This window comes from Stenotrophomonas sp. S41 (assembly GCF_016624625.1).
GTDB lineage: Bacteria > Pseudomonadota > Gammaproteobacteria > Xanthomonadales > Xanthomonadaceae > Stenotrophomonas.
Genome location: NZ_JACVTV010000026.1, coordinates 1 through 43,466, shown reverse-complemented (window position 1 = coordinate 43,466; position 43,466 = coordinate 1). Strand labels below are relative to the sequence as shown.

The window sequence follows — 43,466 nt, the reverse complement described above, 5'->3', positions numbered from 1 at the left end:
GGATGAGAATTGTCGTGGTAGCGCCGGGCCGTGCCCGGCGAGCGCAGCGGCCGCATTTGACGTTCCGCCGGGCATGGCCCGGCGCTACCTCACCTATTCCGCCGGGCATGGCCTGGCGCTACCTCACCTATTCCGCCGGGCATGGCCTGGCGCTACCGCACCGGCACCGGAATATTGCACAGGTCGATGTGTCCGGCCGGGCGCTTGTAGAAATCATCCACGCGGTTGCGCCGCGCTTCCACCGTATCAGCGAAGGTCTTCGAATCGGTGCGCAGCACCTGGATCGGCGTGCGCTCGGCGGCCGGCACATCACTGGCGCGGCGGATCGAGACGATCGGCGTGCGCAGCTTCGGGTCTTCGTAGAAGCCCATCGGCGCCGGCCCGCGCGGAATCGCGCTGAGCAGTTCCATGCCCTTCAACACGCGGCCGACCACGGTGATGTTGCGGTCCAGCTGGCGCGGCGATTGCCCGGTCACCACGTACAGTTCGGCACCGATGCTGCTGTCTTCCTCGTTGCTGCGGCCGGCACCGAGCATGCCGTAGCAGTGCGCCAGCCAGGCCTTGCCGGCCTGCGGGTCCTGGCCTACCGGGAAGCCATCGACGAACCCGGTCTGCGCGGCCCAGCCATCACGGTCGGGCAGCACGCTCACCTTCAGGCCGGCGCTGGCGCGTTCGAATTCGGCCGGCAGCTTGCGCGCGGCACTGCCGAACGGTTTGGCCTTGGCCGCGTCATCAGCGTCGGCATCGCCGAACTGCACCACGAAGTTGTCCTGCGACCGGTAGATGCTGGTGCCGTCCCAGAACTGCTCGTGGGCGAAGGTCTGGATGTTGGCCACATGGCGCGGCGCGAACTGCGGTGCCAGCTCGATGATCACCCGCCCGGCCGGCAGGTCCATGTACAGCAGGTTGGCCGGGTCCGGGGTGCGCCAGTCGCTGGCCGCCGACGCATCGAGGATCTGCTGCGGGCTGCGGTACGGCGTGGCGGCACTGGCCAGCGCGGGCAGCAGGCAGACGAGGGCGAAAGTGAGCAGCGTGGTACGAGGGGTCGGCATTGTGGTCACGTGCAGAATGGTGTCTGCCCATCATGCGCGAGCGGCGGGCGGGATGTCATGCGCCCGCACCCGCAATGCTATTTCGCTCGTCTGCGAAAGTAGCTGTCCACCGCCTGTGCACTGCATTGAGCCTGGGCCTGCTGCCCACGCTTGGATTCGCAGGCCTGCAGCGCCGGATGAATGGCAGCGTAGTTCACCACGACGTTCTCGTTCGGTCGCAGCAGGGCGTAGTAGCAGATCATCCCGCGGTACACCGAATAGACCGGCGCCTTGATGGGGCGCAGGCCGCCGTACACCTCGGCCACTGTTTCGCGCGCCATGTCCGCATACCAGGCCGGGCGGCCCGGTTCTGCCAGTGCGCGCGCCAGCACGCTCTGCCGGTCCTCGCCACGGCTGTGCGCGTCGAGGATCTTCGCGGAGAAGTCGAGCGCGTCATAAGCGCCCTTGCTGAGGTCGCACCCGGTCATCGCCTGGGCAGGGGCAGCCGCCAGCAGGGCCAGCGGGAGCAGCAGGGTGAGCGTCTTCATGACCGGATTCAGCGTCCATCGGGGAGCGCCCAATTCTGCCAGAACCGCCCGGCAGGGTGACTAACGACACATTCGCTATACCGAACTTCGCACTACTGTTGACTTCAACGTAGTGGAGGACCGGGCATGTCCGAAGACGACACCCACCTGAGGAAGTTCCAGAAGGAGCTCAGTGCCGGAACGGTATCGCTGGCCCTGCTGGCGGTGCTGGCCCGGGCCGGGGAGCCGCTGTATGGCTACCTGATCGCCAAGGAGCTGGAGCGCGTGGGCGAGGGCGTGCTGAGCGGCAAGCAGAGCGCGCTGTACCCGGTGCTGCGCAACCTGGAAGGCGCCGGCCTGCTGGAAAGCCATGTCGAGCCGTCCAGCAGCGGCCCGCCACGCCGCTACTACCGCATCAATGAACGTGGCCACCAGGTGCTGGCGCAGTGGCGCCAGGCCTGGCAGGCCACCCGCGATTCCGTCGATTCCGTGTTGGAGGGGGTACCGCAATGAACGAGCAGAACCTGGCAGGCAGTGGCCTGCCCACCACGATCGCGCAGTACCTGGCGCAGCTGCGCGCGGCCCTGCAGGGCGCAGACCCGGCGATGGTGCAGGACGCCCTGTACGACGCCGAGGAGTACCTGCGCTCCGAACTGGCCGCGCAGCCGGGCCGCAGCGAGGCCGACGTCATCGCCGATGTGGCCGGCAGCTACGGCGCGCCGGAGGAAGTGGCCGAGATCTATCGCGAGACCGAGGTGACCGTGAACCGCGCGCTGCGTACGCCGCGTGCCGACACCAGCCCGGTGCTGCGCGCCGCCGCCGAGGCCAGCGGCGTGGCACCGGCTGCGCCGACCCCTGCGCCGGCGCAGCGTTCGCTGATGGCGCGCTTCTTCGGCGTCGTGCTGGACCCGCACACCTATGGCGCGCTGTTCTACATGCTGCTGTCGCTGGCTACGGGCACCTTCTTCTTCAGCTGGGTGGTGACCGGGCTGTCGCTGTCGCTGGGCCTGATGATCCTGATCATCGGCATACCGCTGACGGTGCTGTTCTTCGGCTCGGTGCGCGGGCTGGCGCTGCTGGAAGGGCGGCTGGTGGAAGCGCTGCTGGGCGAGCGCATGCCGCGCCGGCCGCAGTACACCGACCGCAGCCGCACCTGGCTGCAGCGCATCGGCGACATGTTCACCGACGGTCGCACCTGGCTGACGCTGCTGTACTTCCTGCTGATGCTGCCGCTGGGCATCGTCTACTTCACCATCGCGGTGACCCTGCTGGCGGTGTCGCTGGCCTTCATCTGGTCGCCGGTGGCGGCACTGTTCGATTCGACCGCGCCGAGCATCTACATCGATGGCACCAACGTGCTGCCGCTCGAGTTCACACCGGTGCTGGCGGTGGTGGGCGCGCTGCTGCTGCTGGTGACGATGCACCTGGCCCGTGGCATCGGCAAGCTGCATGGTCTGCTGGCGAAGAACCTGCTGGTGCGGCTGTAACCACAGAGGGGTCGGATCCCTGTTCGTAGAACAGGGCTCTGACCCCGGATCCGATCGCGGTGGGGGTCAGAGCCCTTTCCGTTGGAAAGGGATCCGACCCCACGGCGGGGTCTTACCCCGCCTTGCGCCGCAACGGGGTGACGTTGCTCTTCTTCTTCGTGGCCTTGGCGGCCGGTGCTTCGGCATGGGCGGCGAAGAAATCGCGCACCTTCGGGTACACCACTTCGCGCCAGCGGCGGCCGCTGAAGATGCCGTAGTGGCCGGCGCCTTCGACGATGAAGTGCTCGCGGCGGTCGGCCGCGATGCCGGTGCACAGCGCCTGCGCCGCTTCGGTCTGGCCGAGGCCGGCGATGTCATCCAGCTCGCCTTCGATGCTCAGCAGGGCGGTATCGCGGATGGCCGACGGGTCGACCTTCTCGCCGTTGACCACCCACTCGCCACGCGGCAGCAGGAAGTCCTGGAACACCACCGAAATGGTATCCAGGTAGTACTTGGCCGGCATGTCGAGCACGGCGTTGTACTCGTCGTAGAAATTGCGGTGCGCGTCGGCGTCTTCCAGATCGCCCTTGACCAGGTCGGTGTAGAAATCCCAGTGCGAACTGAAGTGGCGGCTGGGGTTCATCGACAGGAAGCCGGCGTGCTGCAGGAAGCCCGGGTACACGCGACGGCCGGCGCCGGGGTAGCTGGCCGGCACGGTGTGGATGACGTTGTTCTCGAACCACGACAGCGGGTTCTGCGTGGCCAGGTTGTTCACTGCGGTGGGGCTGCAGCGTGCATCGATCGGGCCACCCATCATCACCAGCGTGCGCGGGGTCGGCTCGCCACGGCTCGCCATCAGCGAAACCGCAGCCAATACCGGCACGGTCGGCTGGCACACGCTCACCACGTGCAGGCGCTCGACGCCGAGGTGGCGGATGAATTCCTGGATGTAGGCGATGTAATCGTCCAGGCCGAACTCACCCTCGCTGGCCGGCACCATGCGCGCGTCCACCCAGTCGGTGACGTACACGCGGTGGTCGCGCAGCAGCGTGCGCACGGTATCGCGCAGCAGCGTGGCGTGGTGGCCCGACAGCGGCGCCACCACCAGCACGAACGGCTGGTTGAGCATGGTGTGCAGCTGGTCGGCTTCGTTGCTGTGGCGCTTGAAGCGCAGCAGCTTGCAGAACGGCTTGCTCACTTCCTCGTGCACGACGATCGGCACGCGCTCGCCTTCGACCTCGATTTCGTTGATGCCCCATTCGGGCTTCTCGTAATCCTTGCCGATGCGATGGAAGAGTTCATTGACCGCCGCCAGGCGATCAGCGCCCGGCATCTGCGACCACCAGTGGCCCTGGTTGGCGAAGAATCTGGCGTTGGCCTGGGCCTGGTGCACCCAGGGGGCGAGCAGGTTGCGGGTCAGTTCGTGTAGTTGATAGAGCATGACGACCGAATATGTATGGTCATATGTTGCCGCGCAGCATATCCCATCCGGGTGTCCCGCAGGTTAAGTCGGGCAAAAATAATGAATCCGGATTCACATCTTTTCCAGCGCGGCGGCCTCGTCGGCCAGGCCGGGGCCCAGCCACAGGTGTGAACCGATGGCCTGCAGGCCCTGGCGGCCCAGCTCGCGGCGGTACCAGCGCGCGGGCCGGGCCTGGAAGCCCTCGTGATCGCCGTCGAACTCATCTTCGGCGGCAAAGGTCTCCAGGAAGGCCACGCCGCCGGTCAGCTCGGCCACGCCGGCCAGGCCGGCCCGCAGCTCGCGGTCGGGCACGTAGTGCATCACGTCCGAACACACCAGCAGGTCGACCGGGGCGCAGGGCCGCAGCCAGGCGAAATCACCGAAGCTGGCCATGTGCAGGTTGCGGGTACGTCCGTAGCGGCGCACAGCGTACTCGCTGCTGTCAAAGCCGAGGTATTGGACCTTCGGACGCAGCTTCAGCAGCGGCGCGCGCCAGGCGCCTTCGCCGCAGCCGATGTCGAGCACGCTGCGCACCGGCCGTTCCAGATAGTACTCGGCGGTGGCCACGGCCAGGGCGACCTTGCGCGCCAGGCGGGCGCTGCCGCCGATGTCGGCACGGCGGTACCAGCGTTGGAAATAGGCGGCGTCGTAGGTCTTGTCCATGGGCAGGGCACGTAGAGGGTGAAAACGGCGCCTATCGTACGGCGTCGCGGCCGTGGTGCGGCAATTGGCCGCGGCATCCACCCATGGGGTGGCTCTACTGCGACCGGCGGGCGAACCGGCAGTAGAGCCACGCCATGCGTGGCTGCGATGGTGAGAGTGCGTCGATTGGCCGCGGCATCCACCCATGGGGTGGCTCTACTGCGACAATGGGCGCCCATCCCCGCCAGCCGCTGGAGCGAGCGCATGCAGAGCTATTACTGGGTCAAGACCTTCCACATCGTGTTCGTGGTGGCCTGGATGGCAACGGTGTTCTACCTGCCGCGCATCCTGGTGAACCTGGCCGAGACCGCGGGCCAGCCGGCGGTGGGCGAGCGCCTGCAGCTGATGGGCCTGCGCCTGTACCGCTTCGGTCATTCGATGTTCGGGCTGGCCTTCGTGCTGGGCCTGGTGCTGTGGCTGGGCTACAAGGTCATCCCCGATTTCCCGACCATGGTCGCGCCCGGCGGCGCCGGCTGGCTGCACGCCAAGCTGGGCCTGGTGGTGCTGCTGCTGGTGTATTTCATCTGGACCGGGCGCCTGCTGAAGGGCGTGGCCAAGGGCCGCGCGCTGCCGTCCTCGCGCGCGCTGCGCTGGATCAACGAGATTCCGCTGCTGGCCTTCATCCCGATCGTCTGGCTGGTGCTGGCCAAGCCGTTCTGAGGCGTGGATGCCGTCAACGCGCAAACGAAAAGAGCCGGGCATCTGCCCGGCTCTTTCGTTTGCGCGTTCACCTGCCTGTTGCCGGCCAGCGGCCGGCACTACCAGGCTTATGCGGCTTCGTAGGAGCCGTAGCTGCGCAGGCGGGTGTAGCGCTGTTCCAGCAGCTGTTCGGTGGACAGCTTGTCCAGCGCTTCCAGCTCGTTCAGCAGCACGGCCTTCAGGCGCTTGGCCATCTGGGTCGGGTTGCGGTGGGCACCACCGGTCGGCTCGCGCACGACCTTGTCGACCAGGCCCAGGCTCTTCAGGCGCGGGGCGGTCAGGCCCAGCTGTTCGGCAGCGTCCTTGGCCTTGCCGGCGTCCTTCCACAGGATCGAGGCGCAGCCTTCCGGGGTGATCGTCGAGTACACCGCGTACTCCAGCATCACCGTGCGGTCGCCCACGCCCAGCGCCAGCGCGCCGCCGGAACCACCTTCACCGATGACGGTGCAGATGATCGGCACCTTCAGCTCGGCCATCTCCATCAGATTGCGCGCGATCGCTTCGGACTGGCCGCGCGATTCGGCGTCGATGCCCGGCCAGGCGCCGGCGGTGTCGATCAGGGTCAGCACCGGCAGGCCGAAGCGTTCGGCCATCTTCATCAGGCGCAGGGCCTTGCGGTAGCCCTCCGGCTTGGGCATGCCGAAGTTGCGCTTGATCTTTTCCTTGGTGTCGCGGCCCTTCTGGTGGCCGATCACCATCACCGAGCGGCCGTTGATGCGGGCCAGGCCACCTATGATGGCCTTGTCGTCGGCGAAGGCGCGGTCACCGGCCAGTTCCTGGAATTCATCGAAGATGATGCGCAGGTAATCGGCGGTGTACGGACGCGACGGGTGACGGGCCAGCTGCAGCACCTGCCAGGAGGTCAGGTTGCGGAAGATCTGCGCGGTGCGCAGGCGCAGCTTGTCCTGCAGGGCGTGAACCTCGGCCTCGACATTGACCGCCGGTCCGGCACTGGCGTTGCGCAGTTCCTGGATCTTGGCTTCCAGGTCGGCGATGGGTTGCTCGAAGTCGAGGTAATTCGGATTCATCGGAAGCCGTCGTGTAAAGAAGAGGGGAATTCTAGCCGAATGCGCAGCAATGGCCCGTACGCCTTCGTCTGGAAGGCGACGGTACCCCAGCCGGGCAGGGGGCGCCAGTCAGCTCAGGGCAGGACCACGGCGCTGCGGGCCATTTCGGTGCTGCGCAGGGTGACGAAGTCGTTGTAGGCCTGGTTGGCCGCCACCGGCAGCTTCGAGCCCAGCGTCGCGGTGGCCTGGGTGAACGCCATGCTGGCCTGGAAGTCTTCCTTGCGCAGGGCCTTCTGCTCGGCCGCGGTGCTGGCCTTCAGCCAACGCGCGTAGAGATCGCGCAGCGGGCCGGCGTGGGCCTCGAAGGCCGGATCCAGAGCGGGAAGGCTGGCCGGTGCCGGTTCCAGGGTGTAGACCGGGGCCACGTAACCGGCCGGCTGCTCGCGCTTGAACGCGCCCGGTTCGCCCATGCCTTCCTCGACATAGGTGATGAAGTCGGGCGCGGTGAAGATCTTGGTGCTGATCTTGCCGCCTGAGGAATCGACGTGGGCCACGATCTGTTCCTGCGGGAACGGTTCGCGCACGCCGAAGTTCCAGGTCTTGTCGATGAACAGGCCGTGGAACTTGTCGAACGGGCCCTTGAACGCCACGCCGCCGACCTCGATGCCCAGGCCGCTGGCGCCGAAATTCTTCAGCTTGTCTTCGCCGGTCACGTAGATCTCGCGCGCGGTGACGTACTCGCTCAGGGTCGGGTTGATCAGGCCGCCGCGGCTGTCGACGTAGACGATGAAGCGCACATCGCCCAGGCGCTGGGTATGCAGGGTGTGCTCGCCCGGCGCCAGGCTGACCGGGCGCGAGGCGTTGGGTGCCACCGGCAGGTCCTTGCCATCGATGCTGATGGCAAGCGGCGTGGCGGTCGGGTTGTCGATCTCGAAATCGACCTTGGACGAACAGGCGGCCAGGGCCATTGCGGCGAAGACAGGGAACAGCAGTTTCATGACGCTCTATCGTCCTTGATGGCAACAACGGAAAAACAAGACGCGTGGGCCAGCCTCAGTTGGCCCACGGCGGGCTGTAGCGCACCTTCAGCGTGCGTACGGCCGGATCGGCACGCAGCGCCTCCATCAGCTTGGAGTCGATGCGCACCGCGCTCTGCCCGGACACGTCGAGCATGCCGGCGACGCCGCCGTGCGGGCCCTTCAGCAGCAGGTCCAGGCGCAGCGGCGTGCGTCCCGGGCGGTGGCGGTCGAGCAGGGCATTGACGCGTTCCCAGACCGGGCGCTGCTGGCGCAGGTCCAGGCGCAGCGACAGGCGCGTGGCGTAGTTGGCGCAGACTTCATCGAAGTCCCAGCACTGGCGGATGCGCAGCGCGTAGCCGCCGTTGAACTCGTCCTCGCGCAGGCCGCCCTTGACCACCAGGATGCGGTCCTTGGTCATCAGGTGGCCGAACTCGGCCATGGCGTCGGAGAACGCGCTGCACTCGACGCGGCCGCGGCCGTCCTCGAGCTGGATGAAGATCTGGCTTTCGCCCTTGCGGCGCACGCCGACCACCTGGCCGGCCAGCACGGTCGGCACTTCCGGGCGCCAGCGCTTCTCGCCGCCGTTTCCACCGCCGCCACCGCTGTTGCTGGAACTCCAGATCTTTTCCACCGAGCCCAGGTCGTTGCCGACCAGGTCGCGCACATCGTCGCGCCAAGGGTCGAACGGATGGCCGCTGAGGTAGAAACCGAGCGTGTCGCGCTCGCCGTTCAGGCGCTGCAGCAGCGGCCATTCCTCGGCTTCGACCAGGTCCAGCTGGATGGTCACCGTGCTCGGATCGGGGCCGCCGAACAGCGAGTTCTGGCCCGAGGCACGCTCGCGCGCCATCTGGTCGGTGGCCTTGATCACTTCCGGCAGCTGCAGCATCAGCGAGGCGCGGTTGTGGCCCAGTTCGTCCAGCGCGCCGCAGTTGATCATCGCTTCCAGCGTGCGCCGGTTGAGCTTGGCCGAACCGACGCGGGTGCAGAAGTCGAGCAGGTCCTTGTAGTCGCCGCCCTTCAGGCGCTCGTCCACCACGGCTTCGCAGGCACCCTGGCCGACGCCCTTGATCGCGCCCAGGCCGTACTGGATGGTGTCCGGCGTGACCGCTTCGAACATGAACGCAGAGTGGTTCACCTTCGGCGGCAGCACGGTCAGGCCGAGGTTGCGCACCTCGTCCAGGAAGCCGACCACCTTTTCGGTGTTGTCCAGGTCCGAGGACAGCGTGGCCGCCATGAACTCGGCCGGGTAATGGCGCTTGAGCCAGGCGGTCTGGTAGCTGACCAGCGCGTAGGCGGCGGCGTGCGACTTGTTGAAGCCGTAGCCGGCGAACTTCTCCATCAGGTCGAAGATCGCATCGGCCTTGGCTTCGTCGACGCCGTCCTTGGCCGCGCCCTCGCGGAAGATCTCGCGGTGCTTGGCCATTTCGGCCGGCACCTTCTTGCCCATCGCACGGCGCAGCAGGTCGGCGCCGCCCAGCGAGTAGCCGCCGACGATCTGCGCCATCTGCATCACCTGCTCCTGGTACACCATGATGCCGTAGGTGTCTTTCAGGATCGCTTCGGTGCGCGGATCGGGATAGATGATTTCTTCCTGCCCGTGCTTACGCGCGTTGAAGGAGGGAATCAGGTCCATCGGGCCGGGGCGGTACAGCGACACCAGCGCGATGAGGTCTTCGAAGCGGTCGGGGCGCGCGTCCTTCAGCAGGCGGCGCATGCCCGAGGATTCGAACTGGAACACCGCGCCGGTGTTGCCGTTGGCGAAGATGTCCTTGTAGGTGGGTGCATCATCAAGCGGGATCGCGGCGATATCCACCGGCGGGATGCCGGCGCGCTCGTGGCGCTTGTTGATCGCCTTCACCGCCCAGTCGATGATCGTGAGCGTGCGCAGGCCGAGGAAGTCGAACTTCACCAGGCCGACTTCTTCCACGTCGTTCTTGTCGAACTGGGTGACCGGGTTCTTGCCCAGGCCGTTTTCATCGTGTTCGGCGTACAGCGGGCAGAACTCGCTCAGCGGCTCGGGCCCGATCACCACGCCACCGGCGTGCTTGCCGGCGTTGCGGGTCAGGTCTTCCAGCTGCAGCGCCAGGTCGATCAGGTCGCGGACGTCGTCCTCGCTCTCGTAGCGCTGGATCAGTTCGGCCGACGCCATTTCCGAGCTCGGGCCTTCCTTGCCCTTGCCCAGCGCATCCTTCAGGTGGATGCCGAGGATGTTCGGGATCAGCTTGGAAACGCCGTCCACCAGGCCGTACGGGAAGCCCAGCACGCGGCCGGAGTCGCGCACCACCGCCTTGGCCGCCATGGTGCCGTAGGTGATGATCTGGCTGACGCGTTCGCGGCCGTACTTGCGTGCGACGTAGTCGATGACCTCGTCGCGGCGGTCCATGCAGAAGTCGATGTCGAAGTCGGGCATCGACACGCGTTCCGGGTTCAGGAAGCGCTCGAACAGCAGGTTGTACGGCAGCGGGTCCAGATCGGTGATCTTCAGCGCCCACGCCACCAGCGAACCGGCACCCGAACCACGGCCGGGGCCGATCGGGATGCCCTGGTTCTTGCCCCACTGGATGAAGTCGGCAACGATCAGAAAGTAACCCGGGAAGCCCATCTTGATGATGGTGTTGAGCTCGAACTCCAGGCGTTCGAAATACTCTTCGCGGGTCTTGCCCGGCGCCAGCGGATTCTTCTGCAGGCGCTCTTCCAGGCCGTCGCGCGACATCTTCTGGATCCAGGTGTCCAGGGTCTCGTCGTCGGGCACCGGGTAGTTGGGCAGGAAGTAGGTGCCCAGCCGCATCTCGATGTTGCAGCGCTCGGCCAGGGCCAGCGTGTTGTCGATCGCATCGGGGATGTCGGCGAACAGCGCGCACATCTCCTCGGCCGACTTCAGGTACTGCTGGTCGCTGTACTCGCGCGGGCGCTTGGGATCGTCCAGCACGCGGCCGGTGGAAATGCATACGCGTGCTTCGTGCGCGCTGAAATCGGTCGGCGCCAGGAAGCGCACGTCGTTGCTGGCCACCACCGGCAGGCCGCGCTGGCCAGCGGCCATCAGCGCGAATCGGTTGAAGGTTTCCTCGCCATCGCGGCCGGTGCGGGTCAGCTCCAGGTGCAGGCCATCGCCGAACGCGCGCTGCCAGTCGGCCAGCTGCTGCTCGGCCAGATCGTGCTTGCCGTCCAGCGCCAGGCGGCCGGCCAGGCTGTCACGGCCGGCCAGGGCGAACAGGTTGGCGTTGCCGGCCTTCAGCCAGTCCGGGTGGATGGCCACGCCGCCTTCGGGACGGTGGCCTTCCATCCAGGCGCGGGTCAGCAGCCGCGACAGGCTCAGGTAGCCCTCGCGGTCGCGGCACAGCAGGGTCATCCGCCACGGGTCCTGGCCGTCCTCGGTGATCATCACGTCGGCGCCGGCAATGGGCTTGATGCCCACGCCTTCGGCGGCCTTGTAGAACTTGACCAGGGCGAACAGGTTGTTCAGGTCGGTCACCGCCAGCGCGGGCATGCCGAGTTCGACCGAGCGCGACAGCAGGTTGGCCTGCTTGGCCTTTTTCGGGTCCGCCTGGTCCGGTTTGGCCGGCACGCGGATGGTCGAGTCCGCCAGCGAGAACTCGGTGTGGACGTGGAGATGTACGAAGCGGGAGTTGGACATGCCGGACCAGGTTGGAGCGCGCGGGCCCCGGGTGCTGACGGGGGAATCGTCGCCGGGGTCGGGAAGCGCTGGAGTGCCCGGTCAGGGTAGCGAGGGCAGGGGGTGGCGACAAGGCTTGACGGTACGGCGATTGCGCGATTGCCGCCGGTGCGTTCACGCGTTCATGGTAGCGCCGGGCCATGCCCGGCGGCCGTTGTTCAGGCAATCGCGATGTCGGCGGCCACAACCTGCGGCACGTCCAGGCATTCACGCACCGGGGCGAAGCTGCGGCGGTGCTCGTCACAGGGGCCATGCGCGCGCAGCGCGGCCAGGTGGGCCGGGGTGCCGTAGCCCTTGTGCTGGTCGAAGCCGTACTGCGGGTGACGCACGTGCAGGTCCTGCATGTAGCGGTCGCGCGAGACCTTGGCCAGGATCGAGGCGGCCATGATCGCGCGGTCGATGCCATCGCCGCCGACCAGCGCCTGCGCCGGCAGCACCAGGCCCTTGGGCACGACGTTGCCATCGATGCGGGCGAAGCCGGCCACGTGGGCCACGGCCGCCACCACATCGCGCATGCCCTGCAGGGTGGCCTGGTAGATGTTCAGGCGGTCGATGGCGTTCACGTCCACCAGCACCACTTTCCAGGCCAGGGCCCGTTCAATGATGCGGTCATGCAGCTGCTCGCGGCGCGCCGCGGTCAGCTGCTTGGAATCGTCCAGGCCGTTGATGCGCGGCCGTGCCGGGTCGAACACCACGGCGGCCACGGCCACCGGGCCGGCCAGGGGCCCGCGGCCGGCTTCGTCGACGCCGGCCACCAGGCGTTCGGGCTCGACCACTGCCGCGCCGTCGAACAGGGCCAGGCTGGCCGCAGCGGCAGCGCGACGGCTCATGCGGTTTCCTGGTTGCGCACCAGCAGCTCGCCCACCGCGTCGGCGGCACGGGCCGAGGCATTGCGGCGCAGGCGTTCGTGCAGGCGCTCGTAGGTGCCCTGCAGGTCGGCGGTGCGCTGCGGGTGGTCGAACCACTGCTGGATGGCCGCGGCCAGCTTGTCCGGCGTGCAGTCGTGCTGCATCAGTTCCGGGGCAAGATCCTGCGCGGCGAGGATGTTGGGCAGGGCGAAGCGGTCGACCTTGATCAGGCCCAGCGCCTTCACCAGGCGGTAGGTCAGTTCGTTGACCCGGTAGCCGACCACCATCGGCCGCTTCACCAGCATCGCCTCCAGGGTGGCCGTGCCGGACGCCAGCACCACCACGTCGGCGGCGATCATCGCCGTGCGTGCCTGGCCATCGAGGACATGCGAGTACGCCACCGGCAACGCCGAGCGCGACAGCTGTTCCTCGATCAGGCGGCGGCAGGCGGCGTTGGCCGCCGGCACCACCACGTGCAGGCCGGGGATCCGCTCGGAGACCTGCCAGGCGGCTTCGAAGAACGGTTCGCCCAGGCGCGAGATCTCGCCCAGGCGGCTGCCCGGCAGCACCGCCAGCACCTTGGCCGAAGCGGGCAGGCCGAGCGCGGCGCGGGCTGCGTCGCGGTCACCGTGCAGCGGGATGTCATCGGCCATCGGGTGGCCGACAAAGCGCGCATCGATGCCATGCTTCGCATAGATGGGCGGTTCCATCGGGAACAGGCACAGCACCAGGTCGGCACTGCTGCCGATCTTCTCCGCGCGCTTCTCGCGCCAGGCCCAGACCGAGGGGCTGACGTAGTGCACGGTGGGAATGCCGTGCTGCTTCAGCCAGCGCTCGATGCCCAGGTTGAAATCCGGGGCGTCGATGCCGATGAACACATCCGGCTGCCACTCCAGCGCACGCTCGCGGAACGCCGAGCGCAGCTTGAGCAGGCGCGGCAGGTGGCGCAGCACTTCGGTCAGGCCCATCACCGCCAGCTCGCTGGCGTCGTGCCAGGTCTGGCAGCCGGCGGTGCGCATGGCATCGCCGCCGATGCCGGCGAACTCGGCATGCGGGAAGCGGGCCTTCAGCTCACGCACCAGGCCCGCACCGAGCAGGTCGCCGGAGGCTTCGCCGGCCACCAGCGCGATCCGCAATGGGCGCTCGCTGAGCACCCGCTGCGCCGGCACGCTGCCGGCCATCGAGGCCAGCGGGATGACGGCAGCGCCGGCCGGCGCCTGGCCGGTCGTGCTGCTCATCGCAGCAGGTGCCTCTCGGTGTGCTCGATGAAGTCCAGCATGGAGCGGACGTCATCGCTGGCCTGTGCCTGCTCGGCCAGCTGCTGCTTGGCTTCGGCCAGCGGCAGGCCGGCCACGTACAGGGTGCGGTAGGCACGCTTGATGGCGGTGATGCGTTCGGCATCGAAGCCGCGGCGCTTGAGGCCTTCGCTGTTGATGCCGCGCGGGCGGCCCAGCGAATCGGTGCCGACCATGGTGAACGGCGGCACATCGCCGTTGGTCAGCGCGCCCATGCCGAGGAAGGCGTGGGCACCGATGCGGCAGAACTGGTGGGCACCGGCGAAGCCGCTGATGATCACGTAGTCGCCGACGGTGACATGCCCGGCCAGGGTGGTGTTGTTGGAGAACACGCAGAAGTTGCCGACGTGGCAGTCGTGGGCCACGTGCGTGTACGCCAGCATCCAGTTGTCGTCGCCGATGGTGGTGATGCCACCGCCGCCGCCGGTGCCGCGGTTGAGGGTGACGAACTCGCGGAACACGTTGCGGTCGCCGATCACCAGTTCGGTGCGTTCACCGGCGAACTTCTTGTCCTGCGGCTCGCCGCCGACCGCGACGTGACCGATGAAACGGTTGTCGCGGCCGATCCGGGTCGGGCCGTGGATGCTGCAGTGCGGACCGACCTCGGTGCCGGCGCCGATCTCGACGTCGGGACCGATGATCGTGAACGCGCCCACGCGGACGTCGTCGGCCAGCCGTGCCGACGGATCGATCACCGCGGTGGGATGGATCAGGGGAGCGCTGTCGGTCATCTCGTTCCTCCGTACAGGGTCAATCGCGGGTGCCGGCGCACAGCACCTCGGCGCAGGCGACGACTTCACCGTCGACCTTGGCCACGCAGTCATACACGGCCATGTTGCGGATCACGCGCTTGATCTCGACGTGCATTTCCAGCACGTCGCCCGGCACCACCTGCTTGGTGAAGCGGGCCTTGTCGACCTTGACCATGTAGAACAGCTTGGACTGCGAATCGCGGCCCAGGGTGAGCTGGGTCAGCACGCCGCCGGCCTGGGCCATGGCTTCGATGATCAGCACGCCCGGCATGATCGGCTGGTTGGGGAAGTGGCCCTGGAAGAACGGCTCGTTGATGCTGACGTTCTTGGTGGCGACGATCTTGCGGGCTTCGTAGTCGATCGACAGCACTTTGTCGACCAGCAGGAACGGGTAGCGGTGCGGCAGCAGCGTCTGGATCTGTGCCATGTCCGGCAGGGTCTGGGGCTGGCTCATTCTTTCTCCTTGCTCACAGACAGGATGCGACGGGCCAGTGCATCAAGCTGCTTGAAGCGCGCGGCGTTCTTTCGCCACGTGCGGTTGTCGGTCAGGGGCGTTCCGGACGAGTATTCGCCCGGCTCGGTGATGGAGTTGCGGACCACCGATTTACCGGTGATCACGACCTTGTCGCAGATTTCCAGGTGGCCGACGACGCCAACGGCGCCGCCGAGCAGGCAGTAACGGCCGATCTTGGCGCTGCCGGCGATGCCGGTGCAGCCGGCGATGGCCGAGTGGGCGCCGATCTGCACGTTGTGCGCGATCTGCACCAGGTTGTCCAGGCGCACGTCTTCGGCCAGCACGGTGTCTTCCAGCGCACCGCGGTCGACGCAGGTATTGGCGCCGATCTCGCAGTCGTCGCCGATGCGCACGCCACCCAGCTGCGGCACCTTGATCCACTTGCCGGCGTCCATCGCCAGGCCGAAGCCATCGGCGCCGAGCACGGCACCGGGATGGATGCGCACGCGCTTGCCGAGCTTCACGCGGGTGACCAGGGTGACGCGGGCGATCAGTTCGCAGCCGGATTCGAGGGTGCAGTCTTCGCCGATGATGCTGCCGGCGCCGATGATGCAGTTCTCGCCGACCACACTGCGCGCACCGATGGTGACGAACGGGCCGATGTGGGCGCTGGCGGCCACCTGGGCCTGCGGGTCGATGACCGCGCTGGGGTGGATGCCCGGCTCACGCACCGGCGCGACGTCGAACAGCGCGGCGATCTTGGCGAAGGTGGTGTAGGGATCCTTGGCGACGAGCGCGGCGCCGGGGGCGGCCTCGGCGTCTTCGGCACGCAGGACCACCAGCGAGGCCTGGCTGTCGGCCAGCTGCGCGCGGTAGCGCGGGTTGGCAAGGAAGGTCAGCTGGCCGGCACCGGCATGGGCGAGGGTGGCCACGCCACGGATGGCGGTGGCGGGGTCGCCATGGACCTGCAGGCCGAACTGATCGGCGAGTTGCTGGGCGGTGTAGGTAGGAGTATTCACGGCGGGAGTTTAACGTGTGGAGCCAGTCCGGTCATGCGGCGCGGTTCCACGGCCAACGGCAGGGCCCCTCGTGGCTTGCAGGATAAGGCCCGTGGCAGGGTCGGACGGGTAGGGCCAGCGGGGGACGGCGCAAGTACGTCCATGTAGCCTTGGTCGCCGCATCCATGCGGCTCACACCCCCGCCGGCCCCACCCGTCCGACCCCCGACAGTCTGGCGCGAGTGCCAGCCACGGAAAAACAGAAAAAATCAAAAGCAGTTCGCCCGCCGCGCTCGCGCAGGCACCCGAAAACGAAAACGCCGGGCAGAGCCCGGCGCTTCGTAACCCGTCTGGTGGAGAGCCCCCCTTTGTTAAGGGGGGCGCGCCAACGGCGCGGGGGATAGGTGAAATGCGGGGGCAATTCACCGGAGGTGGCACGGTTCTGAGGAGCTTCGCTCCTTAGAACTGGCCACCGAAGGTGAATTGCAGGCGTTCGATTTCGTCGCCGTCCTTCTTCTTCAGCGGGAACGCGTAGCTGATCGAGATCGGGCCGACCGGGGCACGCCACAGCAGGGCCACACCGGTGGACACGCGCAGTTCGTTGGCCTTGAAGTTGCTGGTGCCGTTGTAGACGTTACCGAAGTCGACGAAGGCCGACACGCGTGCCGACGGGCTGTCGAACAGGCGCGGGAAGTACGCTTCGACCGAACCGACGGTCTTCACCGAGCCACCCAGCGGCTGGCCGTTCGGGTAACCCGAGGTCACCTCGCGCGGGCCCAGGGTGTTGTCTTCGAAGCCGCGCACCGAATTGGTACCACCGGCGTAGAAGTTCTCGTAGAACGGCAGGCCCGAGGCGGTCACCGTCTTCACGTAGTCCGAGGAGCTCGGGTTGCAGTCGGCGGTCTGGGTCGGGTTCGGGTTGGCATCGGTCGGTGCGGTGTAGCACAGGTCGCGGGTGTAATCCTTGCCGTAGCTGTCGCCGTAGCCGATTTCCGCACGGGTGTTGATCACCAGCGAGGGCATGATCGGCCAGTACTTGCTGATCTGGTAGTTCAGCTTGAAGTACTCGACGGTCGAACCCGGCAGGGTGGTTTCCAGGCCGATGCGCTGGTAGGTACCGCGGGTCGGCATGAAGTAGTCGTTGCGCGAGTCGCGGGCCCAGCCCAGTTCGGTGCGCCACGCGTGGAACGTCTTGGTGCCGATGGCGTTGATGTAGTCGATGATCGACTGCGGGGTGGCGTTCTGGTAGGTCGAAATCTGGTTGCTGTCGATGCCGAACATCAGCGAAACGCTGTCGGTCTCGGTCAGCGGCACGCCGAACACCACCTGCGCCGAACCATTGGTGCTGTTGTACTGCGCGGTGTTGAAGTCGGAGTAATCCAGTTCGCGCCAGGACAGGTTGTAGCCCAGCGACACGCCGTCATCGGTGAAGTACGGGTTGGTGTAGCTGAAGCCGTAACGCTGCAGGTAGCTGCTGCGCGAGGCTTCCACCGACACGCGGTTGCCGCCGCCGAGGAAGTTGTTCTGCGACAGCTGCACCGAGGTGGTCATGCCGTAGGACTGCGAGTAGCCCAGACCGAACACGAAGCTGCCCGAGGTGGTTTCCTTGACGTTGTAGACCACGTCGACCTGGTCGTTGCTGCCACTGACCGGCGGGGTTTCGACGTCCACCGACTCGAAGTAGCCCAGGCGCTGCAGGCGGATCTTGGAACGGTCGATCGCGGCCTGCGAGTACCAGCTGTTCTCGAACTGGCGCATTTCGCGACGCATCACTTCGTCGGAGGTGCGGGTGTTGCCCTTGAAGATGATGCGGCGCACCGACACACGCGGGCCGGGGACGACCTGCATGTTCACCGCGACGGTCTGCTCGGCACGGTTGGTGGTCGGGATCGGGTTCACCTTGGCGAACGCGTAGCCGATGTTGGACAGCGAATTGGTGATCGCGTCGGAGCTGAACTCCAGCAGCGCACGCGAGAACGTGTCGCCGGCGCGCTGCACGACCATGCGCTCGACATCTTCCTGCGGCAGGACGGTGTCGCCGCTGACCTTGATCTCGGAGATCTTGTACTGGTTGCCTTCGGTCACGCCGGCCGTCACGAACATGTCGCGCTTGTCCGGGCTGATCGAGACCTGGGTCGAGTCGATGCTGAAGTCGACGTAGCCGCGGTCCAGGTACCAGGAGTTCAGCTTTTCCAGGTCACCGGACAGCTTCTCCTTGGAGTACTGGTCATCGCGGCGGTACCACGACGCCCAGTTGTGCTCCTTGGATTCCCAGGTTTCCAGGATGTCCTCGCTGGCGTACTTCTCGGTACCGACCAGGTTGACGTGCTGGATCTTGGCGGCCTTGCCTTCCTTGATCGCGATGGCGATGTCCACGCGGTTGCGGTCCAGCGGGCTCACCGTCGGGGTGATCTCGACGTTGTACTTGCCACGGTCGTTGTACTGGCGGCGCAGTTCCTGCGTCACGCGGTCCAGGCTCAGGCGGTCGAAGGTGCCGCCCTCGGTCAGGCCGATGTCGGACAGGCCCTTGAGCAGCTGGTCGGACTTGATGTCCTTGTTGCCGGTCACGGTCAGCTTGTTGATCGCCGGGCGTTCCTTGACGGTCACGACCAGGATGTTGCCCTGGCGGTCCAGCTGCACGTCTTCGAAGAAGCCGGTCTTGTAGAGGGCGCGGATGGTCTCGCCGACCTTGCTGTCGGTGACCGTCTCGCCACGTTCCACCGGCAGGTAGGTGAACACCGTACCCGAACTGATGCGCTGCAGGCCGTCGACGCGGATGTCGCTGACAGTGAAGGGCTCGGCTGCCTGGGCCAGGGCGGGAGCGCCGGTGACGGCGGCGAGGGCGAGGGCCAGCAGGCGGCGATTGGGGAGTCGCGTCATGTCACGTCCGGTAGGAAGGTCGATTTCATTGGTACGGGATGCCGGCGCTGTAGACGCCAAAAACGTGGAAAAGTTCATCGCGGGACCAGGCCGAGGATGTCGTTGTAGAACGCCAACCCCATCAGCCCGGCCAGCAACGCAAGGCCGATGTACTGACCTGCGGCGATGGCACGCTCGCTCAGCGGGCTGCCCTTGACCAACTCGATAAGGTAATACAGCAGGTGCCCGCCGTCCAAGATGGGAATCGGCAGCAGGTTGATGATGCACAGGCTCAGCGACAGCAGCGCAAGGAACTGCAGGAACCAATCGAGGCCGCGTTTGGCCGAAACATTGGCCACGCGGGCGATGGTGACCGGGCCGGAAACGTTCTGCAGCGAGGCTTTGCCGGTGACGATGCGGGCCATCATGCCCAGCGAATCGGAGGCCAGTCGGCCGGTTTCGCGCACGGCCACGGTCACCGCATCGAGCGGCCCGTAGCGCATCAGGGTGTCGTAGGCGGGGCTGAACGCGCCGGAGAAGCCCACGCCGATCTGCCAGACCGGCTTGCCCTGGCCGTCCTTGCCCGGGCGCGGGGTCACTTCCAGCGCCAGGCGCTCGCCACCGCGCAGTACTTCGATCATGCCCGGGCCACCACGGCGGCCCAGTTCCTGGATCTGCGCGCTGACCTGGTCGGCGCCTTCGATGCGCTGGCCGTCGATGGCCACGATCAGGTCACCCGGCTGCAGCAGGCCGGCCACGGCCGAATCGGCGGTCAGGCTGTCCACCTGCGCCGGCTGCAGCGATGCCTGCCACTGCAGGCCGGCCAGGCTCGGCACGCGGCGTTCATCGAAGCCGGCCGGCAGCTGCGACAGTGGCAGCGTGCGGTTGCGCACCTGGTCGCTGCTGTCCAGCACTTCCAGGGTCACGTCACGCCGGTCCATCGCCGCCGCGGTCAGGGCCATGCTGGCATCGCCCAGGGTGACCACGTCGCGGTCGTCCACGCGCAGCACGCGGTCGCCGCTGGCCAGGCCGGCGCTGGCGGCGATGCCGGTGGTGCGGCCGATGGTGGCCGAATAATCCTGCTTGCCGATCACGAACATCGCCCACAGCAGCACGATGCACAGCAGCAGGTTGGCGATCGGGCCGGCGGCAACGATCGCGATGCGCTGCCAGACGGTCTTGTGGTTGAAGGCCTGCCCGCGCTCGTGCGGGTGCACCTCGACCTCGCGCTCGTCGAGGAACTTCACATACCCGCCCAGCGGCAGGGCGGCGATGGCGAACTCGGTGCCGTGCTTGTCGCGGCGCGACCACAGCGGGCGGCCGAAGCCGACCGAGAAGCGCAGCACCTTCACCCCACAGAGGCGGCCCACCGCGTAGTGCCCGAACTCGTGGAAGGTGACCAGCAGCCCAAGGCTGACGATCATCCACCAGACCGATCCGATGAAGTCAGTCATGCAGGCTCACGGTGGCGGGCAATGGCAGCGGCGTCATGCGGTATGGGCGTGGCGTTCAGGCGGCGTCGATGGCGTTGAGGGTCAACTGGCGGGCCCGCTGGTCGGCGGACAACAGGCCGTCCAGTGTATCGGCTGCTTCGGTCGGCAGTGTTGAAAGAGCGTTAGCAACCAGTGCGGGAATGCTCAGGAAACCGATCCGGCCCTGAAGAAACGCTGAAACGGCCTCTTCATTGGCCGCGTTCAGCACCGCCGGAGCGGTGCCGCCGGCCTGCATCGCCTGCCAGGCCAGGGCCAGGCAGGGGAAGGCCTCGGTGTCCGGGGCTTCGAAATCGAGCCGGCCCTGGGCCAGCAGGTCCAGCCCGGAGACGCCCGATTCGATGCGCTGCGGCCAGCCGAGGCCCACGGCCAGGGTGGTGCGCATGTCCGGAAGGCCCAGCTGGGCCAGGGTCGAGCCGTCGACGAACTCGACCAGCGAATGGACCAGGCTCTGCGGGTGGACCAGCACCTCGATGCGCTCGCCGGGCACCTTGAACAGGTGGTGCGCCTCGATCACTTCGAGGCCTTTGTTCATCAACGTCGCCGAATCGACCGAGATCTTCGGGCCCATGGACCACTTCGGGTGGGCAACGGCCTGGGCCGGGGTCACCTGTTCCAGTTCGGCGCGGCTGCGGCCACGGAACGGGCCGCCCGAGGCGGTCAGCAGGATCCGGCGCACGCCGGCCCCGTCCAGGCTGGCATCACGCGAGCGCAGGCACTGGAAGATCGCGCTGTGCTCGCTGTCGATCGGGATGATCTCGGCGCCGGCACGCTCGGCGGTGCGGGTCAGCAGTTCGCCGGCCAGCACCAGCGATTCCTTGTTGGCCAGCAGGATGCGCTTGCCGGCGGCGGCGGCGGCCAGGGTCGAGGACAGCCCGGCGGCGCCGACGATGGCGGCCACCACGGTGTCGCAGGCATCGCTGGCGGCCAGCTGGTCCAGGGCGGCGGCGCCGGCGTGGGCCTCGGTGGCCAGACCTGCGTCGCGCAGGCCGTCGCGCAGCTCGGTGTACAGGCTTTCGTCGGCGATGACCGCATGCGCGGGCCGGTGCTGGCGGCACAGGACCAGCAGCGCCTGCACCTGGCGGCCGGCGGCGAGCACGGTGGCCTGGTAGCGCTGCGGGTGGCGGGCGATCACGTCCAGCGTGGAGGCGCCAATCGAGCCGGTGGCGCCGAATACGGCGACCCGGCGCAGGTCTGCAACAGCATCCATGGTCAGAATCCGAAGATTTCCTTGCCCAGCGCAAACACCGGCAGGGCAGCCAGCACGCCGTCGACGCGGTCCAGCACGCCGCCGTGGCCGGGAATGAGGTGACCCGAATCCTTGGCGCCGGCATGGCGCTTGATCAGGCTTTCGTACAGGTCGCCCAGCACCGAAGCGAACACGGCCACCACCGAGGTGACCAGCAGGCCCGGCAGGTGCGCGACGTCCACGCCGGCGAGCAGGCCCAGGCCCGTGGCCACGGCAACGCCGGCCAGCAGGCCGCCGAACAGGCCTTCCCAGGTCTTGTTGGGGCTGATGCGCGGGGCCAGCTTGTGCCTGCCGAAGTGGCGGCCGGCGAAATAGGCGCCCGAATCGGCGGCCCACACCAGCGCCAGCGCGGCCAGCAGCCACAGGTGGCCGTTGTGGCCCGGCGGATCGCCGCCGGCATGGATCAGCACCAGCGAGGCCCAGGCCGGGACGATGGCGAGGGTGCCGGCCAGCAGCTTGAGAATGCGGGCGGGACTGCCCGGCTGCGCGCCGAAGGTGAAGAAGCGCAGCCAGACCAGGGCCGCCAGCCACCAGGCCACGCCCACCAGGGTCGCCAGCTGGAACAGCACCAGCGAACTGCCATCGGCCCAGACCATCAGCACCATCAGCAGCAGGTTCAGTACCAGCAGCACGGTACGGGCGAGGGTGTCTTCGATGCCGGCCAGCTTCAGCCATTCCCACAGGCCGATCAGGAACACGGCGGCGGCGGCGGCAGCCAGCCACTGGGTTGGCAGCAGCAGGATCGCGGCAATGGCCACCGGCGCCATGATCAGCGCGGCGAGAACTCGGGTCTTGGTCATGGGCTGGGCGTCTCGGTGGCCAGGGCGGCGATCTGGGCGCTGGTCAGGCCGAAGCGGCGTTCACGGCTGGCGTAGGCGTCCAGCGCCTGCTGCAGCTGCCCGGAATCAAAGTCCGGCCACAGTGCCTCGGTGAACCACAGTTCGGTATACGCCAGCTGCCACAGCAGGAAGTTGCTGATGCGGGTATCGCCACCGGTGCGGATGAACAGGTCCGGCGGCGGCAGGTCGGCCAGGGCGACCTGGCGGCCCAGCAGCGATTCGTCGATCTGCTCGGGCAGCAGCCGGCCGGCAGCCACTTCCGCGGCCAGCGCACGGGCGGCGCGGGCGATGTCCTGGCGGCCACCGTAGCTGGCGGCGATCGACAGGGTCAGCGTGGTGTTGTCGGCGGTGCGCTGTTCGGCCAGTTGCATGCGACTGACCAGCCCGGCGCCGAAGCGCTCGCGCTCGCCGATGAAACGCACGCGCACGCCACGGCGATGCAGCTCGTCCACTTCACGGTCGAGGGCGCCGAGGAACAGCTTCATCAGCGCATCGACTTCTTCCTGCGGGCGGCCCCAGTTCTCGCTGGAGAACGCGAACAGGGTCAGCGCCGGAATGCCCAGTTCAAGGCAACGGTCGATGGTACGGTTGACCGCGCGCGCGCCGGCACGGTGGCCGATCACGCGCGGGCGGCGGCGCTGCTGTGCCCAGCGCCCGTTGCCATCCATGATGATGGCGACGTGGCGGGGCAGGGCGGCCGGCAACGGAGGCGGGACTGAAGGCATCGACTTCAGACCGACAACAGTTCCTTTTCCTTGTCGGCGACGACCTTGTCGACGTCCTTGATGCTGCTGTCAGTCAGCTTCTGGATGTCGTCTTCGCCGCGCTTCTTCTCGTCTTCGCTGATCGCCTTGTCCTTGACCAGCTTGGCCACTTCCTTGTTGGCGTCCTGGCGGATGTTGCGGATGGCGATCTTGGCGCCTTCGCCTTCCTTCTGCACCTGCTTGGCCAGCTCCTTGCGGCGCTCTTCGGTCGGCGGCGGCATGTTGATGCGGATGGCCGCGCCCAGCGTGTTCGGGGTGAACTCGTGGTTGTACAGGCCCTTCTCGATTTCCTTGATCATGCTCTTGTCGAAGGGCGTGACCAGCAGCGAGTGGGCATCGGCGTTGGAGATCGACGCGACCTGGTTCAGCGGGGTGCTGGCGTTGCCGTAGGCATTGACCGTGACGCGGTCCAGCAGGGCGGGAGTGGCACGCCCGGTGCGGATCGAGGTGAGGGTGTGCTTCAGAGCGTCGATGCTCTTGGCCATGCGCGTCTGCGCGTTGTTCTTGATGTCGTTGAGCATCGCCCGGGTCCTGGATGTAACTGGAATCGGGCGATTATAGGCGAATACGGGACGCTGACGGGCCTGGATCGGCCCGCAGCACGCCTGCCGCTCAGGCTCAGGCCGGATCGCGGCCCTGGACCAGGGTGCCGATGTTGGCGCCGCCGAGGATCTTCAGCAGCTCGCCCGGCTGGCCCATGTCGAACACGCGCATCGGCAGGTCGCTGTCACGGGCCAGGGCGAAGGCCGCGGTATCCATGACTTCCAGGCCGCGGCGGATCACTTCGTCGTAGCTCAGGCTGTCGAAGCGGACCGCGTCGCTGTGCTTGTTCGGGTCCTTGTCGTACACGCCATCGACCTTGGTGGCCTTCAGCAGCAGGTCCGCGCCGATCTCGATCGCGCGCAGGGCAGCGCCCGAGTCGGTGGTGAAGAACGGGCTGCCGACGCCGGCGGCGAAGATCACCAGGCGGCCCTTTTCCAGGTGGCGGATGGCGCGGCGGCGGATGTAGTCCTCGCACACGTCGTTGATCTTGATGGCGCTCATCACGCGGGCCTTGGCGCCGAGCTTCTCCAGCGCGTCCTGCATGGCCAGGGCGTTGATGACCGTGGCCAGCATGCCCATCTGGTCGCCGGTGACGCGGTCCATGCCGCCTGCGGCCAGGCCGGCGCCGCGGAAGATGTTGCCGCCGCCGATCACCAGCGCCACTTCGGCGCCCGCCTGCTGGGCCTCGATCACTTCACGGGCCAGGCGGTTGATGATCTTCGGGTCGATGCCGTAGTCCTCATCTCCCATCAGCGCCTCCCCGGACAGTTTCAGAAGGATGCGGCGATAGGCGAGCTTGGACATATGGACCTCGTGAGCGTGGAAATCGCGGGGGATTCTACGCGCATGCGGCGCGCGGCCAAAGCATTTTGTGCACTGCGGCGCAGAAGGCCGCACTGCCCCGTTCAGCCGGGGCAGCGGGTTCAGCCCAGTTCGGCGCCTGCGGTGGCAGACAGCTCATCATGCCCCAGTTCGCCGGGCGAGCGCGCGATGACGCGGTTACGGCCCAGGTTCTTGGAGCGGTACAGCACGTCATCGGCCGCCCGCAGCAGGTCCTGCACGCCGGCAAAGCGCTCGTAACCGCCCTGGGTGGCCACCCCGGCGGAGAAGGTCACGAACAGCGGCCCGCCCTCCAGCTCGACCATCGGGGTGGAGACGATGCTGGCCAGTACGCGGCGGATGACGTCCAGGGCCGTCGCTTCGCTGGTGTTGGGCAGCAGTGCCACGAATTCCTCGCCGCCGAAGCGGGCCACGGTGTCGCTGTTGCGCAGCTGGCCCTGCAGCTTGCTGGCGAACACGCGCAGCACCTCGTCACCGGTCAGGTGGCCGTGGGCATCGTTGATCTTCTTGAAATCGTCCAGGTCGATGAAGGCCACCGACAGCGGCCAGCCATGCCGGCCGGCGCGCTGGAACTCCTGGTCGAGCACGGTTTCCAGCTGGCGGCGGTTGAGCACGCCGGTGAGGGCGTCACGGTGGGCCTGGTCGGCCAGGCGCTTGGCCCGCGCCTCGAATTCGTCGGCGCGGCGGCGCGCCTGCTCGGCATCCTGCATTTCGCGCAGGTTGCGCAGGGTGGTCAGTTCCTGCGCGTGGTCGATCAGCTCGCGCACGCGGGAGGGCGAGCTGAGGCCGGTCTCGAACAGGCTGGCGATGTCCGGCAGCGCGTCGCTGATGCGCGCCAGCACCTGGTCGAAGCGCGCGCTGTCCAGCTGCAGGCGCTCATGGACCTCGTGCAGGGCGCGTTCGCGCGCGCCGTCGGCATCCTCGTCCAGCCAGATGTCGGCGACCGCGCCTGAGAGCTGTACGCAGGCCTGGAACGCGTTGTCGGTGCTGGGCTCGGACTCGCTCACGCGGATGCTGTCCACCAGGTAGCGCGGCAGGCCCCACTGTTCGGCCACCCAGGCGCCGACGTCGGCGTGGGTGCAGCCCAGTTCCTCGCGCTCGCGGGCGAGCAGGTCCAGGTTGCCGCCGGCTTCGCGCAGCAGGGGCAGGTAGCGCTCGGATTCGGCCTGGGCCAGGCACAGCACGCCCATGTCCTGCAGCAGGCCGGCCAGCATCAGCTCTTCCAGCCGGCGCAGGCCGCGGGCCTGGCCCAGCTGGCTGGCGGCCAGGGCGCTGAGGATGCTGCGCTTCCAGGCGCGCTGGCGCAGGTCGTGGTCTGCGCCGCTGCCACCGGTCAGGCCCTGGGTGACGGTGAAGCCCAGCGCCAGGCTGATGGTGGCGTTGAGGCCGAGCATGGTCAGTGCCTGGCCGAGGTTCTCGATGCGGCGCCGGCTGGCATACAGCGGCGAGTTGGCGATGCGCAGCATGCGAGCGCTCAGCGCCATGTCGATGGCGATGATGTCGGCGGCGGTGGCGATGTCCGCTTCCGGGTCCTGGGCCAGTTCGATGATGCGCAGGGCAATACCGGGAGGCGAGGGCAGGTTGCGGCACAGCGCCAGGGCAGCAGTCAGCTCAGGAGGCATGTCGGATCGTTCAATTCCATTAGGACAAGAATACCTAGGGATACATCACAGTCTGCGACTTCTGTTCCTGTTATGCGATTGCGTATTCCCCTGTGTCGAGTATCGGCTTGAATGGCGGATAACGCAAAGATCCCTGTTCTGGATGTGCGCACCAACGGTGCGCACCCACAGGGGGGAGAAGGTGTGCGCACCAGCGGTGCGCACCCACAGGCCAACGGTGCGCACCTGCGGGCATAAAAAAAGAGCCGCGGTTTCCCGCGGCTCCTTCTGGTCGTTTCGCAGCCGGTGGGCTGGAATCAGACCTGCATCGCCTTGGCAACTTCGGCGGCGTAGTCTTCCACCACCTTCTCGATGCCTTCACCGACGACCAGCAGCTGGAAGCCAGCCACGTCGGCGCCGGCGGCCTTGACCACCTGCTCGACGGTGGTGTCGCCCAGCACGTAGGTCTGGCCGTACAGGGTCACTTCGCTGACGATCTTGTTGATCTTGCCGGCGATGATCTTTTCCAGGATGTCGGCCGGCTTGGACTTGTCCTTCTCGGACATCTTGGCCAGTTCGATTTCCTTTTCCTTTTCCACGAACTCGGCCGGCACATCGGCAGCCTTGTTGTGCGGCGGCTTCAGCGCAGCCACGTGCATGGCCAGGCCGCGGGCCAGCTCGACGTCGCCGCCGATCAGGTCAACCAGCACGCCGACCTTGCCGTTGGTGTGGACGTAGGCACCGACGTTGCCGGTGGTGTCGACCTTGACCAGGCGACGGATCTGGATGTTTTCACCCAGCTTCTGGATCGCGGTGGCGCGGGCTTCTTCGACGGTTTCGCCGGAGGCCAGCTTGGCGGTCTTCAGGGCTTCGGCGTCAACGGCGCCCGATGCCAGGGCGGCAGCGGCGACGGAATCGACGAAGTTCTTGAAGTTGACGTCGTTGGCAACGAAGTCGGTTTCCGAGTTGATCTCGACCAGCACGGCCTTGCCGCCGTCCTGGGCCAGGCCCAGACGGCCTTCAGCGGCCACGCGGTCAGCCTTCTTGTCGGCCTTGGCGGCGCCCGACTTGCGCAGGGCTTCAGCAGCGGCGTTGATGTCGCCGCCGGCTTCGGTCAGCGCCTTCTTGCATTCCATCATGCCGGCGCCGGTGCGCTCGCGCAGTTCCTTGACCAGGGAAGCAGTGATTTCCACGGGATTACCTCACGAAAGAAAGGGGTTGGGCCGGCATGGTGGCCGGCCCGTGTGACAGTGTCCGGTCGCCGCGCCATCGGCAGCGGTCAGGACAGGTGGGCGCAGGGCGCCCACCGGGGGCCTGGATCAGGCCTGGGCTTCGCCCTTGTCAGCAGCAGCCTTCTTGGCCGGTGCGCGACGGGCCGGCTTGCCTTCTTCGGCAGCAGCGGCGTCGGCGAACTCTTCTTCACGCACCGAAGCAGCGTGCGGAGCAGCAGCCTTGCCTTCCAGCACGGCGTCGGCAGCGGCGCGGGCGTACAGCTGCACAGCGCGGATGGCGTCGTCGTTGCCCGGGATCGCGTAGTCGACCAGTTCCGGGTTGTAGTTGGTGTCGACCACGGCGATGACCGGGATGCCCAGCTTCTTGGCTTCCTTGATCGCGATGTCTTCGTGGCCGATGTCGATCACGAAGATGGCGTCCGGCAGACGGTTCATGTCCTTGATGCCGCCCAGCGAGGCTTCCAGCTTGTCGCGCTCGCGACGCAGGCCCAGCACTTCGTGCTTGACCAGCTTCTCGAAGGTGCCGTCGGATTCACCGGCTTCCAGTTCCTTCAGGCGGGCAACCGACTGCTTGACGGTACGGAAGTTGGTCAGGGTGCCGCCCAGCCAACGCTGGTTCATGAACGGCATGCCGCAACGCTCGGCTTCTTCACGGATGGTTTCGCGGGCGCTGCGCTTGGTGCCCAGGAACAGGACGGTGCCGCGCTTCTGGGCAACCGACGAGATGAAGTTCATCGCGTCGTTGAACAGCGGGACGGTCTTTTCCAGGTTGATGATGTGGATCTTGCCGCGGGCGCCGAAGATGTACGGAGCCATCTTGGGGTTCCAGTAGCGGGTCTGGTGGCCGAAGTGGACGCCGGCTTCCAGCATCTGACGCATGGTGACCTGGGGCATTGCAATACTCCTGATGGGGAACCGGCGATTCCGCCCGCGGGATAGGTATGCGGGACGCGTGGAAGCGCTGATGGTTCCGGGGTTGGGCTTCCCTGTTGCCTCCGTGGCCGAACTCCTTGCGGAGCACCCCGGCACGGATGGGGGCAACAAGTGTGGATTCGCCGATGACGTACGGCGTGGACGGTGTTCCGCGCACAGGGCGGCAGGACATCCGGCGGATTATAGTCCGGACAGGGCCGCTGGCGCAATGGCAGGGGTGGGCGCGAGGACGGCCTCGCTGCCATCGGCCAGCCGGGCGCGGAACCGGCCGCCGGCATAGCCGCCGTCCCGCGGGGGCAGCAGCCAGCTGCTTCCGCTGCCGGCCAGCACATAGCCGGCCAGCCCAGGCAGCAGGAGATGGTCGTGCCCCTGCGTATCGATGAAGCTCAGGTCAGCCAGCCGTGCGTGCAGGTTGCCGCCATTGTAGAGCCTCAGCCGCGCGGGCTGCCCCGGCCGGGCCTGCAGGGTGGCCTGCAGCGCCAGCGGCCGGGCCGGGGCCTCCGGCTGCAGGAAAACGGGCAGGGAGTGGCGCTCGGCGCGGCCAGGCGGTGCCCCGGCCTGCGGCGCGATCAGCAGCCGGTAGGCGCGCTCGTCCCGGTCCGGTGCCGGGCCCAGCCGCACGATCCGCAGGCGCTGCCGTTGGCCCGGGGCGATGCGCAGCTGCGCCGGGCTCACCGCGAGATCGTCGGCCGGCTGCAGGGTGTCGCCCTGGCCCGGTTGGTCCCAGCGGTAGACCGTGGCATGCCCGGTCCATTCGGTGGTCTCGTCGTTGATCAGCCACAGCGCGTCGTTGCTGTCTCCGGCCGCGAGTTCAACGCCATGCCGGGACAGCTGCAGCGCCTGGGCCGGGGCGGCCAGCAGCACGCACAGCAGCATCAGCAGCGTGACCCGTCCCATCAGTAGGTGATCGTCACAACGCCAGGCACCGCGTCACCTTCCTGCGGTGGTGGACTGAGCGCCTGGATCTGCTCCGCCCGCCCGCCGGCGGAATCGCTGCGCTGGAGCGGCGGCTGTGCCGTGCCCGGTGCATGGATGCGAAGGATTACCGCCACGCCCGCCTGCGCAGGGGCCGGATCGACGCGGGCGGCGTCGGACAGGGCAGCGTCGCTGGCTGCGGCGGCAAACGCGGGCAGGGCGGCACAGGCCAGGCAGATCAGGCGCGGAAGGGACATGGGCGGCACCGGGGCAATGCAGTCGGTATCGGCGCCGCCGCCCAGGTCTGAAGCCCGTCGTGCCGCCTCAATAGGTAATGGTGACGGTGATGGTGTCCGAATAGGCGCCAGGCGGTGTCGACGTGCCCGCCGCAGGGGGCACGCGGCCATAGATGGTCAGGTTCTGCGCTGCGCCGGTGCCCGTGCCGCTGGCCGTGGTGCTGTTCAGCACGTTGCCCCAGCGCTGGGTGCGTGCCGCGTCGCGGTAAAGCTCGTAGGGCAGCAGGGCGCCGCTGCTGCCGACCCGCATTCGCCGGTTGCCGGATCCATCGGCATGGGTGCCGTTGTCCAGCCCGATCTGGAACGGGCTGCGGTTGACGCAGGTCAGGCTGAAGACGGCGGTGCGGTCGATGTTCGCGACAACCGTGCCGGTGTTCACGCCGAAATTCATTGGCGCGGTCACATAGGCGCCGCATGCCGGGTTGACCGTCGCCGTGGCGGTCAGGGTCATGGCCGCCGCCTGCAGGTTCGAATTGCCGGTCACCGCAGGGGGTATCTGCAGGCAGGAGGTAGGGAAGGGCGGGGTGCCCAGCAGCGGCTCGTTGTAGGCGTACTGGAAGGTGGCGGCCAGGGCGCTGCTGAACGCGCCTGCCGACAGCACCTGGTTGGCGGGGTAGCGCCCGTACAAGGTGAATGAGGCGGTGCCGGAGCCGCCCAGCAAGGGCACCGGATACTGCATCTGGTAACTCACCCATGTCGGGCTGGTCGCTGCGCTGCTGCCGATCACCGCGGTCCGCGCTGCATCGCTGTAGATCTGGTAATTCAGCCGGTCGCCGAAGCTGTTGGCCATCGTGCGCCACGGAGAAATGGCGGTACCACCGCTCCCGGCCGGCAGCCCCAGGCAGAAGGTCACGCGCGCGTTGGCGAGCAGTGCGACAGCGCCGGTGGTGCAGGTCACGCTGAAGGTGGTGCTGGTATCGACCAGCCCATTGGACACCGGGCCGAAAGCCAGGGTCGGGCTGGACAGCGTGCAGGTGGTGGCCGCACGGGCAGGGAACGCCAGCGTGGCCAGGCCGCACAACAGCAACAGCAGCAGCACGCGGCTCACGGTGAAGGCTCCGGCAGGCAGCGCAGCGGTGGCGAGCGGCGCGAGGTGCTGGCCGGCATCTGCACATGGCAGCGTCCGCGTTCGCTTTCGATCAGCAGCCGCGGCGGCTCGCCGGTGAATTCAACCCAGGCCTGGCCATCGTGGCCCACCACGGTCGGGGTGGCGCCCGCGCCGCTGATCCGCGCACCCAGCGGCAACGGCTGGCCGTGTTCGTCGAGCAGGGTCAGCATCGCGCCGCGGCTGTGCACCAGCTTGAAATCCACCCGCATGCCGGCGCCCTGGCGCGGGGTGGCGAAGGTCTCCACCCGCTCGGCACGCATGTCCGCAGGAAGATCGAGGGTGTCGATGCCCAACCGGTTGCGCTGCCAGGACAGCAGCGGCGTCACCAGCAACAGCCCGTTGCGGTTGGTCACCCCGACCGGCCGGTTTTCCAGCGTGACCGGAATGCCCGGCCGACCGGTGGACACCACCGCGAATGCGTCGGGTACCTCGCGGGCCGCAAACACGCTGCCCGCCATCCACACCAGGCTGCCACTGGCGTTGCCATAGGCGAAGGTCTGGCCGGCATCGCGGGACAGCCCGGCAGAGTAGCGGCCGTGGCTGCCCAGCGCGCCGATTTCCGCCAGCCCGCCGTCGTCGCGCGCCTGCAGGCGCCAGCCCGGCCCGCTGCGGCTGCCATCGCCGGGTACGGGCCGCATCACTTCGGCACTGGCGCGGTCGACATCGCCATTGCGCTGCACCGCCAGCGTGGCCTGCCGGTCCTCTCCCAGGCGGGTGCCCAGTGACAGGTAGATGCTGCGGTTCTGCCGCTGGTCGATGTCCTGGGTGGCGGACAGGTACGCATTCCAGCGGCCGAAGCTGCGCGACCAGAACAGACTGAGGTAGCGCGTGCGGGTGTAGGGCAGGCCGGGACCGGGTGCCGGTTGCGGTGCATCCAGCACCGGCAACGCCTGGTCCAGCCTCAGGTAGCTCAGGCTGACCGTGCCCAGCCGCTGCAGATCCACGCCGAAGCTGGCCTGCTCGCTGACGCGCGGTGGCAGGCTGTCCTGCAGGCTGCCCAGGTCGCGGTAGTCGCCGGAGGTGCGGCGGCTGGCCAGGTTCACGTTGAACCGGCGGTTGTTCCAGTTGTAGCCCATGCCGTATTGCCGGCCCCGGCGCTGGCCATCCTGGCTTTCGCTCCAGTTGGCGCTGAGCACGCCGGCCCTGCCCAGCAGCCACGCTCCGCCCAGGCCTGCATTGAGGACGCCGCCACCGCCTTCGGCATGGGCTTCAAGGGTGAATTGGTTGTTGATGCCGCGCCGCAGGGTGGCGCTGGCGACCGTGTCGCTGTCGTAGCGGAACGAGTGGACGCCGAAGTCGCGTCGCAGGCGGCCGATGCCGGCGGACCAGTCGGACAGCCCGGCGGCCAGCAGCTGCTGGGTGCCGTAGAACGAAAAGTCCAGCGTCTGCATGCGGCCGAACGCATCGGTGACCACCACCTGCGCCGTGCCGGTGCCGCTGATGCCCGGCTGCGTCGCAAGCTGGAAGGGGCCGACGGGAACCTGCCCGCCGTACTGGCGCAGGCCATCGACGTACAGCTCGACGTTGGAGGGAACCACCGCTTCACCCAGGAACGAGGGGGTAGGGGTGAGGACACGGTAGGGCTGCAGCCCGTAATTGCGCCCGATCTGGATGCCGGCCATGCGGGCCGGACGCGACCATTCGAGGAATCCGCTGTAGAAGTCGCCCACGGTCAGGCTGAGGGCCTGGTCCGGAAGATCCAGGCGCCAGCTCGTGTCCAGCCTGACGGATTCGTGCTGCCAGCCTTCACCGGGCAGCTGGTAGGTGCGCATCAGGCCGGTGCTGCGCAGGCTGCCGCGGCCGACGCCGAACAGGCGCACGTCGGTATTGAGGCTGAGATTGCCCAGTCCGTCGCTGTGGCTGGCATAGACGTCGTAGTTCAACGCCATGCCGGGAGACGACTGCGCGGTCGGAGTACCCTGTTCGCTGCGCCCCAGCCGGGCGGTGGGAAGCTGCAGCAGATTCAGCGGAACCTGCAGGTCCAGGATCTGCAGGCCGGCGTCGTAGTGCACGACAACCCCGGCGATCTGATCCAGGTAGACCGGGCTCTCGCCCTGCACGGGGAAGCCGAGCTGGCGCAGGGTCGCCGCCGGTGCCTGCAGCCGTCCGCCCAGCTCATCGAAACGCAGCAGCCCGCGCGGTGCCTGGTTCACGGTGGTTTCCAGGTACAGCGCCTGGCTGGCGGTCAGCGGCGTGGGGGGCGGCAACAGCGCATCGGCAGCAACGTCCATGGACTCGGCGCCCGCATCACGGGCCAGCGCCTGCCCTGAAAGCGACACCATGCCGCTGCAGCAGGCCAGCACGCAGGCCTCAGCGAGCCGGCGGCGTGGCGGGCAATGGCGTCGGCTCCGAGCCACCGTTGATCCTCGCGCTGAAGGTGCCGCCCTGCAGCTGCGCAGGCGGCGGCTGCAAGGGCCAGCGCATGGTCTGGCCCGGCAGCACGTAGCCCACCAGTCCATCCATCACCGGCGTGCGGCGGCCGCCGACGACCAGACCGAGATCGGCGATCTGGGCCTGTCCCTGGCCGCTGTTGCTGACCTCCAGCTGCGCCTTCGCGGTGCCGTCCTGCACCAGTCGCGCGGACAGCAGGGGCTCGGGCGGCTTGCCGGCAGGCTGCACCACGACGGGGATCGAATAGCGCAGGACGAACTGCATGCCCTGCCGCGTGGGGTCGTAGGCGGGGATTTCATCGACGATCACGCGGTACGCCTGCTGCGTGGCGGGCGCGGTTTCGTCCGCCCGCACCAGCCGGATCAGCTGACGCTGGCCGGCCGCCAGGGCCTGCATCGGTGGGCTGGCCAGCAGCGCCTCGGTCGGCGTCAACTGGTCACGGCCGTCGACCTGCTGCCACTGGAAAACACGCACCTGCACCTGCACCGTTTCCGTGCCGCTGTTGCTGATCCACAGCGCCTCGGCGTTCTGCTGCGGCCGCAGTTCGAACTGGGTGGGAGACACCTGCAGGCTGGCGGCCGGGCAGGGGCGCGCGGGCAGGGCCAAAGCAACCCACGCCAGCATCCGCAGCCAGCGGTCGGTACGCAGCACCATCAGCGCCACCTCAATAGGTGATCGTGGCGGTGATGGTGTCCTGGTAGGCGCCCGGAGCGGCGTTGTTGACGCTCGGGTTGGCCACCTGGCCGTAGACCTGGTAGACCTGGTTGGCGCCCGTGCCGGTCGCTGCCTGGGTATTGGTTCCGGTGGTCGAGCCCCAGACGACGCTGTGGCCGGCGTCCTGGTACAGCTGGTAGCCGACGAAGTTGTTGGCGGTCACCCCGGTATCGGTGTTGCGCATGCGCCGCGTGGTCACATCGGCCGCGGTCCCTGCATTGAGGCCGGCGTTGAGCGCGATCGTGTAGGGGGTGGTCACGCTGCACTGGGCGGTCAGCGTGCCCTGGGCATTGAGCGGGGTGGTGGAACTGGCATCTGCGGCGCCGAAGTTGACGTTGGTCGCGGCCGCTGCGGTGATCGTGCAGGCCTTGTTGATCGTCAGCAGGACGTTGAAGGTCGTGGTGTCGGCAGCCGTTACGGGGCCGGCCAGGAGCAGGGCCACAGCCCAGGTGAGCGGGGAACGGACTGCAGATCGCATGGACAACCTCCCTGACCCGAGGGTCTGTTGAACAGGACGGTGCGGCACGTTCTGAGCCGCGTTGACGACGGTCCCGTTCAGCCTAGGCCGGGTAAGTGTCTGTATTCAGTGATATTTGCGTCTGACAAAGCGCGGGGTGGGTCACGTTTTCACGGTCCTTGCCGGATCCGTGCATCGTCAGTACGCCCAGTTGGGTGGCGTTCGTTCAGATTGCGGCCGGATCGGCGATAATGGGTGCCATGAGCGTGAATCTGAAAACCCCGCAGGAAATCGAGGCGATGCGCATCGCCGGCCGCCTGGCCAGCGAAGTGCTCGACATCGTCACCCCCCACGTCAAGCCCGGTGTCACCACCGAGGAGCTGGACCGCATCTGCCACGACCACATCGTGAACGTGCAGGGCGCCACGCCGGCCAACGTCGGCTACCGCGGCTTCCCCAAGAGCGTGTGCACCTCGGTCAACAATGTCATCTGCCACGGCATCCCCAGCGAAGGGAAGGTGCTCAAGGACGGCGACATCATCAACATCGACGTCACCGTCATCAAGGACGGCTGGCACGGCGATACCAGCCGCATGTACTTCGTCGGCACGGCGTCGGTGATGGCCCGCCGCCTGGTCGAAGCCACTTACGAAGCGATGTGGCGCGGCATCCGCGCGGTGCGTCCGGGTGCGACCCTGGGCGACATCGGCCATGCCATCCAGAGCTATGCCGAAGGCGAGCGTTTCAGCGTGGTGCGCGAGTACTGCGGCCACGGCATCGGCAAGGTCTACCACGATGAGCCGCAGGTAGTGCATTACGGCCGCCCGGGCCAGGGCCTGGTGCTGCAGCCCGGCATGACCTTCACCATCGAGCCGATGATCAACGAGGGCACCCGCTACAACAAGGTGCTGCCGGACGGCTGGACCGTGGTGACCAAGGACCGCAAGCTGTCGGCGCAGTGGGAGCACATGATCGCGGTCACCGAGACCGGCGTGGACGTGCTGACCCTGTCGCCGGGCGAATCGCAGGTCTCCTGACGATGCTGCCGGCGGGTTCACTGCTGGACGCGCCGGCCGATTCGCTCGAGGATCCCGAATGGGCGTCTGCCGCACGGCAGGCGCTGCAGCAGGCCGATGCGCGCCTGTACCGCCGCTTCGACCAGGGCGACAACATCGAGCGCCTGATCGCGCTGCGCGCGCGCGCAGCCGACCACCTGATCCGCCTGGCCTGGCAGCGCTGCGTGCCGGCCGGCAGCGGGTTGTCGGTGTTCGCGGTGGGTGGCTACGGCCGCGGTGAACTGTTCCCGCGCTCGGACATCGACCTGCTGGTGTTCGGTGATGCGCCTGCGCAGCTGGCCCATGAGGCCGGACTGTCGCGCCTGTTCGCACTCCTGTGGGACTGCGGCCTGGCGGTCAGCCATGCCGTGCGTTCGGCGGCGCAGTGCCGCGAGGCTGCCGCCGACCAGACCGTGCTGACCGCACTGATCGAAGCCCGCCCGATCGTGGCCGACGATGCGGCCCGGCGCGCGCTGCGCGGGGCCATCGACGACCGCGAACTGTGGCCGGCACGCACCTTCTTCCTGGCCAAGCTGGAAGAGCTGCGCAACCGCCACCAGCGCTTCGGCGATACCGCCGACAACCTGGAGCCGGACCTGAAGGACGGCCCCGGTGGCCTGCGCGACCTCAACACGCTGGGCTGGATGGCGCTGCGCGCCTTCGGCGTGCGCGACCTGGAAGCGCTGGTCGGACTGGGCCACCTGGGCGCCGATGAAGCGGCCGCACTGAAGCGCGAGCGCGCGGTGCTGGCACGCCTGCGTTTCGGCCTGCACCTGGTGGCGCGCCGCCCGGAAGAGCGCCTGCGCTTTGATTACCAGAAGACCCTGGCCGCGCGCCTGGGCTTCGAAGACGACGCCGAGAACCTGGGCGTCGAGAAGATGATGCAGGGCTTCTACCGCGCCGCGCTGGTGGTGCGGCGGATCAGCGACCGCCTGCTGCAGCGCTTCGAGGAACAGTTCGATGGCGAGGCACAGCCTGAACCCCTCACCGTGGGCTTTTCGCTGCGCCGCGGCTATCTGGCCGCCAACGATGCCGAGTGGCCCTGCGGTGACGTCGGCCAGGTGTTTGCCCTGTTCGCCAGCTGGGCCAACAACCCGCAGATTCGTGGGCTGCATTCGCTGACCGCACGCGCGCTGGCCGAGGCGTTGCCGCTGCTGCCGGCCTACGACCGCGCCGATGCCAATGCCCGCGAACAGTTCATGGCCCTGCTGCGCGGCCAGCGTCCGGTCGACACGCTGTCACGCATGGCGCGGCTGGGCGTGCTCGGGCAGTGGATTCCCGCCTTCGCCCAGGTCAGCGGGCGCATGCAGTTCGACCTGTTCCATGTCTACACGGTCGACCAGCACACGCTGATGGTCCTGCGCAACATCGGCCTGTTCGCCAGCAGCCGTGCCGACGAACGCTTCTCGATCGCCCACGAAGTCTGGCCACGCCTGCGCAAGCCCGAGCTGCTGCTGCTGGCCGGCCTGTTCCATGACATCGCCAAGGGCCGCGGCGGCGACCATTCCGAACTGGGGGCGGTGGACGCGCGTGCGTTCTGCCACGCCCATGCACTGAGCGGCAGCGATACCGAACTGGTGGCCTGGCTGGTCGAGCAGCACCTGCGCATGTCGGTGACCGCGCAGAAGCAGGACATCGCCGATCCGGTGGTGATCCATCGCTTCGCCACCCTGGTCGGCAGCCGCGACCGCCTGGACTACCTGTACCTGCTGACCTGCGCCGACATCGCCGGCACCAGCCCCAAGCTGTGGAACGCGTGGAAGGACCGGCTGCTGGCCGATCTGTACTTCGCAACGCGGCGCGCACTTCGCGATGGACTGGAGCACCCGATGCCGGCCGCCGAACGCGTGGCCGAGGCGCGCGACAGCGTGCGCGCGCTGGTGCGCGAGCAGGGCTACGACGACGCCACCATCGACCGCCAGTTCGCGGTGATGCCCGACGAGGGCTTCATGCGCCTGCGCCCGGAACAGCTGGCCTGGCAGGCCTCGGCGCTGGTGCCGATCAAGCAGGGCCACACCCTGGTGAAGGTGCGCCGGATCAGCGTGGACGACCCCGCACTGGAGGTGTTCGTGCACTCGCCCGACCGCGATGGCCTGTTCGCCGCGATCGTGATGACCCTGGACCGCAAGGGCTACGGCATCCATCGTGCACGCGTGCTGGATGGCCCGTCGGACACCATTTTCGATACCTTCGAAGTGAGCCCGGCCGACACCTTCGCCGATGGCAGCAGCGCCAACCTGGAAGCCGCACTGCGCGAAGCGCTGGGTGGCGACCTGACCCTGCTGCGCCCGTCGCGACGTGTGGTGCCCCGCCAGCTGCGCCACTTCCGTTTCGCCCCGCGCATCGAGTTCCGCGATGAACCCGGCGCGACCCGATTCGCCCTGGTCGCCCCCGACCGCCCCGGCCTGCTGGCCGACGTGGCGTTCGTGCTGCGCAACCAGGGCCTGCGCGTGCATGACGCGCGCATTGCCACGTTCGGCGAACGCGCCGAAGACACCTTCGTGATCAGTGACGAACACGACCTCCCCCTGACCGAACCCGCCCGGCAGCAGCTGCATGACGCAATGCTGGCCTGCCTGGACCCTGATCGAAACGCCGGAGACCCCACCTGATGGCCACCAAGCCCGTGAAAAAGACTGCTGCGACCGCCAAGAGCGCAGCGGCGAAGAAGACTGCCGCACCGAAGAAGGCCGCCCCGGCCAAGGCACCGGTGAAGAAGGCCGCTGTTGCGAAGAAGCCGGTCGCGAAGAAGGCCCCGGCCAGGAGCGCTGAAGCCGCACGCGCCGAAACCATCGCCCGCAAGTCGCTGCGCAAGCCGCCGGTGCCGGGCGTGGAAGAACTGAAGTTCGGCATCGAAAGCGCCTTCGAGCGCCGCGCCACGCTGACCCTGCACGAGCTGGAAGGGTCCACCCGTCCGCTGGTCAACCGCGTGATCGATGGCCTGGAAACCGGCGAATTCCGCGTCGCCGAGCCGGACGGCCACGGTGGCTGGAAGGTCAACGAGTGGCTGAAGAAGGCCGTGCTGCTGTATTTCCGTGTCAACGACATGGCCGTGGTCGACGCGCGCCCGGCGCCGTTCTGGGACAAGGTCGAATCGCGCTTTGCCGGCTATGACGAAGCGAAGTTCCGTCGCGGCGGCGTGCGCGTGGTGCCGGGTGCGATCGCCCGTCGCGGCACCTACTTCGGCAAGGACGTGGTGCTGATGCCGAGCTTCACCAACATCGGCGCCTACGTCGGCGAAGGCACCATGGTCGACACCTGGGCCACCGTCGGTTCCTGCGCGCAGATCGGCCAGCACTGCCACCTGTCCGGCGGCGCCGGCATCGGCGGCGTGCTCGAGCCGCTGCAGGCCAGCCCAACCATCATCGAAGACCACTGCTTCATCGGTGCGCGTTCGGAAGTGGTGGAAGGCGTGGTCGTCGGCCACCACAGCGTGATCGGCATGGGCGTGTTCCTCAGCCAGAGCACCCGCATCTACAACCGTGCCACCGGCGAGATCACCTACGGCTACATCCCGCCGTACAGCGTGGTGGTGTCCGGCTCGCTGCCGAGCAAGGACGGCACCCACTCGCTGTACTGCGCGGTGATCGTCAAGCAGGTCGATGCCAAGACCCGCAGCAAGACCAGCGTGAACGACCTGCTGCGCGGCCTGGCCGACTGAAGGTGACTGCGCCGGAGGACCTGGCGCCGTCGGCGATCTACCGGCATCCGTCCGACAACCTGTTCGGACGGGTGCTGCCGCGCCTGTTGCATGCCCCACGGTGGACCCGGCTGCGCCGCGCGCTGTCGCGGCGCTGGCCGATGCCCATGCTGGCCAGTGACGTGCGCGATGTGGTCTACGTGAGCTGGTGGGTGGATGTGCGGCACGCGCCGCCGCCGCCCCCCGGCCATCATTACGTCGTGCATGAAGGGCGCACGCCCTACACGATCCTCAGCTACCGCCACGGCCACTTCGGCCCGCGTGCGGCCGGACCGCTGCGTGCGCTGATGCCCTCGCCACGGCAGAGCAACTGGCGCTGGTACCTGCGTCGCGACGACGCTCCGCAGGGAGCGCCGGTGGTGCTGTTCGACCGCAACGTGATGGACCAGCTGGCCTTCGTGGCCGGCGCGCGCGCGTTCAGCGATGCCATGCAGCCGCATCTGTCCACGCGCTTCGAGCATGGGGTGCGCGCCGATGGCGGTGGACACACCCTGATCGAAGGCGGGCAGGGCAGTGCCCCGGGCCTGCACCTGCAGTGGCGCGCGGCCGAAGGTCCTGCGGCCGATGCATTGGTCACTGCGTTCGGTGGTCGTGACGCCCTACTGCGCTTCCTGACCTGCCAGGACGAGGCCATTGCCCGCACCTGCGACCAGCGTTGGGCCAGCACCCGCATCGATCTGCCGGTGGACATCGCCCAGCTGCAGCCGCTGCAGCTGCAGGGCGAGCTGCATTGCCCGCGCCTGCAGGCGATGGGCGTGGACCTGGCCGAGGGGCTGGCCCTGCGCCTGCCATCGGTGCCGTTCCGGGTCGTGTCCGAGCGCCTGTTGTGAGATTCTGGCCCTCTGTTTTCCTGCATCACAGATGGCCATGAGCACCACTGTCTACGGTTTGAAGAACTGCGATACCTGCAAGAAGGCGACCAAGTGGCTGGACCGCTTCGGCGTGCCGTACACCTTCGTCGACTACCGCGACAACAAACCCAGCCCGGAAACCCTGCTGGAGTGGGCCGCGCAGCTGGGCGGCCTGGCCGCGATGGTCAACAAGTCGTCCACCACCTGGCGGCAGCTGCCGGACAACCGCAAGGCGGCTGATTCGGATGCCGAGTGGAAGCTGCTGCTGCGCGAGTACCCGCAGCTGATCAAGCGCCCTGTCGTGGTGACCGCCGACGGCACGGTCAGCCAGGGCTTCAGTGACAACGGCTTCAAGGCACGCTTCGGCGTGGGTGGCGCGTGAGCGCCGTCCTCGACCTGACCTGCGACCTGATCGCGCGGCCGTCGGTGACGCCGGATGATGCGGGCTGCCAGGCGCTGCTGTCCGTGCGCCTGCAGCAGGCTGGTTTCCAGTGCGAACATCTGCGCCTGGGCGAGGTCGACAACCTGTGGGCGACCCACGGCAGCGGCGCACCGGTGCTGGTGCTGCTGGGCCACACCGACGTGGTGCCGCCGGGCCCGCGCGAGGCGTGGCAGAGCGATCCGTTCACCCCGGAGATCCGCGACGGCGTGCTGTACGGCCGTGGCACCGCCGACATGAAGGGCAGCGTGGCGGCCTTCGTCATCGCCGCCGAGCAGTTCGTGGCCGCGCATCCTGACCATGCCGGCACGCTGGCCGTGCTGCTCACCAGCGACGAGGAAGGCGATGCCATCGACGGCGTGCGCCATGTCGCGCGGCTGTTCTCCGAGCGTGGCCAGCGCATCGACTGGTGCATCACCGGCGAGCCTTCGTCGACGGTGACGCTGGGCGACCTGCTGCGCGTCGGCCGCCGCGGCAGCCTGTCGGCCAAGCTGCGCGTGCAGGGCGTGCAGGGCCACGTGGCCTACCCGGACAAGGCGCGCAATCCGATCCACCAGGCGGCGCCGGCGCTGGCCGAACTGAGTGCGCGGCGCTGGGACGAGGGCTATGAGAGCTTCCCGCCGACCAGCCTGCAGATCTCCAACATCCATGCCGGCACCGGCGCCAACAACGTGATTCCCGGCGAGCTGGAGTTGGATTTCAACATCCGTTACAACCCGCACTGGGATGCGCCGAAGCTGGAAGCGGAGATCAGCGCGTTGCTGGACCGGCACGGCCTGCAGTACACGCTGAAGTGGCACCGCAGCGGCGAGCCGTTCTACACGCCGGAAGGCCCGCTGCGTGCGGCCGCGCGCGCGGTGCTGGCCGAACACATCGGCCGTGCCCCGGAAGAGAGCACTGGCGGTGGCACCTCCGATGCGCGCTTCATCGCACCGCTGGGTGCGCAGTGCATCGAAGTGGGGCCGGTCAACGCCAGCATCCACCAGGTGGACGAGAACGTGCGCGTGGACGAGCTGGAGGCCCTGCCGGGCCTGTACCAGCGGCTGGTGGAGCGCCTGCTGGTGTAACCCCGCAATCCCGCCCGGGTGGGTGCCGACCCCGCAGTTGGTGGGTGCCGACCGTTGGTCGGCACGGCTCCTGTGGTTGCCAACGCAACTGTTGCACGGCCCCGGAAACCGCGATACGGTCAGTGCCATGTCGATCCACCTGGCCACCGCCGTCAACAATTCCAACCGCAATAATCTGCGCGGGAATAACCGTGCGCGCAATCGTGCGCGGCCGATGCGGGACTGCGCCCTGGGTAGATAGAAGCAACATACGCCCGGACACCAGAAAACCCGCATCGGCCGATGCGGGTTTTTTTGTGCCCGGGCGCAGCCCTCCCGGGCCAGGTTGGCCGGTCGAACACCTTCCCCCCGTGTAATCCCCCACAACAGGAGCGCCACCCATGTGTTCGATCTTCGGAATCTTCGGCCTGCAGGCCGGTGACGATCTTCCCGCCCTGCGCCGCCACGCGCTGGAACTGTCGCAGCGCCAGCGCCACCGCGGCCCGGACTGGAGCGGCGTGTACCTGGACGAAGGCGCGCTGCTGGTGCACGAACGCCTGGCCATCGTCGACCCGGCCGGCGGCTCGCAGCCGCTGCTGTCGGCCGACGGCCAGCTGGCCCTGGCGGTCAATGGCGAGATCTACAACCACCAGGCCCTGAAGGCCGCGCTGACCACCGCGTACGACTTCCAGACCGGTTCGGACTGCGAGGTGATCAACGCGCTGTACCGCCAGGGCGGCTCGCCGGCGCAGTGGCTGGAACAGCTCAACGGCATCTTCGCCTTTGCCCTGTGGGACCGGGATGCCGGCCGCGTGCTGGTCGCCCGCGATCCGGTCGGCGTGGTGCCGCTGTACTGGGGCCACGATGCGCAGGGGCGCCTGCGCGTGGCCTCGGAAATGAAGGCGCTGGTGGATTCCTGCGCCGACGTCGCGCAGTTCCCGCCGGGCCACTACTACGACAGCGCCAGCGGTGAGCTGGTGCGCTACTACCGGCAGGCGTGGCGCGAATACGCCGACGTGGAAGGCCGCCAGGCCGACCTGGCCGAACTGCGCCAGGCCTTCGAACAGGCGGTCGAGCGCCAGCTGATGAGCGACGTGCCGTACGGCGTGCTGCTGTCCGGTGGCCTGGATTCATCGCTGGTGGCCGCCGTGGCCGCGCGTTACGCACGCCGCCGCATCGAGGATGGCGGCCAGAGCGAAGCCTGGTGGCCGCGCCTGCACTCGTTCGCGATCGGGCTGAAGGGCTCTCCCGATCTGGCCGCTGCCGCCATCGCTGCCGAAGCGCTGGGCACCGTCCACCACGGTTTCGAATACAGCTTCGAGGAAGGCCTGGACGTGCTGCCGGAAGTGATCCGCCACATCGAAACCTACGACGTCACCACCATCCGTGCCTCCACGCCGATGTTCCTGCTGGCGCGCCGGATCAAGGCGATGGGGGTGAAGATGGTGCTGTCCGGCGAGGGCAGCGACGAGATCTTCGGTGGCTACCTGTACTTCCACAAGGCGCCGGATGCGCGCGAATTCCACCAGGAACTGGTGCGCAAGCTCGATGCCCTGCACAACTACGACTGCCTGCGCGCCAACAAGTCGATGATGGCCTGGGGCGTGGAGCCGCGCGTGCCGTTCCTCGACCGCGAGTTCCTCGACGTGGCGATGCGTTTCGATGCCGCGCACAAGATGGTCGGCGCCGGTTTCGGTGGCCGCCGCATCGAAAAGGCGGTGCTGCGCGAGGCCTTCGATGGCTACCTGCCCGACAGCATCCTGTGGCGGCAGAAGGAGCAGTTCAGCGATGGCGTCGGCTACGGCTGGATCGATGGCCTGAAGGCGCACGCCGAGGCGCAGGTGAGTGACCGCGTGCTGGCAGCGGCCGACAAGCGCTTCCCGCACAACCCGCCGCAGACCAAGGAGGCGTACTACTACCGCCACCTGTTCGAGCAGTTCTTCCCGAGCCGTGCCGCGGCCGAGACCGTGCCGGGCGGCAAGTCGATCGCCTGTTCCTCGCCGGCCGCGATTGCCTGGGATGCCAGCTTCGCCGCCGCCGCCGACCCGTCCGGCCGCGCCATCGCCGGCGTCCACGAGCAGGCCCTGGCCTGATCTTTCCGCCAGGCATGGCCCGGCGCTACCGGGGAAGGGTAGCGGGGGGGGCCCCGCCCCGCCCCCCCCCCCCCGCCAACGGTCCGCACCTACCCGACGGCCCCTCAACGGTCGTTGAG

The 43,466-nt window shown here is 67.9% G+C and carries 37 protein-coding genes and 1 pseudogene; 10 read left to right on the top strand and 28 right to left on the bottom strand.

The features are described 5' to 3' along the window. Positions 1–152 precede the first annotated feature (152 nt). Both IAE56_RS08080 and IAE56_RS08075 read right to left on the bottom strand, forming a co-directional pair. Positions 153–1,052: a peptidylprolyl isomerase gene (locus tag IAE56_RS08080; RefSeq protein ID WP_200752164.1), complete on the bottom strand. Its 900-nt coding sequence runs from the start codon at positions 1,050–1,052 to the stop codon at positions 153–155. 77 nt (positions 1,053–1,129) lie between these two features. Next, entirely contained in the window at positions 1,130–1,579 is a 450-nt protein-coding gene (locus IAE56_RS08075) for a hypothetical protein (RefSeq protein WP_108768288.1), read from the bottom strand. 126 nt (positions 1,580–1,705) lie between these two features. Here IAE56_RS08075 and IAE56_RS08070 point away from each other — a divergent pair, with 126 nt between their 5' ends. After that, entirely contained in the window at positions 1,706–2,071 is a 366-nt protein-coding gene (locus tag IAE56_RS08070) for a PadR family transcriptional regulator (RefSeq protein ID WP_200752163.1), read from the top strand. Then, positions 2,068–3,045: a sensor domain-containing protein gene (locus IAE56_RS08065; RefSeq protein WP_200752162.1), complete on the top strand. Its 978-nt coding sequence runs from the start codon at positions 2,068–2,070 to the stop codon at positions 3,043–3,045. The genes IAE56_RS08070 and IAE56_RS08065 overlap by 4 nt, the downstream gene beginning before the upstream one ends. Positions 3,046–3,157: 112 nt before the next feature. Here IAE56_RS08065 and phaZ read toward each other — a convergent pair whose 3' ends face one another. Both phaZ and IAE56_RS08055 read right to left on the bottom strand, forming a co-directional pair. Further along, the gene (gene phaZ, locus IAE56_RS08060) at positions 3,158–4,465 is read right to left on the bottom strand and encodes a polyhydroxyalkanoate depolymerase (RefSeq protein WP_116864359.1); all 1,308 of its coding nucleotides are present in this window, start codon (positions 4,463–4,465) and stop codon (positions 3,158–3,160) included. A gap of 93 nt (positions 4,466–4,558) precedes the next feature. After that, a complete protein-coding gene (locus IAE56_RS08055) occupies positions 4,559–5,149 on the bottom strand; it encodes a class I SAM-dependent methyltransferase (RefSeq protein ID WP_200752161.1) in 591 nt (196 codons plus the stop codon). 243 nt (positions 5,150–5,392) lie between these two features. Between IAE56_RS08055 and IAE56_RS08050 the strand changes: the two genes are divergently transcribed. Then, positions 5,393–5,848: a CopD family protein gene (locus IAE56_RS08050; protein ID WP_108764551.1), complete on the top strand. Its 456-nt coding sequence runs from the start codon at positions 5,393–5,395 to the stop codon at positions 5,846–5,848. A 107-nt stretch (positions 5,849–5,955) separates the two neighbouring features. On the opposite strand, the gene IAE56_RS08045 is transcribed toward IAE56_RS08050, so the two are convergent. From IAE56_RS08045 to IAE56_RS07930, 24 genes and pseudogenes are all read right to left on the bottom strand, one after another. Then, positions 5,956–6,915: an acetyl-CoA carboxylase carboxyltransferase subunit alpha gene (locus tag IAE56_RS08045; protein WP_200752160.1), complete on the bottom strand. Its 960-nt coding sequence runs from the start codon at positions 6,913–6,915 to the stop codon at positions 5,956–5,958. Between the two features lie 113 nt (positions 6,916–7,028). Beyond that, positions 7,029–7,892: a hypothetical protein gene (locus tag IAE56_RS08040; RefSeq protein ID WP_200752159.1), complete on the bottom strand. Its 864-nt coding sequence runs from the start codon at positions 7,890–7,892 to the stop codon at positions 7,029–7,031. Positions 7,893–7,947: 55 nt separating this feature from the next. Then, positions 7,948–11,547, bottom strand: coding sequence for a DNA polymerase III subunit alpha (gene dnaE, locus IAE56_RS08035; protein ID WP_200752158.1), 3,600 nt, complete (start codon positions 11,545–11,547; stop codon positions 7,948–7,950). Positions 11,548–11,744: 197 nt separating this feature from the next. Next, complete coding sequence (locus IAE56_RS08030; protein ID WP_200752157.1) at positions 11,745–12,416, bottom strand: ribonuclease HII; 672 nt, start codon at positions 12,414–12,416, stop codon at positions 11,745–11,747. Next, positions 12,413–13,576 (bottom strand): annotated as a pseudogene (lpxB, locus tag IAE56_RS08025) (lipid-A-disaccharide synthase); the annotation flags it as partial. The gene IAE56_RS08030 and the pseudogene lpxB, both read right to left, overlap by 4 nt. 92 nt (positions 13,577–13,668) lie before the next feature. Continuing rightward, positions 13,669–14,460, bottom strand: a complete 792-nt coding sequence (lpxA, locus tag IAE56_RS08020) for an acyl-ACP--UDP-N-acetylglucosamine O-acyltransferase (RefSeq protein ID WP_108768298.1) — start codon at positions 14,458–14,460, stop codon at positions 13,669–13,671. A gap of 19 nt (positions 14,461–14,479) precedes the next feature. After that, positions 14,480–14,935 carry a 3-hydroxyacyl-ACP dehydratase FabZ gene (gene fabZ, locus IAE56_RS08015; protein WP_079221248.1) on the bottom strand — a complete coding sequence of 152 codons (456 nt, stop codon included), beginning with the start codon at positions 14,933–14,935 and terminating at the stop codon, positions 14,480–14,482. After that, positions 14,932–15,954 (bottom strand): UDP-3-O-(3-hydroxymyristoyl)glucosamine N-acyltransferase, encoded by a 1,023-nt coding sequence (lpxD, locus tag IAE56_RS08010; protein WP_200752155.1) that lies wholly within the window; start codon positions 15,952–15,954, stop codon positions 14,932–14,934. Before lpxD ends, fabZ begins: the two co-directional genes overlap by 4 nt. Before the next feature lie 437 nt (positions 15,955–16,391). Next, positions 16,392–18,812, bottom strand: a complete 2,421-nt coding sequence (gene bamA / locus IAE56_RS08005) for an outer membrane protein assembly factor BamA (protein WP_200752154.1) — start codon at positions 18,810–18,812, stop codon at positions 16,392–16,394. Between the two features lie 74 nt (positions 18,813–18,886). Beyond that, entirely contained in the window at positions 18,887–20,245 is a 1,359-nt protein-coding gene (gene rseP, locus IAE56_RS08000; protein ID WP_200752153.1) for an RIP metalloprotease RseP, read from the bottom strand. Positions 20,246–20,300: 55 nt separating this feature from the next. Then, on the bottom strand, positions 20,301–21,491 hold the full coding sequence (locus tag IAE56_RS07995; protein WP_200752152.1) for a 1-deoxy-D-xylulose-5-phosphate reductoisomerase: 1,191 nt from the start codon (positions 21,489–21,491) through the stop codon (positions 20,301–20,303). A 2-nt stretch (positions 21,492–21,493) separates the two neighbouring features. Next, positions 21,494–22,330, bottom strand: a complete 837-nt coding sequence (locus IAE56_RS07990) for a phosphatidate cytidylyltransferase (RefSeq protein ID WP_200752151.1) — start codon at positions 22,328–22,330, stop codon at positions 21,494–21,496. Then, positions 22,327–23,094, bottom strand: a complete 768-nt coding sequence (uppS, locus tag IAE56_RS07985; protein ID WP_116863044.1) for a polyprenyl diphosphate synthase — start codon at positions 23,092–23,094, stop codon at positions 22,327–22,329. The genes IAE56_RS07990 and uppS overlap by 4 nt, the downstream gene beginning before the upstream one ends. 5 nt (positions 23,095–23,099) lie before the next feature. Further along, positions 23,100–23,654 (bottom strand): ribosome recycling factor, encoded by a 555-nt coding sequence (gene frr / locus IAE56_RS07980; protein WP_108768305.1) that lies wholly within the window; start codon positions 23,652–23,654, stop codon positions 23,100–23,102. Between the two features lie 97 nt (positions 23,655–23,751). Next, positions 23,752–24,480: a UMP kinase gene (gene pyrH, locus IAE56_RS07975; RefSeq protein ID WP_079221256.1), complete on the bottom strand. Its 729-nt coding sequence runs from the start codon at positions 24,478–24,480 to the stop codon at positions 23,752–23,754. A 119-nt stretch (positions 24,481–24,599) separates the two neighbouring features. After that, positions 24,600–26,138, bottom strand: coding sequence for a GGDEF domain-containing protein (locus tag IAE56_RS07970; protein WP_200752150.1), 1,539 nt, complete (start codon positions 26,136–26,138; stop codon positions 24,600–24,602). Between the two features lie 296 nt (positions 26,139–26,434). After that, positions 26,435–27,310: a translation elongation factor Ts gene (tsf, locus tag IAE56_RS07965; RefSeq protein ID WP_108768307.1), complete on the bottom strand. Its 876-nt coding sequence runs from the start codon at positions 27,308–27,310 to the stop codon at positions 26,435–26,437. 126 nt (positions 27,311–27,436) lie between these two features. Next, entirely contained in the window at positions 27,437–28,243 is an 807-nt protein-coding gene (rpsB, locus tag IAE56_RS07960; RefSeq protein ID WP_108768308.1) for a 30S ribosomal protein S2, read from the bottom strand. Between the two features lie 219 nt (positions 28,244–28,462). Next, positions 28,463–29,179, bottom strand: a complete 717-nt coding sequence (locus tag IAE56_RS07955; RefSeq protein WP_200752149.1) for a fimbria/pilus periplasmic chaperone — start codon at positions 29,177–29,179, stop codon at positions 28,463–28,465. Beyond that, positions 29,179–29,454 carry a hypothetical protein gene (locus IAE56_RS07950; protein ID WP_200752148.1) on the bottom strand — a complete coding sequence of 92 codons (276 nt, stop codon included), beginning with the start codon at positions 29,452–29,454 and terminating at the stop codon, positions 29,179–29,181. Before IAE56_RS07950 ends, IAE56_RS07955 begins: the two co-directional genes overlap by 1 nt. Before the next feature lie 67 nt (positions 29,455–29,521). Further along, entirely contained in the window at positions 29,522–30,541 is a 1,020-nt protein-coding gene (locus IAE56_RS07945) for a spore coat U domain-containing protein (protein WP_200752147.1), read from the bottom strand. Then, a complete protein-coding gene (locus tag IAE56_RS07940; protein ID WP_200752146.1) occupies positions 30,538–32,883 on the bottom strand; it encodes a fimbria/pilus outer membrane usher protein in 2,346 nt (781 codons plus the stop codon). Before IAE56_RS07940 ends, IAE56_RS07945 begins: the two co-directional genes overlap by 4 nt. A gap of 28 nt (positions 32,884–32,911) precedes the next feature. Further along, positions 32,912–33,646, bottom strand: coding sequence for a molecular chaperone (locus tag IAE56_RS07935; protein WP_200752145.1), 735 nt, complete (start codon positions 33,644–33,646; stop codon positions 32,912–32,914). A 10-nt stretch (positions 33,647–33,656) separates the two neighbouring features. Further along, positions 33,657–34,184 (bottom strand): spore coat U domain-containing protein, encoded by a 528-nt coding sequence (locus IAE56_RS07930; RefSeq protein ID WP_200752144.1) that lies wholly within the window; start codon positions 34,182–34,184, stop codon positions 33,657–33,659. 239 nt (positions 34,185–34,423) lie between these two features. On the opposite strand from IAE56_RS07930, the gene map reads away from it, so the two are divergent. The 7 genes from map to asnB all read left to right on the top strand — a co-directional run bounded on the left by map (position 34,424) and on the right by asnB (position 43,347). Then, positions 34,424–35,200, top strand: a complete 777-nt coding sequence (map, locus tag IAE56_RS07925; RefSeq protein ID WP_234455961.1) for a type I methionyl aminopeptidase — start codon at positions 34,424–34,426, stop codon at positions 35,198–35,200. A gap of 2 nt (positions 35,201–35,202) precedes the next feature. Further along, positions 35,203–37,830, top strand: a complete 2,628-nt coding sequence (locus IAE56_RS07920) for a [protein-PII] uridylyltransferase (protein WP_200752142.1) — start codon at positions 35,203–35,205, stop codon at positions 37,828–37,830. Continuing rightward, on the top strand, positions 37,830–38,879 hold the full coding sequence (gene dapD, locus IAE56_RS07915; RefSeq protein ID WP_200752141.1) for a 2,3,4,5-tetrahydropyridine-2,6-dicarboxylate N-succinyltransferase: 1,050 nt from the start codon (positions 37,830–37,832) through the stop codon (positions 38,877–38,879). The genes IAE56_RS07920 and dapD overlap by 1 nt, the downstream gene beginning before the upstream one ends. Positions 38,880–38,881: 2 nt before the next feature. After that, complete coding sequence (locus IAE56_RS07910) at positions 38,882–39,748, top strand: hypothetical protein (RefSeq protein ID WP_200752140.1); 867 nt, start codon at positions 38,882–38,884, stop codon at positions 39,746–39,748. Positions 39,749–39,779: 31 nt separating this feature from the next. Beyond that, positions 39,780–40,151 (top strand): arsenate reductase, encoded by a 372-nt coding sequence (locus IAE56_RS07905; protein ID WP_174213496.1) that lies wholly within the window; start codon positions 39,780–39,782, stop codon positions 40,149–40,151. Continuing rightward, a complete protein-coding gene (gene dapE / locus IAE56_RS07900; protein WP_200752139.1) occupies positions 40,148–41,275 on the top strand; it encodes a succinyl-diaminopimelate desuccinylase in 1,128 nt (375 codons plus the stop codon). Before IAE56_RS07905 ends, dapE begins: the two co-directional genes overlap by 4 nt. Before the next feature lie 380 nt (positions 41,276–41,655). Next, entirely contained in the window at positions 41,656–43,347 is a 1,692-nt protein-coding gene (gene asnB / locus IAE56_RS07895; RefSeq protein ID WP_200752138.1) for an asparagine synthase B, read from the top strand. The last annotated feature ends 119 nt before the right edge of the window (positions 43,348–43,466 follow it).

Bases quoted from the DNA above. Each gene is read 5' to 3' on its own strand.
- pyrH (WP_079221256.1), bottom strand. From the start codon at position 24,480: ATGTCCAAGCTCGCCTATCGCCGCATCCTTCTGAAACTGTCCGGGGAG.
- IAE56_RS07920 (WP_200752142.1), top strand. From the start codon at position 35,203: ATGCTGCCGGCGGGTTCACTGCTGGACGCGCCGGCCGATTCGCTCGAG.
- fabZ (WP_079221248.1), bottom strand. From the start codon at position 14,935: ATGAGCCAGCCCCAGACCCTGCCGGACATGGCACAGATCCAGACGCTG.
- IAE56_RS08045 (WP_200752160.1), bottom strand. From the start codon at position 6,915: ATGAATCCGAATTACCTCGACTTCGAGCAACCCATCGCCGACCTGGAA.
- IAE56_RS08075 (WP_108768288.1), bottom strand. From the start codon at position 1,579: ATGAAGACGCTCACCCTGCTGCTCCCGCTGGCCCTGCTGGCGGCTGCC.
- IAE56_RS07970 (WP_200752150.1), bottom strand. From the start codon at position 26,138: ATGCCTCCTGAGCTGACTGCTGCCCTGGCGCTGTGCCGCAACCTGCCC.
- IAE56_RS07995 (WP_200752152.1), bottom strand. From the start codon at position 21,491: ATGGATGCTGTTGCAGACCTGCGCCGGGTCGCCGTATTCGGCGCCACC.
- dnaE (WP_200752158.1), bottom strand. From the start codon at position 11,547: ATGTCCAACTCCCGCTTCGTACATCTCCACGTCCACACCGAGTTCTCG.
- asnB (WP_200752138.1), top strand. From the start codon at position 41,656: ATGTGTTCGATCTTCGGAATCTTCGGCCTGCAGGCCGGTGACGATCTT.
- lpxA (WP_108768298.1), bottom strand. From the start codon at position 14,460: ATGACCGACAGCGCTCCCCTGATCCATCCCACCGCGGTGATCGATCCG.
- IAE56_RS07930 (WP_200752144.1), bottom strand. From the start codon at position 34,184: ATGCGATCTGCAGTCCGTTCCCCGCTCACCTGGGCTGTGGCCCTGCTC.
- IAE56_RS08030 (WP_200752157.1), bottom strand. From the start codon at position 12,416: ATGAGCCGTCGCGCTGCCGCTGCGGCCAGCCTGGCCCTGTTCGACGGC.
- IAE56_RS08065 (WP_200752162.1), top strand. From the start codon at position 2,068: ATGAACGAGCAGAACCTGGCAGGCAGTGGCCTGCCCACCACGATCGCG.
- dapD (WP_200752141.1), top strand. From the start codon at position 37,830: ATGGCCACCAAGCCCGTGAAAAAGACTGCTGCGACCGCCAAGAGCGCA.
- IAE56_RS07950 (WP_200752148.1), bottom strand. From the start codon at position 29,454: ATGTCCCTTCCGCGCCTGATCTGCCTGGCCTGTGCCGCCCTGCCCGCG.
- frr (WP_108768305.1), bottom strand. From the start codon at position 23,654: ATGCTCAACGACATCAAGAACAACGCGCAGACGCGCATGGCCAAGAGC.
- map (WP_234455961.1), top strand. From the start codon at position 34,424: ATGAGCGTGAATCTGAAAACCCCGCAGGAAATCGAGGCGATGCGCATC.
- uppS (WP_116863044.1), bottom strand. From the start codon at position 23,094: ATGCCTTCAGTCCCGCCTCCGTTGCCGGCCGCCCTGCCCCGCCACGTC.
- IAE56_RS08070 (WP_200752163.1), top strand. From the start codon at position 1,706: ATGTCCGAAGACGACACCCACCTGAGGAAGTTCCAGAAGGAGCTCAGT.
- IAE56_RS08080 (WP_200752164.1), bottom strand. From the start codon at position 1,052: ATGCCGACCCCTCGTACCACGCTGCTCACTTTCGCCCTCGTCTGCCTG.
- IAE56_RS07990 (WP_200752151.1), bottom strand. From the start codon at position 22,330: ATGACCAAGACCCGAGTTCTCGCCGCGCTGATCATGGCGCCGGTGGCC.
- rpsB (WP_108768308.1), bottom strand. From the start codon at position 28,243: ATGCCCCAGGTCACCATGCGTCAGATGCTGGAAGCCGGCGTCCACTTC.
- IAE56_RS08055 (WP_200752161.1), bottom strand. From the start codon at position 5,149: ATGGACAAGACCTACGACGCCGCCTATTTCCAACGCTGGTACCGCCGT.
- rseP (WP_200752153.1), bottom strand. From the start codon at position 20,245: ATGACTGACTTCATCGGATCGGTCTGGTGGATGATCGTCAGCCTTGGG.
- IAE56_RS07955 (WP_200752149.1), bottom strand. From the start codon at position 29,179: ATGGGACGGGTCACGCTGCTGATGCTGCTGTGCGTGCTGCTGGCCGCC.
- IAE56_RS08040 (WP_200752159.1), bottom strand. From the start codon at position 7,892: ATGAAACTGCTGTTCCCTGTCTTCGCCGCAATGGCCCTGGCCGCCTGT.
- phaZ (WP_116864359.1), bottom strand. From the start codon at position 4,465: ATGCTCTATCAACTACACGAACTGACCCGCAACCTGCTCGCCCCCTGG.
- IAE56_RS07940 (WP_200752146.1), bottom strand. From the start codon at position 32,883: ATGGTGTCGCTTTCAGGGCAGGCGCTGGCCCGTGATGCGGGCGCCGAG.
- bamA (WP_200752154.1), bottom strand. From the start codon at position 18,812: ATGACGCGACTCCCCAATCGCCGCCTGCTGGCCCTCGCCCTCGCCGCC.
- IAE56_RS08050 (WP_108764551.1), top strand. From the start codon at position 5,393: ATGCAGAGCTATTACTGGGTCAAGACCTTCCACATCGTGTTCGTGGTG.
- IAE56_RS07935 (WP_200752145.1), bottom strand. From the start codon at position 33,646: ATGGTGCTGCGTACCGACCGCTGGCTGCGGATGCTGGCGTGGGTTGCT.
- IAE56_RS07905 (WP_174213496.1), top strand. From the start codon at position 39,780: ATGGCCATGAGCACCACTGTCTACGGTTTGAAGAACTGCGATACCTGC.